Genomic DNA, 44,622 nt, shown 5'->3' on the forward strand with positions numbered 1-44,622 from the left:
CCCTATCAGTCCTATATTTTGTAGATCCTTAATTTTACGGTTAATTTTTTATTATAAATTTTCTATGTAACTATATGCACTTTGTGCTGCTATAGCACCATCTGCTGTAGCGGTTACTACTTGGCGAATATCTTTTACCCTAACATCACCTGCTGCAAATATCCCGGCAACCTTTGTTTCAAGATTTTCCTTTGTTGGAATATATCCAACCTCATTAGTAATTCCCAGCTGTAAGAAATCTGCGGTCTGCGGTAACATTCCAACATAGATAAAGATACCGTCTGCTTCTAAGGAAGTTTTCTCTCCTGTTTTCACATTTTTCAATTCTATTGACGATACTTTACGTTCTCCTTTTATTTCCAAAGGAATACTGTCCCAAACAAATTCAATATTCTTCCTTGCAAAAGCTCTATCTTGTAAAATTTTCTGAGCACGCAATTTATCTCTTCGATGAATTATAGTTACTTTGCCAACTAAGTTTGATAGATATAACGCCTCTTCAATCGCAGAATCGCCTCCACCGATCACTACAACATTCTTATTTTTGAAGAATGCTCCGTCACAAACAGCGCAGTAGCTAACACCTTTTCCTGAAAAAAGTTCTTCTCCCGGAATTCCCAATGTTTTATGTTCTGATCCGGTAGCAATAATTACGGTTTTTGAAATATAAGTTTTTTCATCCGCCGTCAAATATTTCAACCCATCTTTTTCTTTGATTTCCGTAATATTTCCAAAAGCAAATTCTGTTCCAAATTTTTTAGAATGTTCAAACATTTTTTCCGATAATTCCGGACCGGTTATTTGCTCAAAACCGGTATAATTTTCTATTTCTTCAGTAGATAACATCTGTCCACCGGGATATTTTCTTTCCAACATTAATACAGATAAGTTTGCTCTTCCTGCATAAATAGAAGCTGTCATTCCCGCAGGACCTGCTCCTACTATTATTACATCATAGGTTTTTTCTGTCATACTTTACACCTTCTTTAAGAATTTATATACAAAATTTTCTTATCTTTATACTTTGTATTGAGTAATATTAAGTATATCAGACTTCCTATAACAAATACCAGTGAAAGAACTTGAGATATTCTGAACACCCCTAAATATAGCGAATCTGTTCTCATACCCTCTACAATAAATCTCTCTGTTCCATATAAAATTAAATATCCCACAAAAACTTCACTTTGTGATAATTTATTTCTCACTACTAATAAAATTATTAACGCCACAACACACCATAAACTTTCATATAAAAACGTTGGTTGTCGATATGCACCGTCTATGTACATATTTTCTATAATAAAATTAGGTATTAATCTATCTTGAAGATATTTTCTTGTAACTATTCCACCAAACGCCTCATGGTTAAAGAAATTCCCCCATCTTCCTAATGCTTGCCCAATCAATAAACTCGGAGCTATTATATCCAGCAATTTTATAATTTTTATATTTCTTTTTTTCGCAAAAAAATACAGTACTAAAAATCCACCTATTAAACCACCATAAATAGCAATACCACCATCCCAAATGGCAATTATTTCACCGGGATTTTTAGAATAATTATCCCACCTAAAAACAACATAATATAATCTTGCAAAAATAAATGCTACTGGCAACATCCTTAATAATAAATCCAACATTATTTCATCAGGTAAGCCACGTTTGGTTGCTTCTTTTTCTGCCATTAAATACGCTATCAGCACTGTAGTTGCTATTATTATTCCATACCAATATATCGGTTTTGAAAATAAATGAAATGCTATTGGATTAATATAATTTACGGTCATATTATTCCCCCTTACTATTTCTTATATTTTTTTTTCTTATTTCTTCTTCAAGGCGATTAGTAAATTCCTCAGCAGTATTTATTCCCATTTTATTCAATCTGTAATTCATCGCTGCCGACTCTATAATAATCGCCACGTTTCTGCCCGGTCGTACCGGAATAGTTTTTTTCTCAATTTTGGAATTTAAAATTTCTTTATATTCATCACTTAAACCTATACGATCATATTGCTTAGCCTCATTCCATGTTTCCAAATGAATATTAAGCTGTAATCTTTTATCACTTCTTACTGCCCCTGTTCCAAATAAAGTCATAACATTTATAATTCCTAACCCACGAATTTCCAACAAATGTTTTATAAGGGTAGATTCACAATTACCAATTAAATAATCTTTTTCCAATTCTTTGATATCAACTCTATCATCTGCTATTAATCTATGACCACGTTTAATAAGTTCAAGGGCAATTTCACTCTTACCAATACCACTCTCACCTGTAATAAGCACTCCGATACCATATACTTCAATAAAAACACCGTGAATAGATATAGTAGGGGCAAATTCCTTTTGAAGATAATTAGAAATACTCCCCATAACTTTTGTAGTATCATTTTTACTACGAAGTACCGGTGTATCATATTTATTAGAGGCTTCTATTAATTCTTTCGGAACATTTAAACCACGGGTTACAATAATGCAAGGTGTAATACGTGTACAAAGCATTCGCATTCGTGATTTTTTTTCTATATCTGCAACTAATTTAAAAAATGATAATTCACTCGTTCCCAATATTTGAATACGCTGTGGAGAATAATAAGAAAAATATCCTGCTAATTGCAATGCCGGGCGTGATAACTCATCAGAAATAATTTTACGATCCAGCCCTTTATCACCACTAATAATTTCTAAATTCAGCTTATCTACTAAATCCTTAGTTGTTAATTCTTTCATAAAAATTATCTCCTATTAAAATTTTTTAATAATTATTTTTCTATCATTACTATTTAAAAACATATTAAATAACGATATGAATACAGCTAAAAATAATGCTGAAGCAAATGAACTAATTTCAAAACGTGGTGCCAATAAATACGAAACCAACGTTATTAAAAATGCGTTAATAAAAACAATAAAAATACCAAATGTCATAATAATCGGTATAATACTTATCATAAATAATAGCGGGCGAATAAACATATACAACAAAGTAATTAATAACGCCCCAACAAATCCATAAATCGGTTTTTCTATTCGTAAACTATTGCCAAAAAGTCCTGAAAAAGCAAGCACTATTAAAAAGTTTATAACGATACTTTTTACAAAATTCCATATAAATGATTTTTTTTCTTTCATTCATTTTCCTCTTAATTAAAATCAAACTTTAAAATATAAGCAGGAGCCGGAGATGATTATCAAGAAAACATTATCCACTTTACAATCAGTCCTACTCCTACTCTATATTATTATAAATTATTTCATAAATTCTTCTGTGATTTGCGGTACTACCTGTTTTTTACGAGAAACTACACCTTCTAATGTCATCAGGTCATTAGTCAACACTTTTCCAAAGGCATTTGCCACTTTATCTTTTTTATCACCAAGAACAAAAACTTCAGAATTTGATGTTAAAATATTGGTAATAACGAAAACAAAAGCTGATAATCCTCTTTTTGATATTTCTTTATTAATTGCGTCCGTTAATTCAATTTGACGTTCTACAACTTCTTTTGCGTCAACGGTATTTATTTGAGCAATCACCAGCTTGTCTTCTCCTAAAATAAATTCCTTTGCATCTGCTGAAATTAAAGTTTGTGCCTCTTTATCTTTTGTTGATGCACCGGCTTTCAGCATGGCTAATCCGTATTCTTCTAAATTTACTTCAGCAATGCTTGCCAATTCTTCTGCTGCAATTCTGTCACGCAACGTACATGTTGGAGATTTAAAAAGTAATGAATCTGATATAATTGCTGATAACATCAAACCTGCCATTTGCTTATCTATATGAACACTTTGCTCTTCATATATTTTTTTTAGAATGGTTCCTGTACAACCTAGTGGCTCCGCTCTATAATATAACGGCCCTGATGTTTCAAAATTTGCAATACGGTGATGATCAATTACTTCACGAATAACAGCTTTTTCTATCCCATTCGCTGACTGCTGAAACTCATTATGATCCACTAAAATTACATTTTGCCCTTCTGATACCTCAGATATTAAGCGCGGTGCTCTTACATTAAAATATTCTAATGCGTATTTTGTTTCATCATTTAATTCACCTAAACGAACCGCTTCAGTATCCATTCCTTGGATTCTTTTTATATTATTGTAGACTACCGCTGAACAAATCGAATCTGTATCTGGATTTTTATGTCCGAAAATTAAAATATTAGTCATTTCTAAACTCCTTATCGCATATAATTACTGTACTCTCTATTTTACCTTGTTTTTTTAATTTTTTCAAATTTTACTTTTGAGTTGTAAATTAAAACCTTTCAAATCAAAATAAATAGTTTGTATTAAATATAGAAAGTTTTTTACGTTTGAATTATAATATTGTAAACACAAAAATAACTTCTTAATTTATTTAGTTTATACTAATTATTTCTTTTTATATGTTTTTTCTTTTTGTGCTTTTAACTCTTTTATTCTTTTCTTTCTTTCCTCTATTCGAGCTTTTTTCTCTTCACGTTTTTGACTTCTGACAGGTCCGCGTGCGATATGTTCCTTACTATCATTTGTTACTAAATTAGTAGGTTCTTTTTTTATCTCTATTTCTTCATGACGTTCAACTTTTATACGAAGAAGATTTGATACTACTTCACTTTCAATTTCATCAATCATATATTCAAACATCTCATGTCCTTCGTTTTTATATTCTCGAAGTGGATCTATTTGTCCATATGAACGCAAGAAAATACCTTTTCGTAATTGATCCATTTGATCAATATGATCTGTCCATCTGTCATCTATAGAGTTAAGCAGAATATATTTTTCAAATGAATTCATTGTATCTTCACCTAAAAGTTCACGTTTGTTCTCCAATTCTTTGTTGATTTTACGAAGCGCAAGTTCTTTAATTTCTTCATCTGACATAACTTCGGCATACTCTACATCTAAAATAGGATTTGCGCCTAAAAACTTCTCGTTTATTGACTTAACAATTTCTTCAGTTTCTTCTCTTTCACTTTGCGCTTCCATCATTTCTCCGGCATATTGAATAGTTTTATCAACAGCTTCACCGACCATTCTATCAATAATATCAGTTACAACTTCATTTTCCAATACTTCATTACGTTCACCATACATAATCTCACGTTGTTTTCGCAAAACATCATCATACTGAAGCACTTGCTTACGTGCATCATAGTTGTTTCCTTCTACACGTTTTTGAGCACTTTCTACTGATTTACTTACCATTCTACTTTCCAATGGAGTATCATCAGCAGCTCCCATAATTCGTTTAAGTCTATCTGCTCCGAATCGAACCATAAGTTCATCCTCTAGTGATAAATAAAAGCGACTATATCCCGGGTCACCTTGACGTCCTGAACGTCCTCGCAACTGATTATCAATACGACGTGACTCATGACGTTCTGTACCAATCACAGCTAAACCACCTAATTCCCGAACTCCTTCTCCTAATTTAATATCAGTACCACGACCTGCCATGTTGGTAGCTATAGTAACAGAACCTTTTTGCCCTGCTTGTTTAATTATTTCAGCTTCACTTTCATTTTGTTTAGCATTTAAAACTTTGTGAGGTACTCCATATTTGTATAGAAGTTTTGAAACAAGTTCACTGGTTTCAATAGAAACTGTACCCAAAAGAATAGGTTGACCTGCATCATAACGTTCTTTTACTTCTTTAGCTACTGCATTAAACTTAGCATTCATATTTGAATAAATAAAATCAGGAGCATCTTCCCTTATTACAGGCATATTGGTAGGAATAGTGGTAACGTACATATTATAAATATTTCTAAATTCTTCTTCTTCAGTTTTTGCTGTCCCTGTCATACCACTAAGTTTTTTATACATTCTAAAGAAATTTTGGAATGTAATTGTCGCCATTGTTTTACTTTCACGTTGAATTGGAACATTTTCTTTTGCTTCAATTGCTTGGTGAAGCCCTTCTGAAAAACGACGTCCCGGCATTGTACGACCTGTGAATTGGTCAACTATCAAAATTTCTCCATCTTCTGCAACAACATAATCAACATCAAGTGCCATTGTATAATTTGCTTTTAACGCCTGATTTATATGATGTGTTAAATCTACATTTTTTAAATCATAAAGATTTTTTAACCCAAAATGATTTTCTGCTTTATCTATACCATTTTCTGAAAGCTGAATAGCTTTTGTTTTTACATCTAATGTATAATCACCGTCACTGCCGTCTTCTTCAGCACGTTTTAATGTTTTAACAAACGCATTAGCTACATGATATAACGACGTAGATTCTTGCCCTTCTCCGGAAATAATAAGAGGTGTTCTAGCTTCATCAATTAATACTGAGTCAACCTCATCGATTACAGCATAGTTTAACGGACGTTGAACACGCGCTTCAACAGATTTAACCATATTATCTCTCAAATAATCAAAACCTAATTCATTATTTGTTGAATAAGTAATATCAGCATTATATGCTTCTCTTTTTTCTTCCGAATTCATTGAGTTAAGGTTAAGTCCTACACTTAGCCCTAAATAATTGTAAAGAACTCCCATTTCTTCAGCATCACGTTGAGATAAGTACTCATTGACCGTTACAACATGAACACCATCTCCTGCTAAAGCATTAAGATACACCGGCATTGTTGCTGTTAAAGTTTTACCTTCTCCGGTTTTCATCTCTGCAATATCCCCACGATGAAGGGCAATTCCACCCATAATTTGCACCTTATAAGGTTTCATACCTAAAGCGCGGAGTGCTCCCTCACGTGCAGTTGCAAAAGCATCTACTAATACTTTATCTAAAATATCAGCTATCGGTTTTCCGTTATCTTTTTCCTCTTGTATGTAATCTTTAAATTCTTGAGTTTTATTTTTTAATTGTTCATCAGTTAAATTTGAATATTCTTCGTCTTTAGCTAATACTTTATCAGCTAATTTTGCTAAATTTTTAACTTCTTTTTTATTAGCATCAAATATTTTACTTAAAATAGCCATTCATATATTCCTTCCAAAATAAATTTTATATACTATAATACATCATACAATTATAGCACTCATTTCGCTTTAAAGCAATAATTATAAAGAGATTTTAAGTATTTATTAAGTAAAATATGTTTTTATATCTTCTATTCTTCCGATAAAACAGTTGACTAATAATTATTTTAATGATAAACTAGTAAACAGTGTAAAATGATAGTAGTAGATTAATTATTATTGCCCCTATGTTATACGTTCTCACGTGGCTACTCGTAACCTATGCTACTAGGTGAAGTTCCAATTTTATAACATATACAACAATGATTAGTCATGCTTTTTGTTTTATACACAAAAAACAAAAAGATTAAAGGAGGAGCATATTCATGGCTCGTTTTACAGGTTCAACTTGGAAAAAATCTCGTCGTTTAGGTATCTCTCTAAGCGGCACAGGTAAGGAGTTGTCTAAACGTCCTTACGCACCGGGACAACATGGTCCAATTTTGAGAAAAAAACTATCTGAATACGGATTACAATTACAAGAAAAACAAAAACTTCGTTACCTACACGGTATGAACGAAAAACAATTCCGTAAATTATTTGATAAAGCAGGGAAAATGCAAGGTCTTCACGGTGAAAACTTTATGGCATTACTTGCGACTCGTTTGGATTCAGTAGTTTACAGCTTAGGTTTAGCTAGAACTAATCGTCAAGCTAGACAATTGGTTAACCATGGTCATGTTCTTGTTGATGGTAAAAAAGTTGACATCGCTTCTTACGCACTGAAACCAGGACAAGTGGTTTCAGTAAGAGAAAAATCAAGAAACTTGGAAATCGTTAAAGAAGCTGTAGAAATCACCAACTTTATTCCTGAATACTTAACTTTTGATGCTGATAAATTAGAAGGATCATTAGTAAGATTACCGGAAAGAAGTGAACTACATCCAGAAATTAACGAACAACTTATTGTTGAGTACTACAGCAGATAATCTCTTTGTCAAAGGAACTCAATACCATTTAAACCTACTCAGTTACTTTTGAGTAGGTTTTTTATTAACTATAAATAGAATTTGATTAGTTTTCTAAATTTTATAATTCTCCAATCTAATAGTCATATTCAATACAAACTATGCCTTTTTCATTATTATCATCTATAATTTCAAGTACATCATCGTCAATCAGTTGTCTTAATATATCGGCATTATCTCTATCAATCTTAAAAACAATTTTCTTTATTTTCTTTATACCGTTGGGATGAATAAAATTTATGGGTTTCGGATCTATACTAAAATAACTCATTAAAAATGGAAAATCCACTCCTTCCGGGAAGAAACATCTATATTGTAAAATTCTACCTTTTGTATCAATTCTTTTAAGGTTATTAAATAATATTCCTTTTATACCTTTCTTTTTTAAAAACTCAACTTCTTCGTCTAAACTGCCAAAATCTTTCTCTATGCAAAAGCCGCATAGCCCCTCATCACAGGTATCCCAGTAATGAAATCTTTCCATTTTTTTACTTACACCGAATAATCTACTTAACAGTTTTACTATTTTAGGAATTCCCGTATTTTGCAATAATTCAATATAAGCCCCTTCGCTAAAATATATCAAAGCATTAATAGGATTTTCTTTTCTGCCATATTCAACTTCAAACCCTTTATTTCTCCATTCCTCAACAGCAACTTGTAAATTATTTACTTTATATATTATATGTCCACTTCTCATAATTCATCTCCATAAAACTTAATTTATTTCCTAAATATTTGCTAATATTATATCATTCTTAAATCTTTTTTTCTACTATCAAAAAATTTACTTATCCACAATGAGTTTATTAATTTTTAATATTTACAAAACTGTCATAACTGCTATTGCATTTCTTAATATTATATTAATGATAAATTCTTTTCTATATTCATAATTTAACGCTTTTAATAATTTTTTATCCCCTTATAAAGAAAATCAGTAGATCATAAAAATCTACCGATTATCTATTTTTAATATCTTTTGTTACAACATCTTCTCCAAACCATTTCTTCGAAATATCTTGGAATTTTTTTTCTTGATATAATTTTTTAAAAGCTGAATTTATTTTTTCAACAAGCATTTTATCCGCTTTCCTTGCTCCGACAGAAAATGATTCACTCTCAAAACCTGCACTAAATATATTATATTCTGATAATTTATTTTGTTGTTTTAAATAATAATTTGCATAAACTCTATCAATTAATAATGCTTCTATACGTTCATTCTCCAAATCTATTATTGCCTCGTTAAAACTCTCATATTGTGTCGCATCATTACCTTTTACAAAATCTTTTAGAACTTTTGGCTCTGCATTAAAAACATCGTAACCGGAAGACCCATTCTGTGCTCCGAGAACTTTTTCTTTTAATTCACTTACCTTTGTTATTCCGGAAGTTTTTTTTGTTACAATCACCTGTTCATTAATCATGTAATCATCTGTAAATAAAACATTTTGTTCTCGCTCTTTTGTTCTTGAATAACCATTCCATATTAAATCAATATTACCGTTTTTTAATTCTGTTTCTTTTAAATCCCAATTAATAGCTTGCCACTCTACATTAATTCCATATTCAGCAAAAACAGCATTTGCCAGATCAATATCAAAACCGATATTTGCACCGCTTTTGTCTTGAAATCCCATTGGCACAAAAGTATTATCAAAACCAATTACTATTTTTTTAGAATTTTCAAAATCTTTCCAATTATCATTTTTAGGCTTATTCGCTCCACCACTAGCACAACCCGTTAACAATATAAAAGTAGAGATTATATAAAGTATAATTTTTATTTTTTTCATATTTTTATCACCTTACTTAGCTTCTATTTTCAAAATACTATCAGCAATGTTTTCGGCAAATTTCAAATCATGGGTTACCACTATTTGAGTAATTCCTAATTCTCTATTTTTTAAAATCAGTTTTTCAACCTCCAAACGCAATTCAGGATCTAAGGCACTCGTCGGTTCATCATAACCGATTATTTTAGGCTCAATCATCATTGCACGTGCCAAAGCCACACGTTGTTTTTGACCACCTGACAATGAATGTGGATACGAATTTATTTGTTTACTAAGACCCAACTTTTCTAGCAACTCTTTAGCTTTTTTCTTTGCTGTTTCTTTTGACATATTCAACGTTTTTATAGGGGATAAAGTTAAGTTATCTATTACCGTCAAATGTGGAAATAGTTGAAAATCTTGAAAAACGAATCCTAATAAATTTCTCTTTTCTAACTCATTAAGTGGTAAATTTTCATCATTATAGATAATTTCACCTGAGTCAATAGTTTCTAATCCTGCCAACATTCTTAAAAGTGTAGTCTTTCCTCCACCGGATGGACCAACAATAGCTAAAATTTTTCCATCTTCTACTGTTAAATTCAAATTAGAAATAATTTGTCTATCGTTATACGTTTTACATATATTTTTTAATTCTAACATAATTTAACTCCTATCATAATTATATTTATTTTCCACATGTTTTGAAACCAATGTTACTATTCCGATCAAAATTAAGTAGATAGCACCGGCTACAAACATCGGTGTTAAACTGGCATCCCTGTTAGCTGCTGTTCTGCTCGCTAATATTAAATCGCTTATTCCTAAAGCGTAAACTAAAGATGTATCTTTTACTAAACTCATAATCTCATTAAAAACACTAGGCAAAACAATTTTTATTACCTGCGGTAAAATTATAAAACGAATCGTTTGTAAATTAGTAAATTTTAACACCTTAGCTGCCTCATATTGCCCCTTTGGTACAGAATTTATACCACCACGAAAAATTTCCGCAAAATAAGCCGCATAATTTAGTGTAAATGCAATAATAGCAGCCGGTAGCCTTTCAAAACGAATACCTACATTTGGCAAAACATAATAAATAAAAATTAATTGTAATAATAACGGCGTTCACCTCATAATCCAAATATAAATGCTAATAATAAAGTTTACTATCTTTATATTAAACTGCATTATAAAAGAAACAATAATTCCTAGTGGAATTGATAAAATAAGAACTAAGAGAAATACTTCTATTGTAATCAATGCACCATTCAACAAACTAGGAAATATTTCTATTAAATATTCCATAATAACCTCCTATAATAACTTTATCATACAACTGTATATAGCAAACTTCTCTCTCCAATTTTCTGAAAACTTGTTATAATTGTACCAAAAATATATGTTAATTTCAATAATAATGTTCAAATAATAAAAAAAGAACGTCTTAAGACGCTCCAAAATTTATTTATTTAATTTTGATTCATGAAATTTTTTCATAATTCCTTCTTTTGATAACAAACTTCTTACTGTATCAGAAGGTTGTGCACCATTACCTAACCATTTTAACGCTAATTCTTCGTCAATTTTAACTTCTGCCGGATCTTTTACAGCATTGTAAGTACCGATAGTTTCAATAGAACGACCATCACGTGGAGATCTTGAATCAGCAACAACGATACGGTAAAAAGGTGATTTCTTAGCACCTAATCTTTTTAAACGGATTTTTACTGCCATGTTTGTACTCCTTATGTTTCAACTTTTTATTAATTTAATGTGTGTGTTTATGAAGTGTTTTAATGAAAAAGTTGAATCTTTTTGCTAAGGTTTCTAAGCTAGTAACTATTCTAACATTATAAAAAAAGAAAGTCAAGACTTTTTCAAAAAAAGTGTAAACTTTTTTTGTTGACATAGATATTATCCTTATAAACTTGACATATAGCGTTTTTTAAATTTAATGTCAAGTTCTTATATTTTATTTTACAATTATTTTGAAAATTCCCACATTGCTACTATTTCTGTTTTCAACTCGTCATAACTCCATATTTTTAATGTTCTTGTGTAACTATTCGGATCATTAATTATATAATTATCATCTTTATCTTTTGCTACAACTAGAATAATATGACCGACAGTTGTAAATTTCCCCGGTTTTACCGACATAATTATTGGATTCCCCCGTTTTAATACTTTATCTATATCCTCTTTACTTAAAGATACTTGATTAGATTTTAGCCCATATTCTTTTGCAATAAAATCAAAAAAATTCCAGCTGGTTCCATGTGATGTAAAATAACCATTTTTATTTTCTATTTCTGCAATCTTTCTTGGAGTAATAGTTTTATCATTTAATAATCCGCCAATCGCCATTGCAACACTCGTCGGTCCACATCCCCCGATCGCAACATCTATATCTCCCAGCTCATCATACGCCCATCTCCTATCCCACTGAATATAATAAGGGTATTTTCTTTTTAATTCTGCTGTTTCCCCATATTCAAATGGTATACGTTCTCCGGTTAAATACCCTAGTATATACTGTGTAGTATCTTTATTGTTTGCCAGCAACTTCTGTTGTGCCTCCGGCAGTTCATGTTTTCTGGTATAAATTAGTTGACCTACTAAATTGTTATTACTATTTCCCAATAAATTTCGGTTAATTTCATCTTCAGTTACTATAAAAGGATTAGGTTGTGCAACTCCACGTATTCCATCTCTTATTTTAATAGTTTTTTTATTCACTAAAGTCGTTTTTTTGCTGCTACCAAAAAATAATTCCGATAGTGAGTTTTTTGAAAAATATAAAAATAACATCCCACAAACTAAAATTATTCCAATTAGCACTTTTATAAATTTTTTCATTTAGTACCCTTTCTCAATTAATTTGTTTTTAAAATCAAAACTATTCCTATCAAAATCACTATACAATAACCTATTAAACTGTAAGAATCAGGAAATTCCCCTAAAAAAATAATACCCAATATACCTGCGAATAAAACTTGTGAATAATCAAAAACTGCAATGTTTTTTGCCGGTGCAAATCTATATGCAAATGTAACTCCAAATTGTCCGATAGAAGCACTAATACCCGCAAAAAGTAACATACTAATTTGATATATTGACATTTCATGATAATCAAAAATTAAATAAGGCAGTAGCATTAAGGTAGATGTAACTGAAAAAAACAAAATAATAAATTCTCCTGAAATCTTTTTCAAACCTAAATATCTAACACATGTATATGCTACTCCTGTTCCTAATGCCGACATCAATGCTGCAGCAGCTCCTTTACTTATTAAACCGTTTATATTAGGTTTAATAACAAATAATATTCCTATAAATGCAATAACAATGGCACCCACTTGAAATTTTGTCATTCTCTCTTTAAAAACAAAATATGATAATATTAAAATAATGAATGGTGAAAGTTTTTGTATAATTGATGCATCTGCCAAATTTATGTGACTAATAGCATAAAAATTAAAAATTAAGCCGATAGTCCCAAAAATAGCCCTTACGATTAAGGTGGACCATTCAATTTTATTGGCAGGTAATCTTAATTTTCTCCTATGTTTCATTAATGGAAATATTGTTATAAATGCAGCTATTAAGTTTCTAAAAAAAGCTTTTTGCATTGATGGCAGATTCCCTGATAATTTAACAAACAATGCCATCAACGCAAATCCAAAGCCTGCCATAACTATACAAAATATCCCCATTAAAATATTACTTCTACATTTCACTATTAAACAACTCCAATATACAAAAAATTTGTTCAATTGTCTTTTCAATATTTTTAGTTGCTATTTTTTTATCTAACGCTTCTCGTATTGAAATAACCCCTCGTTGAATAGTAAAACTTGCATCAATCAATTTTTTATTATTTTCTGAAAGTTGTTCCAACTCATCATCTTCAATACTGCCCGCTAAAAATATCACCTTTTTATTATTTTTTTTCGCAATTTTTGCTAATTCTATCGGTGCTTTTCCCATAAAACTTTGTTTATCTAAACAGCCTTCGCCCGTTATTAAAATGTCAATATCCTTGATTTTATTTTCTATATCCAAATAACTAATCATATATTCAGAACCTTTAAACATTTTTGAATTGGTAAAATTCAAAAAAGCATATGCCAATCCTCCGGCAGCTCCACTTCCTTTAATTATTGAAAAGTCTTTTTTATATTTATCGTAAACTATTTCAGAAAAATTCTTAACATAATCATCAACAATAGAAAAATCTTTTTTATCCAAACCTTTTTGCCCACCAAAAATATATGTTGCTCCATTTTTTCCATACAAAGGATTTTCTACATCACATATTAAATTAAACTTAGCATATTTTAAATACTTACTTACCATAGTATCATCTATTTTTACGATATTTTTTAATTCTGAAATTCCTCTTACGCAAAGATTATTATTTTCATCATAAAATTTAATACCAAGTGCGGCTAACATTCCTATACCGCAATCATTTGTTGCACTGCCACCAAGACCTATAGTAAAGGTTTTTATTCCTTCGTATAACAACGTATTTATCAAAATTCCTAAACCGTAGGTAGTTGTTTTATACGGATTGCATTCTTCTTTACTTAAATTTCTAATGCCGATTATCTCTGCAACTTCTATAACAGCTTCTTTAGTATCATGATTTACTAAGTATTTAACTTCAGTTTTTTCTCCGATTGCATTAACTGTAGTAAAAGTTTTTTTATCAAAATTTTCAAAAATATCTAAAAATCCGTCACCACCGTCAGCAACAACTTCTTTTACTATATCTATTTTTTTATTAGCATTCTTAATTGTTTTTTCTATTACTAAAGAAAGTTCTTTTGATGTTAAGCAACCTTTGAATTCATTCATCGCTATCATAACTTTCATTTTTATCTGCCCCTTAATATATACTTTCTTATATTCTAACATTAATTTTTCTCTTTTTAAAGTAGATACATTTTAAAATACATTATCTTAAACAATTAAAAACGTTAAAATTTTTAATATTACTTCGTATATAGCTTTACCATACGTTTATTACAAATTTAAAATTAATCAATTACTTTCTCAAGGTATTCCACTTTGTTTTATAACTTATCATATAAAAAATACGGAAGTTCACCCTAAACTTCCGTATTTTTTGTTCTATTACTTTCTACCAATAAGCAATCCACTTTGAATATAATCTTTCATTTCCTTACCATATCTCCATTTTTCAGCATATTCATCAGTAACATCAGAGTTTATGATTTGAAATTTTTTAAAGCCGGCTTTTTGTATTATTTTTATCATCTCTTCTTCCAGAAGAGCACCCGCAACTCAAGTACAGTGCATTTTTTGTGAATTTTTCCATTCTATTGGTAAATCTTTTTTTAATAATATATCCGAAATAACAAACATTCCTTCATCATTTAAGATACGATATATTTCATTATAAACTTTTTGCTTATCAGGTTCTAAATTTATTACACAGTTGCTTATTACCCTATCTACCATCTTATCTTTCAACGGAATATTGATCAATTCACCTTTTATAAATTCTATATTTTTTAATCCTTTTTTATCACGAACACTTTTTGCTTTTTCCAACATAGAATCCAATCTGTCTAAACCATATAATGTTCCTGCTTTAGGATATTTCATTCTGGAAATAAAAATATCCATTCCGGCTCCGCAACCTAAATCTATTAAACTTTGACCTTCTTTCAACTTCAAATATTGAATAGGATTCCCACAAGAAAGTCCCATATTTATTTCATCAGGAAACTCGTTTATTATTTTTTCATCATACCCCAGAGATTTACTCAAATCTTTTGGATTAATTTTTGTCTTTTTTTTATTCTTTGAGATATTATCATAGAATGAATCTACTGATAATCTTATTTTTAAATTCTTTTGTTCTGACATATTATCCCTTCCTATATTTTGAATGTTATTTTTCCCGTCTTAAAAGATAATCTGCAAGTTGCTCCAAATTATTATTTTCTAATTTTTTGGCAATATTTTTTGCATTTTGGGTATGTTTTAATAAGAACTGCTCACACTCTGCTATTCCATAAAAACTCAGATAAGTAATCATATTTTCATCACTTGGAAGTTTACCAATTTTTTTAAAATCTCCGTAATAATCTAATATATCATCTTTAATTTGGTATGCAATTCCTAATTCTTTGCCAAAATCTTTTATTAATTCATAATCACTTTTTTTCTCAGCTATTAATGCTGCAAAATCTAGCGGTAATTCTATTAATTTCCCTGTTTTTAAACTATGCATATTACGAAGATAATTTGCATCAACATTAAAATTTTTTTGTTTAACATCGTAAATTTGGCCGGCAATCATACCCATAGCTCCTGAATAATTTGCCAATTGTTTTATCAACCTTATTTTTAATTTACTATCTACTTCACATTCTGAAAGCACTTCAAAAGCTAATGTTAACATGGCATCTCCAGTTAAAACCGCAACATCTACCCCATGAACTTTATGATTTGTAAGTTTTCCCCAACGATAATCGTCATTATCCATCTCCGGTAAATCATCATGAACCAACGAATAAGTATGTACTAATTCTATAGCAAGTGCTACGTCAAAGTATTTATTATAATTCACTTTATAATAATCTAATAAATATAAAAATGACAATGGACGAATTTTTTTACCGTCATTTATTAAAGAATAAATAATAGATTCCTTTAAAGGAAGTGGAATATCTAAAGCCTTTATATATTCTCTGGAAAAATCATTTAATTTAGGTCTATGTACTTGGGTAAATAATTCAAAGTTATTCATTATCTTTAAAATCCTTAACTATTTTTTCAACTTCTTTTTCAGCATTTTCTATAATTTGATTACAATTTTTTATAATTTCAATACCTGCTTTATATTGTTCCAGTGAATCTTCCAATGACAAATTTCCACTTTCTAAATTAACTACTATTTTTTCTAATTGAGCTAAATTAGATTCAAAATTTTCTTTTTTCATTTACTTAACTCCTTCTTTTAATACTTCTTTTACTTCACAGGTAAAAACTCCATCCAACAACTGCACCGTTGGATTATCTTTCGGCTTTATTTCTTTAACAGAAGTTACTTTTTTATCTTCTAAAAATGTGATTGAATAACCTTTTTTCATAATATTAATAGGTGAATTTGCTTCTAAGTGTTCAATAGTTTTTGCAAAATTTTCTTTATATTTTTCCAAAATATCTATATCTAAAAATTCTTCTTTTTTATAAAAAAAATCTATTTTTTTTTCTTTTATACCAGCACTAAGAATACGCTGTAAATTTTTTTCTGTCGTTTCTAAATTTCTTTTATACTCTAAGTATATATTAAGATAATTTTTTATATATGGATTCTCTTTATTTTTTATTATACACGCCTTACTACTTTCCAAGATAAATTTTATTCTGTTGTTTAATTTATCTAAATTAAACTTAAGTTTATTTTTTATATCTTCAATATTTGGAGTAACTATCTCCGCCGCTGCTGTCGGAGTCGAAGCTCTCATATCAGAAACAAAATCTGCTAATGTAGTATCGGTTTCATGACCTACTCCGGTTACTATCGGTGTATTACAATTAAAAATAGCTCTAACTACTTCTTCAGTATTAAAACTCCACAAATCTTCTATTGAACCTCCACCACGTGCTAAAATAATTACATCATTATCTCCATTATCTGCCAATTTCATATTTTTAACTATATCTTGAACGGAATTTTCACCTTGAACAAGCGTTGAATATAAATTAATATTAGCTAATGGAAAACGTCGCATTATCGTTCTTTTTATATCTTGAATAGCTGCACCCGTTTCTGCCGTAACAACTCCTATATTTTCACTTAGTTTCGGTATCTGTTTTTTATATAACGAAGAGAAAAGACCCTCTTTATCTAATTTTTCTTTTAATTCTAAAAATTTTTGATAAAGCTCTCCTATACGGTCTTTTTTCATATCAATAACTAATAAATTATGTTCTCCCCTTGGAAAATAATAATTTATTTTTGATTTAATAAGAACCGTATCGCCATCTTTAAACTCAAAATTTTTTGTACCAAACCAGACAGCTTCTATTCTGGTGTTTTCATCTTTTATCGAAAAATATATATTATTATTGTTATGTATTTTAAAATTAGAGATTTCTCCTTTTATATAGATTTTTCCCAAGTATGGATCTAGGAGAAATTTTCTTTCTATGTATTTATTTAAGGCTGTGACTGTTAAATACGTTCTCTCTTTCATTTGAATACCCCTTATTTCGTACTATTTTCCACTACACCTTTTAAAACACCATTTATAAATTTATAACTTTCATCTTTTTCACTATATTTTTTGGATAACTCAACCGCTTCATTTATAGAAACTTTGTATGGAATTTCACTATATAGAATTTCGTAAGTAGCTATACGAAGTATTTGTCTATCCATTTTTGATAATCGTTCTAATTTCCAATCTTTTAAATTTGAACTTATAACGCCATCTATTTCATCTATGTTCATCAATATTTGTGCTAAAGTTTCATTTACATATTTACTTCCTGAAATTTCTTCATTTTCCAATTCTAATAACTCTTTAAAATTTAAATCTGTTTTTTCTACCTGAAATAAGATTTTAAAAACAGCTTCTCTTAATTCATGTCTACTCTTCATTTTTTCTCCTACTAAAAATCTATTCCTAAAATATTTACATTGACACTTTTTGTATTGATTTCAGTCATATTGAAAATTGAGTTTTTTACATTTTCTTGAATTTTTCTGGCAACTTTCGTTACTGAAAAACCAGATTTTAAATTACAATAGACATCTATAATTAATTCTTCACCGGAAAATTCCAAATCTACACCTTTTGAATATATTTTTTTACCTAATAATTTTGACACTCCTTCTACTTCGGTAGTTGCTATATTAGCAATTACCGTTAAAGCATGTGGATTAATTTCTACAGTTCCCAATTTTTTATTTTCCATGGAATTATCCTCCTAATCATATAATAGTTTGTTTACTTAAAGACAAAATAATTCTTATAATAAGTTTTATTATATCATATTTTCAAAGAAAAAAGATAGCAATAGCTACCTTTTATCTTTAATGCTCTTTTAAATGTTTTTAAGCAATTCTTCAAATGCGTTATCAATATTATCTTTATTTTTTGCCCCTGCTTGCGCCATGTTAGGTCTACCCCCACCACGACCATCGCACATTGTTGCTAATACATTTACTAGTTTTCCTGCATTATAACTTTTAGTTAAGTTATTATCCACAGCAACTACAAAATTTACTTTATCATCATTAATGGAAGCAAATGCAATTATATAATTTTCTAATTTTGTCTTAGCATTATCAACTAACTGTTTCAAATGATTCATATTATCCGATTCTACTACAGCAGTTAAAACATTTATATTATTTACGACTTTCACATCGTTTACTAAATTATTTAATTCTGCGTTAGCAATTTTTTGTTGTAAACTTTCTTTTTCTTTGGATAGTTTCTTAATTTCTGTTTGTAAGTGTGAAACTTTTTCTACAACATTATTTGCATTACCTTTAACAAGTTTTTCTACAGCGTGCAATGTACGTTCTTGTTCTTTTTGATATTTATAAGCTGCTTTTCCCGTTAACGCTTCAATACGTCGTACTCCGGCTGCTACTCCTGATTCAGAAATAATTTTGAAAATTCCTATTTCTGCACTATTTGCATTATGTGTACCACCACATAACTCAATAGAATAATCACCTATTGATACTACCCTTACTACATCACCATATTTTTCTCCAAATAATGCTTGTGCACCAAGTTTTTTTGCTTCTGCAATCGGCATTTCTTCCGTTTTAATTTCAAGTGAATTCCAAATTTGTTTGTTTACTTCTTCTTCCACCTGCTCAATTTCTTCTTTTGTTAATGGAGCAAAATGAGTAATATCAAAACGTAATTTTTCATCTGTTACCAATGAACCTGCTTGTTTAATATGAGAACCTACTTTTTGTCTTAATGCTTCATTTAATAAGTGTGTTCCTGTATGATTTTTTTCAATATTTAGTCTATATTCTCTATCAACTTCCAATGTATATTTATCGCCGACAACTAATTCGCCCTCTATAACTTTTATAAAGTGAATATGACGTTTATCCGGTAGTTTTTTTACATCAAGTACATTTGCTTTGACATTTTGTGAAAAAATGATACCATGATCGGCAACTTGTCCACCACTTTCTGCATAAAATGGTGTTTTGTCAAATACTACTTTCACAACTTCAGAACCTCGGTAAGAATTTAACACATTTTCTTCTTTATCAACTATTGCCAATAACGATGCGTTTTTCTCCGCTAATTGTGTATAACCGACAAATTCACTATCTCCAATAATTTTACTGTACAGATCAGTTTGAACCTGCATTGAAGAATCCTCTTGGCGAGATGCACGAGCACGTTCTTTTTGTTTTTCCATTTCTTCGTTGAAACCATCTAAATCTACAGTTAAGCCGTACTCTTCGGCATATTCTTGTGTTAATTCAATAGGAAATCCAAATGTATCATATAATTTAAACGCATCATTTCCTGAAATGATTTTCGTCGTATTTTTTACTTCTTCTACAATTGTTTCTAAGATTGCTTCGCCTTCATTTAATGTTTCATGGAAACGATCTTCTTCTTTTAATATGACATCTTTGACAAAATTAGCTGATTCTTTAACATTCGGGTAATAATCAACCATAATATCTGCAACAACGTCAGTCAACTTATACATAAATGAGGTATTCAATTCTAAAACTTTTGCATAACGAACCGCACGACGCAGTAATCGTCTTAATATATAACCACGTCCCTCATTTGACGGCAACGCCCCATCAGCTATTGCAAATACCACCGTTCTAATATGATCGGCAATCACTTTAAATGCAACATCTTGTTCAACAGACGCACCATATTTTATACCCGATAATTTTTCTATTTCACGCATAATCGGCATAAATAAATCCGTATCAAAGTTAGTCGGCACATCTTGTAATACTGAAACTATACGTTCCAATCCCATACCGGTATCGATATTTTTTGCAGGTAATTCTGTATATGTACCATCGGCATTGTGATTATATTGGCTAAATACTACATTCCAAACTTCAAGATAACGTTCATTTTCCCCACCGGGATACATCTCTTCTTTCGGTGATGTTGTATCGATATCTTCTCCTCGATCATAAAAAATCTCCGTATTTGGTCCGGACGGACCTTCTCCAATATCCCAGAAATTTCCTTCAATACGAATAATTCGTTCTTCAGGCAAACCAATATCGTTTTTCCAAATATCATATGCTTCCATATCTTCGGGATGAATAGTTACAGATAATTTTTCTTTTTCGAGTGCTAACCATTTTTCAGCTGTTAAAAACTCCCACGCCCATTCAATAGCTTCTTTTTTAAAATAATCACCAATTGAAAAATTTCCCAACATTTCAAAAAATGTATGATGACGTGCTGTTTTTCCAACATTTTCAATATCGTTAGTTCTTATAGATTTTTGTGAATTTACTATTTTTGGATTTTCCGGAATTTCACGTCCATCAAAATACTTTTTCAATGTTGCTACACCTGAGTTAATCCATAATAAAGACGGGTCATCTATCGGTACGAGTGAAGCACTCGGTTCTATCTTATGATTTTTTTCTACGAAAAAATCTAAAAACATTCTTCTTGTTTGTGATGATGTCAGTTGTTTCATTGCTGTTCTCCTTTCGATATTGTAAAATAACAACTAAAAAATGTCCCTTGTGTAAAATTACACAAGGGACGACTATAATCGTGTTACCACCCTATTTCGAGCATAAAACTCCTCATAGTTTTTATAACGGCTTTAATGCCATGAAGCTGTTAAATAGGTAGCATAAAAGTACATTATAAACCTTTTTCACCGACAGGTTTTCTCTTATAATAATGTGAATTACTTTTAATTCCTACACTTCATCATTGTATTAACTATCATTATAAACAGTTATCAAATATTTGTCAATAGGTTTATTTTGAATTTCTAATTTCCATAATAGCCTTTTTTTTCCAAAGTTTCATATTTTGTTTAAGAGTGCTGAACCCATAAACAAAATTAAGTGTATCTAAACTGTTAATTTCTTTTTTATTATTGTTCTGAGTTTTTTGTTTAAAATTTAAAGTAGCATTTATTTTATTATCTCTTATTGATAAAACTTTTACATCTAAAACTTCTCCAACTTTTAAATAACTTCCAATATCAAAAATAAAACAGTTGGTAATTTCTGAAATATGAATTAATCCGGCTTGACCGTTTTTGGTTTCAAAAAAGGCACCATAAGGTTTTACCGCTGTAACCTTTACCTTTATTATATCTCCTTGTTGTATTTCTCTATAACTCATTTTTTATTCTATCTACCACTTTTTCCACTGTAAAGCCATATTCTTCAATTACTTTATTTGCCGGAGCGGAAGCGCCAAATTTATCAATTCCGATAGCAAGTCCATCCAGTCCTATATATTTATACCACAAAGCTGTACTACCCATCTCTAAAGATATTCGTCTTCTTATATTAAATGGTAATAAATTTTCTTTATATTCTTTTGATTGTTCTTCAAATAATTCCATTGACGGCATACTTATAACACGTGATTTTACACCATCATTTTCCAGTGTTTTCGCTACATCAATTGCAAGTGCTACTTCTGAACCGGTTGCGATTATAATAGTATCAAAATCATTCGAAGTTTCATAAACAGTATAAGCGCCTTTTTCTACTTTTTCAAATGAGGTATTTTCTAATACCGGCAAACTTTGACGTGTTAATACTAATGATGTCGGTTTTGTATTTATTTTTTGCGATAAATACCATGCTGCTTGTGTTTCAACAGCATCTGCAGGTCTAAACACATAAGAATTTGGAATTGTTCTTAATGATGACAGATGTTCAATAGGTTCATGTGTCGGACCGTCTTCACCAACCGCTATACTATCATGGGTAAATACATATGTAACAGGTAAATTTTGAAGAGCGGATAAACGTAATGCTGCTTTTAGATAATCTGAAAATACGAAGAATGTACCGCCAAAAACACGTACTCCCCCATGTAATGTTAAACCGTTAAGAACCGTAGCCATTGCAAATTCACGTACACCGAATTGAATATTACGTGCTGTTCTATTAATATTATCTTGCAATTCTTCCCCTTTAATAAATGTCATATTAGAGTGAGAAAGATCGGCTGAACCTCCAAAAAATGTCGGAAGCACAGCTGCTATACTATTAATTGCATCTTGTGATGAATTACGAGTAGCTTGAGCTTCTCCTACATTTTTAAAATTAAAACTTTCTTTAGAAAGATGTTTAATATCCTTTCTTAATAATACTTCTTCTAATTCAGCTGCTAATTCTGGGAATTTTTCCTTATATTCATTATATAATTTTTCCCATTTACTATTCGCAGTTTCTCCACGTTCTGCAACATTAACTTTAAAATCTTCATATACTTCTTCCGGAATTTCAAAAGGTGCATATTTCCAATCAATTTTTTTTCTAAATAATGTTGTTTCCTCTTCGCCTAACGGTGCACCGTGGACACCGTTTGTTCCTTGTTTATTAGGAGATCCGGCACCAATTATGGTTTTCACCTCAATCAAGGTCGGTTTATCTGATTGTTTTGCTCTTTCAATAGCGTTACTTATAGCTACAACATCTTCACCATTTTCTACCAATAGCGTATTCCAACCATAAGATTCATATCTGGCACGAACATTCTCAGAAAATGCGTCTTTAGTTTCTCCATCTAAACAAATATCATTTGAATCATAAAGAACCACTAATTTATTTAATTTTTGTACTGCAGCAAAACTTGATGCTTCTGATGCAACACCTTCCATAATATCACCGTCACCACAAATTACATAAGTATAATGGTCAAAAATATCAAAACCTTCTTTATTGTATTTAGCTGCCAAATAACGTTCAGCCAGTGCCATACCAACAGCAGTAGAAATCCCTTGCCCTAGTGGTCCGGTGGTAGCGTCAACGCCTTTAGTATGACTAAATTCCGGATGCCCCGGAGTTTTTGAATTCCACTGACGGAAATTTTTTATCTCTTCTATGCTTACATCTTCAAAACCTGAAAGATGTAATAATGCGTATAACAACATTGACCCATGACCTGCTGATAAAACAAATCTATCTCTATTAATCCATTCCGGCACAGCAGGATTTACTCTCAAATGTTTAGTAAATAATGAATACGCCATTGGTGCAGCACCCATTACAATACCCGGATGCCCCGATTTAGCTTTATTAATTGCATCAACTCCTAATACTTTTATTGCGTTGATTGATTGTTGTGACATACAATATCCTCCTAAATTATAATTCTGTTCTTCCTGAAATTGCCCTTGATAAAGTAACTTCATCAACATACTCAATATCGCTTCCAAAGGAAATTCCTTGAGCTATTCTTGTAACTTTTATACCTGTATTTTTTAAATAACGTGAAATAAAACTAGCTGTCCCTTCCCCATCGGGTGATGAGTTTGTCGCTAAAATTATTTCTTTTACCGCCGGATTCTTTGCTCTTTCAAATAACGATTTAATATTAATATCCATAGGGCCTATCCCATCCATAGGAGATATAAGACCATCTAAAACGTGATATAATCCTTTGTATTGTTGCATATTTTCCATAGCCACTAAATCATTGTCTGTAGCTACTACACAAATTATTGATTCATCTCTTGATTTATCACAACAAATATCACACACTTTTGTTTCACTAAGCCTATGACAAATTTCACAGTTTGTTAAATTTTTTTTTAGATTTACAAGAGATTCTGAAAAACTCTCTATATCATCATCATGCATTTTTAATGTGTGAAAAGCAAGTCTTACAGCTGTTTTTCTACCAATTCCCGGTAGCATTGCATAACTATCTATTAAGTCTAATATTGGTTTTGGATATTGCATTAGACTATAAACCCGGAATATTTAAACCGTTAGTAAATTTACCCAGCGTTTCTTCTTTTAATTGTGTAGATTTTTCCAATGCATCATTTACAGCTGTTAACACTAAATCTTGCAACATTTCAATATCTTCCGGATCCACTACCTCTTCTTTTATTTTTATATCCAAAATTTTACCGTCACCGTTAGCTGTGACTGTTATCATTCCGCCTGATACTGTACCTTCTACAGTTTGCTCCTTTAATCCCTCTTGGGCTGCCAACATATCTTTTTGCATTTTTTGCATTTTACGCATCATCTGTTGCATATTTCCCATTCCACGCATATTATTTCCTCCTAATATTAATATAATATAATTTTATTTAAAATAATCTAACTTGTCAATATTTTTCAGTTTTTAAAAATATTTAATTTTATTTTCTGTAACATTTATTTTTCTATAATGATATCCGAAAACAATTCCTCTATTTTTGAAGTTTTTTCTGTATTTTCTAATGTGACTTCTACTAACTTTTGTTCTGTAATATTATCCTCATTTTTTAAACTTTGATATTGATTAGCTTGAAGAGCATATATTGTATACTCCACTCCAATGTAATGTTTAAATAGCTCTTCTAAATATTTTTTATACTTTGTACTTTGGGTCAGTCTGATCATACTGTCAACTTCATTAAACACAAGCAGACCTCCCGTTTTGGAAGATGCAATAAGTGTACTTGATTTGAATACTTTTCGCATTTCTACCACTTGAAAATTATTTGTACTTAAATTTTCATCCATAATTTTATTAAATACATTAGCTGCATAACTGGTAAAATTATCATTAGCATCAGCTAATAATTTCTTAATCTTCATCTTATCTTTTATTACTACTTCTTTTGGCGAGTTATCTTGTAAAGTAATATTTTCCTGTGAAATTTCCTTGTCTTCTACTAACATATTATTTTCAGTTTTATTAAAATTTATATTCAGTAGTTTATCTTCCAACTGTTTAACTCTATTTTCTAAATTTGTTATCTCGGTAGTTGAAATATTTTGAGAGGGATTAAAATTACTATCAGTTGAAAAAATTTCTTTTGAACAAATTTTTACAATACAAATTTGCATATAACTAACGTGCTCTGTTGAAAATCTAATAAATTGTTCAGTTTCTGATAATATTTGAATTATTCTATAGAAATAATCAAACGGAACTGTTTCAATTTCTTTTGATATTATATCAACAGCATATCCTGTGTAATCAGTATTTTTTAAATTCTTATATACAATAACATCTCTCGTAATATTTATTAAATCATTTAATATTAATTTAGTATCTTTAGCTTGATTTAAAAAATCATTATACATCAATAAGGATTTTGTCACATCACCACTAAGAAGTAATTTATAAAATTCAAGAATAGTTTCTTCACTAAGCGATGAAGTTACGTCTAATATATTCTCTAATGTTATTTTATCAGCATAGTTAGACACTTGATCTAAAATACTAATTGCATCTCGCAAACCACCTTTAGCTAAGTTAGAAATTTTAGTTACCGCTTCATCTTCAATATCAAGATTTTCTTGATTAGCAATATGAATTAATCTATCTTTCAACTGTTTTGTTGTTAAATTTTTAAACTCAAAACGTTGACAACGAGAGAGGATTGTTGCAGGTATTTTATGAATTTCTGTTGTTGCTAAAATAAATATAACATGTGCGGGCGGTTCTTCCAGTGTTTTTAACAAAGCATTAAATGCTGCCGTTGTTAACATGTGAACCTCATCTACAATATATATTTTATATTTTCCTTCTGACGGTAAAAATTTTATAGCTTCTTTTATATCACGAATCTCATCAACACCATTATTACTTGCTGCATCTATTTCAATTATATCAACATTTTCTTTTTGATAAATATCATTTTTATTAACAACGTTGGCAAAAATTTTAGCAATGGATGTTTTGCCGGTCCCACGTGGTCCATAAAATAAATAGGCATGGCTAATTTGATTTTTTTCTATTGCATTTTTCAAAACAGAAACAATCTGATTTTGACCGACTATATCATCAAAGTTTTGCGGTCTGTACTTTCTATATAATGCCTGAAACATATAAACCTCCTATATTAATTTGACTATCTTATTATATCATAATTTAATAATAACATATAGGGATAAAATATTTTTCATCAACAACAAAAATCCATACATATAACTTATATAAAGACTTCTAAAATAAATTTATACATAAAATTATGCTGATTTATTATTAAAATATTTTTAACAATAAATCAGCCACTTTACACATTACTTAATTTTATAATATTTTTGAGAAAAATTCTTTTGTTCTATCTTGTTTAGGATTATCAAAAATTTCTGATGGTGTTCCTTCTTCAAGAACTATTCCATCATCCATAAAAATTATTTTATCTGCAACCTCTTTTGCAAAATTCATTTCATGAGTAACAATTACCATTGTTAATCCTTCTTCAGATAATTCTTTAATAACATCAAGAACTTCCTTAACCATCTCCGGATCTAACGCACTTGTCGGTTCATCAAACAACAAAACCTCCGGAGAATTCGCCAAGGCACGAGCTATCGCCACACGCTGTTTTTGCCCACCTGACAAACTATTTGGATAAGCATCTTTTTTATCTTTTAAACCTACCCTGTTTAATAATTCCAATGCTTTTTTTTCAAGATTTTCTTTTTTATCTATACCAAAGGTTTTTGGAGCAAGTATTATATTTTCCAATACATTCATATTAGGGAATAAATTAAAGTTTTGAAATACCATTCCTACTTTTTTTCTATATTCATTAATATTTTGTTTTGTAATATCTTCACCGTTAAACTTTATTTCCCCTGCTGAAGGTTTCTCTAATAAATTTATGCAACGAAGTGCCGTACTTTTCCCACTACCGCTTGAACCTAATATTACGATTTTCTCCCCTTTTTCCACGTTAATATTTATCCCTTTTAAAACTTCATCTTTACCAAATTTTTTATGTAAGTTTTTTATTTCCAACAACAATTTATTCACCTACTTTACTAATTTTTTTTCCAGACGTTTTACTAATAGTGATAACACTGAAGTAATTATAAAATATATTGCAGCAGCCACTAAATACGGTCCAAACGTTTGGTAAGTTGCATTTTTTACGGTGTTAGCCGTAAACATTATATCCGCTACACCAACAAAATATACTATTGATGATTCTTTAACAAGAGAAATAAATTCATTCCCAAGTGCCGGTAAGCTATTTTTAAATGCTTGCGGTAAAATAACAAGTTTCATCGTTTGAAAGTAACTCAGCCCCAGAGAACGCCCAGCTTCCATTTGTCCTTTATCAATCGCAACTATCCCTGAACGGAATATTTCACTAACATACGCTCCCGAATTAATTGATAGGGCAATAATCGCTGACATAAACGGTGTAAATGATACTCCGACTTCCGGTAGTGCAAAATAAATAATCATAATTTGCACCAATATCGGTGTATTTCTAATAACCTCTACATAAATGCCGGCCAAAATATTTAATATCTTTATTGTACTTATTTTAGCTAAACAAACTAAAATTCCTAGTACCAACCCTATTAATAATGCAATAAGTGAAACTTTTAATGTCGTTACCGTTGCCTCTAAATATGTTGTGTAATAATTTGGGAGAAAATCAAACATTTATCTTTTTACCTCTTTCTATTCGCTTTTAGCAGCTATTTTTGCATATTTATCAAGCTCTTGTTCAAATAGTTTTTTAGCCTGTATTTCTTTAATAACTGCATTTACCTGTTCTAACAATTCTTTATTACTATTATCATTTCCTTTTTTAAAAGCTATTGCCATGCCGGTTGCTTCCGGATCATTTTCCGCTGCAAATGTACTAATTTTAATATCACTATATTTATTCATAGCAATTTTTGCTACATCGTCCGGTATCAAAACCACATCAATTTTTTTATTTTTTAAATCTTGTAATAAACTTGGAACATCTGTTAATGCTTGAATATTTTTATCATCAAGTTTTAATTGTTCTTTAACGTAAGTTTCATAAGTTGATCCTTTTTGAACTCCAACTTTTTTATTTTTCAAATCATCACTAGATTTTATTTCTTCACTATCTTTATTTACAACGAATATTCTTTTACTTGTATAATAAATATCGGAAAAGTCAACCGCTTTTTTTCTTTCATCTGTCGGATTAACACCTGAAATAACCATATCTACTTTATTTGCATTAAGAGCTGCAATTAACGAATCAAAAGCCATCTCTTGAATTTCTACTTCAACTCCTAATTTTTTAGCAACTTCTTGTGCTAAATAGATGTCCGCACCTATAACCTTTTTCTGCCCATTTTCTGTTGTTAAAAACTCATAAGGCGGATAATCCGGTGATACACCGAGAACTATTTTCCCTTTTTCTTTTATTTCTGTTACTTTCGTTTTTGAATTATTTTTTGAACACGCTGTTAACGTGATTATTGTCATTAGTGCTGTTATAAATAATAATAATTTTTTCATCATCTTATTCTCCTTAAATATTTTTTTGAAAAAGTTGTAATTAGTAATTAAAAAATCTCTTTGCAATTAGTTTTACCTAATCACAAAGAGACGAATTTACGCGGTGCCACTCTTTTTGATATATTAAATCGCCCGTTTATATAATCCATGGTATTATATAAACTTGTATACAAGCTAAATAAAAAAGTCTTTTTACAATTTATAAAAACTGTAAAAAGACGAATCAAATTCCGCGTTGCCACTTTTTTTGGTATTTAATATACCCACTCGAACTCCTTAAGGCAGAGTAACCAATTATTTTCATAATCACCAAAAAAGTACGTTCATTTAGAGTAATTGCTAACCTTTCACCAACGTTAACTCGCTAAAAATTTCTTACTAAATTACTATTCTTTTCCAAGGCTTTGTTTTATTTGATAATCATTTTACACCCTAAAAAAATAATTGTCAAGTATTATTTTTGATTTTTTTGATATTTTTTCAAAATTTTTCGTCCTATTAGTACACCCAGACTACTTAAAGCTATAATAACAACTGCTCCTATAATCATCCAGTGTCCTGAACCGTATTTTATACTTGCATCCATAGCTTCGGCTGTTTGCCCTCGTTTTACCCAATCACTTTTGTATGAATCGGCAAAAAATATAATAGGAATCCATGCACCACAAGCAAATCCTATATTTATAAGACTAAGCGCCAAACATTGGGCAATTACATTAGCATGTCCCATTACTTTTAAAATAATGTCTGCTAAAAATGCAGCTGATATTGACGAAATAAGCCAAGGAATATAAGCTCCCCCCATTAAAGAGAAGATAATCATGTGTATAATAATAAATATCGTAAATATTCCGAATTTGTTATAATTATAACAAAGATAAACAAAAATTGTTCCGGCTAAAAGCCCCCACACTCCCGGTGATACGCTATGCCCAAATGCTCCAAACATACTAGATATCATCATTGCAATTACATATACAACTATTGATAAAACTGTAGTCATTCCCAAAAATATATAATCTTTTGTTTTTAGTTTCATTTTTATTTTCACCTATCCTTTCATATTTAAAAATATATCTTTTACAATTTCTTTATTTTCTTCCGTTAAATAAAAATCTTTATTTATTTTCCCATCTTCAATATATACTACCCTATTACAAGTTCTATACAAGAATTCGACATCGTGAGTGGCAATTATTAAAGAACTGTTCTTAGATATGTCCTTTAATATTTCGCTTACCTTATTCATATTTACAAAATCCAGACCACTAGTCGGTTCATCGAACATTAAAAGTTCAACATTGGACAACGCAGCTATTGCAATAAGTAATCTTTGTTTTTGCCCTCCTGAAAGTTCAAATGGAATTTTTTCTTTTAATTTATCAAGAGATAAACTATTTAATAATGTATCAATTCTTTGTATTTCTGCTCCATCATTACCAAACTTTATCTCACTTTCTACAGATTCTGTAAAAAACTGATAATCCATATCCTGCATAACTAGAAATGGATTAGAATCTTTTATTATTTCTCCACTGTCCGAAGTTATTATCTTCGTGAACAACCTTAGTAATGTCGTTTTCCCTGCCCCGTTTTTCCCGATTAAACCTATAATATCTCCTTTAAATATTTCCAAGTTTATATTATTTAAAATACTTTTATAATTTATATCTTGCATCTTAGCTATCAACTCAGATGAGATAACTTCTTTTTTATTATAAATTTCTAAATTAAACACATCAAGACTTCGAAGCGGTATCTCCTTATTGTTTACTAAATCATAAATTTTTTTCTCAGATACTTTTCCTTCATTTACCAGCAAAACTTTATCTACCAAATCTTTTAAGTAATGAACTCTATGTTCAGCTATAATTATCGTATATCCTGCTATCTTTAACTTTTGTATCAAAGATGTCAGTTTCTTAGTTGTATAAAAATCCAAATTAGAAGATGGCTCATCCAAAATTATCATTTTAGGTTCCAGGCACAAGCTACAACCTATTGCAATTTTTTGGCGTTCTCCACTGGAAATATAAAAAATATTTTTATCAAGTATACTATCCAATTCTAATAATTCTTTTATTTCTTCGTATCTTTCTTGCATTTTTTCCAAAGTTAGTCCATAATTTTCCATAGCAAACACCAACTCACTTGTTGTATTTGTTGTAAAAAAATGTCCTCTAGGATCTTGGCTGACATAACCAATTTCTTTTGCTATATCAAAAGATTTTTTTTCACTTATATTTTCTTTATTAAATAATATCTCACCGGTTACTTTACCTTCATACAAAGTTGGAATAAGCCCATTTATTAGATGAACTACAGTCGATTTTCCACTCCCGGATATTCCGGTTAATAAAACACATTCACCCTGTTCAACAAAAAAACTTACATTCTTCAATACTTTTTTCTTAGAGTTCTTATAAGTGAATGAAACATCATTAAATTCTAACACTGTTCACCCCTCCTAATAAAAATATAAATATTAAAAGAATAATGACTAGAAAAATATAATCAAATGTTCTCATTTTAACGTTATAAAATGATGTTCTTTTATTCGGTGACTCGACTCCTTTAGTCATCGCTGTCGCTGTCATTTCCTCAGCAATCAAATTCATTCTCATTAGCACCGGAACTATCCAATATTCTAAATATTTTAGGGGTTCTTTAGGTGTAAGGATAATATTTCTCATTTTTAATGACTCCCTTATCATCTTTATTTCTGTTTTATATGTTGGAAAAAATCTAAGCGTAACAGTAACACTCAACATTAATTTTTTAGGAAGACGAATTTGTTCAAATGCTGATAACAATTCATTACTTTTAACAGCACTAACTAAAATATAAGAAATCATTGCCACCGGAATCATTCGTAAAAAAATATAAACCAATGTTCCGAACAAATTAGCAAGTAATGCCATATTACTAATAGCAATAAGATATGCTAATACAGAAAATATAATATAAGCAATTAAAAATTTTAAAACTTGTTTATAGCGTCGATAAATAAGCAAAACAAATACTGCAAGTCCTAAACAAATTCCTTCGTAAAGTAAACCCTTTCCTAAAAATATAATAACCGGAAATATTAAATTTAGAATAACAAGCGTTAATGGATTCAATTTTGTCATAACATCCTCCTTTCCTAATACTACAATCTAATTAAATATATAATATCAATAATCATTATCAATGTCAATAATTTATTAAAGAAAATAGTAAAATATACGATTTACTGTCTATTTCACTATTTTCTTTAATATTATATTTATTTCATGTCTACGATAGTTGCACCTAAGCCGCCTTCGTTTTGTCCGCCACTTCTAAAACTTTCTACATATCGATTATTTTTTAAATATTCTGCAATATTTTTTCTAAGAATACCGGATCCTAACCCATGAATAATCGTAAAAGTATCATATCCTTGAAGTATAACTTTATCCATATAATCTTCAATTTCTCGTATAGCTTCTTCGGTATTTTTTCCAATAACATTAATCTCTATACCAACTTTTTTCGAACTAACATTGCTTGTGCTGACATATCGTGTTACTTCCTCCGGTTCACTATCAATTTTTCTAACTTCTTTTTTCTTAATATTAAGCTTCATTGATCCCATTTTTATTTGTAAGATATTACTATTTATTCCAAGAACAGTGGCACGTTGATTATAACCAAGAACAAGCACGTCGTCTCCTACCTGAATTTCACTATTATTAAACTGCGGTTTATCTACCAATTGTTTTTGAAGTTTAATATTGTTTTTGGAATTGTCCATGCTATGCAATATATCATTTACTTCATGTTGTCTTATACCGGTATTATTTTTAAATTGTTTATAAATTTCAAGTATCTTTTCTTTTTTCTTATCAATTTCTTTGTTTAATTCTATACTTAATTCATTGTATAAACTTTCTTTATATTCATTATATTTCTCTAAATTTTCACTAAGTGTATTCTTTATTTCATCTATTTCTTTGACAGTTTTATTAATATATTCTAACTTATAATCATATTCTCTTATATTTTCTGAAAGTTTATCAATAAATAAATTATTTTCTTTTGTATTTTCTTCCAACAAAGTTGTCGCTTTCTCTATCACTTTTTTATCTAAACCTAACTTAGCAGAAATATTAATGGCATTCGATTTCCCCGGTAGCCCGATAATAAATCTATATGTTGGTTTTAGTTTTTCAAAATCAAATTCCATAGATGAATTTTTATAGTATTCTGACTCAAAACAATAATTTTTTATTTCCGGATAGTGTGTCGTACATAACAAAGTTGCTCTTAATGTTTTAAATTTATCTAATAATGCAATAGATAAAACGGCACCCTCACTAGGGTCTGTCCCTGAACATAATTCATCAAGAAGTACCACTGTTTTACTATTTGTGTTTTCCAGTATACTGATAATATTAGTCATATGCGAAGAAAATGTTGATAAATTATTTTCGATAGATTGCTCATCTCCGATATCAACAAATAAATGTTCGAAAAAGCCAACAGTTGATTCTTCTAAAGCCGGAATATAAAAACCTAAATGCGATAAATAAATACATAAACCTACGGTTTTTAAGATTACCGTTTTCCCTCCGGTATTTGGTCCGGTAATTATTAGTGAGTTCCCGCTATTGTCCATTATTACATCATTTTTCACCACATTATTAGCGTCTATTAATGGATTATACGCTTTTTTTAAAATTATTTCTTGATTTTCTACAATATTTTGTTTGTTAAATCCTTTGTTAGCACAAAAATTCATTTTTGAAAAAATAAATTCAACTTGTGAAAAATTCCATAATGAATTAGTTAATTCATTTGCCCTTGATTTAATTATTTCAGTTGCCTCTTTTAAAATACGTAGTATCTCTTCTTTTTCTTTTCGTCGCAAAATTCCTATTTCATTATTAATTTCTACATTTTCACGGGGTTCTACGTAAAAAGTATTTCCTGATGCAGATTCATCGTGAATAATACCGCCAAAGTCATTTTTATGCTCCGGTTTTACTAAAATAACATCTCTATCATTACGTTTTGTTATAATAGCTTCTGTAAGTTTTTTTACGTTAGAGCGAATAATATTTTTCAACACTTGATCACTTTTATTTTTTAAACGTGTTATGTTAACTTTAATGTTTTTCAACTCCAATGAGGCATCAGGTTTTATATAACCGTCTTCATCAATTATTCGATCTAAATAACGTTCAATATCTTCAAAATTATCCATTTTTTCTATGTATTTCGTTAAACTATCATATTGTTTATGTTCTTGTTCTTTGATAAATAAAAAACGTTTAGTAAATCTATCATACACTATTATATTTCTTAATATATAAAATAATTCTTTTTCTGATAAGATACTGTCAATCTTTGCTTTTTTTATACTATTTGTATAATTATAAATTTTCAATCTAAATTCATTAGGATATTTACGTAATAAATCATATGCCTCTTCGTTCTCTCGATGAACTTCTACTAACTTATTATAGTCTGATATATATTCTAATTGCTGTATCTTTTCTAATGACATTTCTGAATAACAGTATTTATCAATATCTTGTACTACTAAATCTAAGTTTAGTTTGTGCTTTGTGTTCTTATTCAATTACTACACACTCCTTAACATTCCATATTATTAACAATAAATTCTGTATAGATATAATCTTCACTTTCTAACACTATATTTTCATTTTTATACTGTTTTTTTACTAATTCTAATGCTTCATCCATATTATCCGCAATCACATTAATTTCTCTAATGCTTACTTCTTTTATTTCTATTTTGAAATTTTTTATCTGAAATTTTTATATACCTTCCTTTTTAAAAAAATTCTATAATATTTCTATTCCACAAAATTTAAAGTTATTACCTTTTTATCTAAATATTATTATTTTTAAGATATAGTTTCTGTAAATATTTTCGAAATAATATATTTCATTAAAAAATATTTAATACAAATTTTTTATAAGCACATTAAAACATCAAGTAACTATTTTCAACTATCCCTATACTTTATCTTAATGTAGTATTTTAGAAAGTTTCATCATCACATTTTCCCCAATTAATTCAATAAAAATATTATACCATACTTTTTACTGTTTTATATATTTTATATTAAAAAAAGCAATAACCATTTACGATTATTGCCGTTTGAATATTATTTATTAAAGAATAAACTAATTAAACTTTTTGATAATATTGGTGTATTTTTTAATATATATTCAGGTAATGTTGAATTTGTAAATATTGCTGTTTTCCATTCCGGTCTTGGTAAAACAGTTACAAGATATAATATTAAGAAAACTACCAAATAAATTTCTAAAAATCCCAATACTGCTCCTAATAATCTATCTGTTGTTTTGATTAAAGGTAATTTTCTTATTACACCTAAAACAGAAGCCAATATTTGTATAATTATTTTAATTAATATAAATATCACAATAAATGAAACTATTCTGTAATATGCTGAAGGTATATTTAATCCTTTATATACACCTTCTAACCCTTGAGTAACATCTGTTGGTATCGGAATTAAATCTGTAAATAAAAATGCTAAACGGGGGCTAAAAAACATTGAAACAATATATCCTATTACTATAGTCCCTAAATAAAATAGTTGAACAATAAATCCACGCTTATATCCCATATAAAGTCCAGCTACTAATAATAACCCTACTATTATATCAACCATAAAAACATCCTTTCATACCATTTTTGTTTTATTATATACAACGAACTTTAAAAGTAGCATAACCTGATTTAGATATATGCTACTTTTTATTTTTATTCAACACCGATAATATATGGATATACCGGTTGACCGGATTCAACTAATTCTATCTCAACATCAGGATATTTTTCTTCGAGAAGTTGTTCTAAGAAATCTGTACATTCTTCCGTACTTTCTTCTCCTAAGTATAGTGTTACTATCTCACTATCTTCATCAACTGACATTTCCAATAGTTTTGCTAACGTTGCATTTAATGATAAATCTGAAACAACAATTTTACCATTTTTAATACCCATATATTCGCCTTTTTTAATTTCTATACCTTCTATATTTGTATCTCTAACAGCATAAGTTACTTCTAAAGTTTTAACAGTTGTTAAAACATTTTGCATATTAGCATAATTTTCCTCCGGTGATAATACCGAATTAAATGCCATTACAGCAGCTACACCTTGTGGAGCAGTTTTACTTTCAATTACAAAGACGTTTTCTTCTGCCAACTCAGCCGCTTGTTTAGCAGCTAACTGAATATTTTTATTATTGGGGAAGATATAAATATTATCCGCATTAACTTCTTTTATGGCTCTCATAATATCTTCAGTAGATGGATTCATTGTTTGCCCACCTTCTACAATATAATCAACACCCATAGAAGTTAACACTTTACTTAATCCCGCTCCCATGGAAACAGAAATCATCGCTTGATTTTTTCTCTCTTTAGGTGTTTCTTGCTTTTCTTCTTGCTTTCTTAACACCTCTCTATGTTGCTCACGCATATTATCTGATTTAATTTTAATTAATTCACCATACTGTTGACCATAATTAAACACATCACCGGGGGTTTCTGTATGAACATGAATTTTAACGTATTCATTATCCGAAATTACAAGTAGTGAATCACCAAACTTACTCATATCTTCTCTAAATTTTTCTTCGTTAAAATCTTTTTTGTTCTTATCAAGACGCACTGTAAATTCTGTGCAAAAACCGTATACAATATCTTCAGGACTCATAAAGTCCATATCATGATTATCTTCAAATTGCATATCAACAATATTTATTTCAACTTCATCAAGTCCGTCAATTTCTTCATTCTTTAAAGCAGCAACAAATCCTTGATATACACAAACAAGACCTTGTCCACCTGAGTCTACGACACCAACTTCTTTTAATATCGGTAATAACTCCGGTGTTCTTTTTAATGATTCTTGAGCTTCTCTATAAATTGCTTCCATTACTTCTATTACTGAATCTGTTGATTCTGCAGTCTTTATTCCTGCTGCAGCCGCTTCACGTGCAACCGTTAAAATAGTACCTTCCACCGGTTTAATAATTGCTTTATACGCAATACTTACCCCATTTTGAATAGCATTAGCAAATTCTTTCGCATCAATCTCAGCCTTATCTGCAATATATTGTGACATACCTCTAAATAATTGAGAAAGAATAACACCGGAATTACCACGAGCTCCCATTAGTAAGCCCTTTGAAAAAGATTTTCCAAGTTCTCCAATATTTTCCACAACATTAGAAGCCGTTTCTTTTGCTCCTGATGACATAGAAAGATTCATATTGGTTCCTGTATCTCCATCCGGTACCGGAAATACATTTAATGAATTAATTCTTTCCGCATTTTTTGCCAAATTTCTTGAACCCAAATCAATCATTTTAGCAAAAATAAGACCATTGATTTTTTCCACTGTTAATCCTCCTATTTATTAACCTTAATGCCTTGAATATAGATATTTACTGAATCTACTTTGACACCTAGTGTTTTTTCTATTTGGTATTTTACTGATGATTGAACATTACTTGCTATTTCTGAAATTTTTGTTCCATACATTACAATAATATATAAGTCGATTACTAATTTTTCATCTTCTCTTTTTACTACTATTCCTTTTGAATAGTTTTCTTTTCTTAAAATTTCAATAATTCCATCTTTTACTTGGTTTTTACTAGCCATACCAATAATACCGTAACAACTCACAGCTGTCCCACCTGCTACTGACGAAATAACATCATCGCTAATTGACACAACTCCCAATTCATTATTAATTTCTATTGACATATTCTTTTCCTCCTATCAAAAATAGACAAATTGAAACATAAGAGTTATTATACCTTTTTTGTAAAAAAAATACAAGTAAAACATTGACAATTTCTATTTCAGTGACCTTAGCTAGCCCCTTTGTTAAAACAATTTTATATAATTATTTTATATTCAAAATTTTATAGATTAATAAAATAAAATTTTCTTATTTATATTAATATTTATAGAAATCTTATTTATTTCCTCCGATATGTTCTTTTGAATGAATCATAAGTGTTATAACATCACATACCGGCGTAGGAATATCATGTTTTTTCCCAAGTTTAGAAATTGCACCATTTAAATAATCAATTTCAGTTAATCTCCCATTTTTCATATCTTGATATAATGATGGATAATGAAGACCGGCTGTTCGAGGGTCAAAACAATTCTCTATATTTTTCTCAATAACTTCCTGATTTACATTTATTCCTTCCGCACGCCCAACTGCAGTTACCTCATTTAACACCGCTCTCGTTAAATCTAAATGCTTTTCGTAACTGCCATATTCATTAATATTGCAATCTATTAAAGTACAATATGTATTTAAAACACAATTCAACCCTGCTTTATGCCAGATAGATTGATATGTATCTGCCGAGTAATTCATATTCAATCCGGATTTATTTAATTTTTCAATTAGTTTCAATGTCTTATCTAAATTATCTTCTTTCACTTGCTTAATTTCTGTTTTTCCGGTTCCGTACGCTTTTAATATACCCGGACCTCCTAACCCACTCGTCCAGACAGTAACTCCGATAAGAATATTTTCTTCTTTTACAAACTCTTTTAAAGTATCTACATGTCCTAATCCATTTAATATACAAATTATTTTTGTATCATCATGTATTAAATGCTTAACTTTATTCAACATACTTTTCAATTGCATAGATTTTGTAGCAACAAATACAACGTCATATTTTCCCTTTGCTTCTTCCGGTCTATAAATTGATATATTGCAGTTACCTAATTCTTTATCATCAATTATTACTTTTAATCCATTTCTTTTAATAGTATCAATATGTTCTTGCCAAGAATCAATAAATGTAACATCTTCCCCATTTTTAAACAACATATATCCAAATCTTGTTCCCAGTGCTCCTGCACCTGCAAATAAAATTTTCATAGCCATATCTCCTCTACTTAATAATTTATTATTTTCTATAATTCTAACTTTATCTTCCTATTTTGTCAACTTTTGCAAACGTTTAATAATATGGGAAAATTAGAAAAAGAGGAGCGACTCAAAAATCATGATTTTATTAAAAATCAATTTTATTAAGTCACCCCCACACAATTCATCAAATTTTAAAAAACTCTTTAAAGTTAATTTTTACTCAATAAGCCGCTGTACCTAGCTACCGATAAATAAATTCTAATAGAATTTCTAACTTTTAGGTAAAGAATTATTATAAATTATCTGTTTTATACGCATCAGTTTTATATAATTTTAATACATCTGAATATATTCTATCTGCTATAAATGCTACTGTAAACGGAATTACAAAAAATGCTAAAATAATACCTAACAATGTACTCCCTAATTCACTGGCTTTTGTAGGTCCAATTAACCCGATAATACCAAATCCGGCACTATCTTTATTTCCTAAAATATTAAGTAAATAACCTGCCAAGCCGGTAATAGCGGAAGTAGTCAATATAGTTAAAAATAATTGTGGCTTCCTTGCACAGTTCGGCATCATTAATTTTATAGCTCCTAAAATAATCGCAAGGCTGACACCTTTATTTTTAGCTCTAAATGTCCCAATTGCAAGAACAGCTGCCGAAGATAATACACCAAGTGTCGCCGCTCCCGCACCGATAAAGTTTTCATTAGAAAATAAAATAATTCCCATAGCAACGGTCGAAACCGGTGTAACAATCATAAATGAAAACGCCATCGCAATCAATATACACATTAATACAGGTTGCAATGTTGTAAATTTAAAAACAATAGTTGCTAGAAAATTTGTTAGATTTTTCATATATGGTAATGTCACTAATCCAAAAGCAGCAACTAATCCTCCTACTATTGGTAGTAAAATAATTGTTAATGTACCAAATTTATCTTTTACTAACTTAATAATCAATGCACCGATCGCAGCAATTAACATAACATTAAATAAATCACCCATCGGCACACCTGTCCATGCCTTTGCCGTAGCATTAAAAGTTAATGAACCGCTGGCTGCTAAAACAGTCGAGCCCAATACTGCTGACTCTATTGCTTTAAAGTTTAGCATTTGCCCGATAATCATTCCAACCAATACCGGAACACCAAATTGGAATAAATACATTGCTTGTGTTAATGTTGTAAATACATTCGGTGCAAAATGCGCACCTAAATACTTAAACAGTGTACTCAATACCGCATTAGGTATTAAACCCACCACTATCCCAAGTGCTGTTCCATTTAAAATAATATTAAGAAAATCTTTCACACGTTGTTTTTGCATACACATCCTCCTTTTTTAAATTATTATTACACTATAATAATATAAAATAAAAGTAAATATTTTTTTGAAAATTTCGTTAATTTTTCTTAAAAATGTTTTTATATGAACTATAAAATATAATTATTTTTAAAAAATATACTGTTATATTTTAAATATTTTATTTAGCTTTTGTGTGAGTTTCTTCAAAAACTCGGTGTTCTACCTTATAATTATGTAATATTGCATTTATCTCTGCACCGAGTATTAATATATATCCTGTTATATAAAGCCAAAGAATAAATGCCATTAATCCACCAATAGTACCATATGTTTTTATATAACTAGAAAAATGATCAATATAATAACCGAATAATCTACTAACCAATGTCCATGATATAGTTGAGAATATTGCTCCGGGAAATATACTGATAACTCTTACCTTAACATTAGGTCCTAATATATATATAAATACAAATACTATAAATGTAAATAGCATAGGAAAACTGTATGTAAGATATGTCCATAAATTAGAAAAACCCTCATCAAAATGCAGTTTATGAAATAATAACCATGTTAATTGTTTTCCAAAAACAACAAGAGTTAATACTAAAAACATTCCTACTAAAAATAATATTGTAAATATTATACTAATAATTTTAGTAACAATCCAAACACGTTCATCTCTCACCCTGAAAGCATTATTAAACGCTATAATAATGCCATAAATTCCGTTAGAAGCAGGCCATAAAGTAAAAACAATACCAAATGTTAAAATTGTGTTGTTACTTTTATTATTTAATACTTCACTGATTATGCTAAATAAATAATTTCCTAAATCTCCGGGAGCAAAGGTTTGTATTTTTTCTAATAAAAATTGTTGATCTATTTTGAAGTATGGAGTTAGTGCTAATGCGACTAAAAGCATAGGGAACAACGAAAGAATAAAATAATAACTTAAATTTGATGATAGAATTGATATTTCATCATACATTATTCTATAATACATCTCTTTTACAAATTTTTTAAAAGTTAACTTCCCCTTAGGATTTTCCTCATAAAAGGAATAATTTTTCTCCGGTATGAACATTTTATAACACAAATTTAGCCACTTTTTTGGCAGCTTTATAATATAAAGGTAACGATGACAATGACAAAATATTTCCTACTTGTTTTTTATAATTTTTCTTGTCAACTACAATGTAGTCTTTCTCCTCTAAATATTCTTTATATTTATCAATAGTTTCTTTTTCTTCTTTACTAAATCTTTCTTTTTTAGAAATTAATGTAGATAATGCTACCGCACCTAAGCCTACAACAGCAAAAGTTAATATTGTTTTTTTACTCATTTTTATCTCCTTAATAAATTATTTGTTTTTAAATTTCATACTAATATTTTAAACTATTTACCAAAACAACGCAACATTTATACTGGTTATAGAAAGTAAAAAGATGGGAACGTCAGAAATTTAACTTTTCCCATCTCATATAATTATTCTGTATTACTAATATTTTTAGTTAACTGTTCTACTATTTTTTTGTCATAATAATCATTTAGATTTTTTATACTATACACCTTGTTTATATAAATTCCAATTATGCTAAACATAACAACAATAACAAAAAGCATTACTAAAAGCGAAGTTATAACTGCACTACCATTTTTAAAATTTTTCTTCTTCAATTTCATCATCTTCTTCTTTTTCATCTTTATTGTCATCCCTTTGATTTTTTAGCATAAGGTAAAGTATTCTCTTTTTATTTTCTCTATCAATGATAGTAATTTTTATTCTATCGTCACTTTGCTCTATTGAATAACTTTTTAATTTTTGAAGAAGAAGGATATATCCTGCATAAGAGTTTGTATTTTTTTGTTTTTCCATATAAATTTTATTTCCTTGAAACACTAACCTTACTTCTTCTTTTTTTTCTTTATTTTTCATTATAATGTAATTACTTTCCCTCTCAACCTTTTCGCTGGAATTATAAATTTGAAAGATTTTTTTATGTGCTAAAGCATATTCATAATTTGTAAAATCTAAAAAATTTTTAGAAGTTTTCAATGTTGTCTGAAGTATAAGCATCAATAAAAGTGTAACTATAATTAAAAGAAACAACGATATGGTAAGTTCTAATAACGTAAAACCTTCTTTTTTACTTTTACTCATAACTGACCTTTTCGTTAGTATTTATATCCACTATCTCCGCCTTTTCAAGATTAACTACTATTTCATAGTTTTCTCTTCTAACACTGAAATTTTTTTCATTATAATGATTACTAATTTCTTCATAAAGAATTTCCTTCATCTCAAGTTGTTTTTCTATCGTTGCAATAGTTGAATATTGATGAACTAAATTAGGTATAAGAAAACCAAATATCATGGAGCAAATTGCTAAAGCAATAATCAGTTCAACAAATGTAAAACCATTTTTAGAGTTCATCTACCGTAACATACCCACTATCTAAATGAATAATAATACGATACAAACTGCGTTCAAACTTTACATCTATTGTGTTAGCTCTTGATATTAAGTTTCCCTCTCTATACCTAAGTCTTATCGTCGGACCATTAGCAACTATTTTTCCATTTTGAGATAATTTTTTCCAACTTGAATGTTTATCATAATACATTAAATATTCATTATCACCGGAAAATAAATCAATATATGGGGAATTACCTTCTCTTAAACTTGATGTTTGTATAAAACAAATATTGGAGATTAATTCATTCACCGCTAACCTTTCCTTATATTTAGTATAATCTCCTATTGAAATAACAGATAACATAATTACTATAATACTAACTATTAGTAAAACAGCGAGCATCTCCACCAAAGTATATGCTTCTTTAGTTTTGTAATGTAGCTTTTCCATTTGAAATAATAATTTTTTTACCATTAGGTGCGGTGCTGGCCTTATCTACCGGGCCATCTAAATAATGTTTTTCTACCAATTTTTCAAATGTTACATCATTATCTTTTTCATTTATTTGATATGCTGTTACCTGAGATTGAACAGTTTTTTCATATGCTTGTGAGCTTTTATCTTTTGCTGTGTCGATATTTTTAGTAATATTCGGTATTATTAATATTAATAATATCGCTATTATAAATAGTACAATCAACATATCCACGCTGATGTAATAGTAGCATTTAGGATATTTAGAGGTATTGACAAAGGAATGCCACTAGAATATATTTTAAAACAACAAAAGAACTAACTTTAAGATAAAAGCTAGTTCTTATTTTATTAAAAATCTTGCGGATATATTCTTTATTAAATAATTAGTTTCGTTATTTATTAGCTAACTCAACTTTTATAAGTTTGCCAAGCCAATCAAAAGTATAATAAACACCGTTCATAAGCAAAACTTTATTAGTTGCTATCGCACCTCCATCATTAGGATCCATATAATATTGATGTCCATCTACTTTTGTCCATCCTATTTTCATATCACAGTTTACTGGGTCAAAATAATATCTTTTTTCACCTATATAAAAAAAACCTGTAACTGGATGAACTGTGTCAAAATAATACCATTTCCCGTTTATATATCTCCAAGTTTTTTCTGTTTGAGCTCCACTTTCAGGATCAAAATAGCGCCACTTCCCTTCAATCTTTATCCACCCTGTTTTCATATCCCCATTTACAGGATCAAAATAATATTCTGTATCATCTATAAACTGTAAACCTGTAAGTGCATTACCATTACCATAACTAAAAAAATACCATTTTCCATCTATCTTTTGCCATCCTAATTTTTCATCCCCATTTACAGGATCATAATAATACCACCCTTTTACTCTATTATAATACTTATCACCATTATCATAATACCAGCCCGTTACCATATATCCTCTTTTATCAAAACGATAAGCTTTTCCTCCAATGTCATATACTCCATCTTTATAATAATGTCCACTTCCCCTATCATACCACCAACCGTTTTCATCTTGTTTCCAATCAGCTCTTGCTTGGTTAGATGTGGGAATTATAATTGATGATAACAATGCAGTACTTAGCAAAACTTTTGCAGTAATCTTAACTACTTTTTTCATTTTTATTTCCTCCTTAAATTTTATTTTATACGCATTAACAGTATCATATTTTACCTACTAAATCAAGTGAAATAAAAAATACCCCCTA

48 protein-coding genes, 1 pseudogene and 1 other annotated feature are annotated in these 44,622 nt (G+C 29.5%); of the genes and pseudogenes, 1 reads left to right on the plus strand and 48 read right to left on the minus strand.

All coding sequences use genetic code 11. The features are described from left to right. Positions 1-51: 51 nt before the first annotated feature. From trxB to secA, 6 genes are all read right to left on the minus strand, one after another. Positions 52-972, minus strand: coding sequence for a thioredoxin-disulfide reductase (gene trxB, locus HMPREF1983_RS00540; protein WP_021752318.1), 921 nt, complete (start codon positions 970-972; stop codon positions 52-54). 14 nt (positions 973-986) lie between these two features. Further along, complete coding sequence (gene lgt / locus HMPREF1983_RS00545; protein WP_021752319.1) at positions 987-1,790, minus strand: prolipoprotein diacylglyceryl transferase; 804 nt, start codon at positions 1,788-1,790, stop codon at positions 987-989. 1 nt (position 1,791) lies between these two features. Beyond that, entirely contained in the window at positions 1,792-2,739 is a 948-nt protein-coding gene (gene hprK, locus HMPREF1983_RS00550; protein ID WP_021752320.1) for an HPr(Ser) kinase/phosphatase, read from the minus strand. A gap of 15 nt (positions 2,740-2,754) precedes the next feature. After that, positions 2,755-3,141, minus strand: a complete 387-nt coding sequence (locus HMPREF1983_RS00555; protein WP_021752321.1) for a phage holin family protein — start codon at positions 3,139-3,141, stop codon at positions 2,755-2,757. A gap of 117 nt (positions 3,142-3,258) precedes the next feature. After that, positions 3,259-4,185, minus strand: coding sequence for a manganese-dependent inorganic pyrophosphatase (locus tag HMPREF1983_RS00560; RefSeq protein WP_021752322.1), 927 nt, complete (start codon positions 4,183-4,185; stop codon positions 3,259-3,261). 204 nt (positions 4,186-4,389) lie between these two features. Continuing rightward, positions 4,390-6,957, minus strand: coding sequence for a preprotein translocase subunit SecA (gene secA, locus HMPREF1983_RS00565; protein WP_021752323.1), 2,568 nt, complete (start codon positions 6,955-6,957; stop codon positions 4,390-4,392). Between the two features lie 365 nt (positions 6,958-7,322). On the opposite strand from secA, the gene rpsD reads away from it, so the two are divergent. After that, positions 7,323-7,925 (plus strand): 30S ribosomal protein S4, encoded by a 603-nt coding sequence (rpsD, locus tag HMPREF1983_RS00570; RefSeq protein ID WP_021752324.1) that lies wholly within the window; start codon positions 7,323-7,325, stop codon positions 7,923-7,925. A 115-nt stretch (positions 7,926-8,040) separates the two neighbouring features. Here rpsD and HMPREF1983_RS00575 read toward each other — a convergent pair whose 3' ends face one another. From HMPREF1983_RS00575 to HMPREF1983_RS00775, 42 genes and pseudogenes are all read right to left on the minus strand, one after another. Further along, a complete protein-coding gene (locus HMPREF1983_RS00575; RefSeq protein WP_021752325.1) occupies positions 8,041-8,664 on the minus strand; it encodes a VOC family protein in 624 nt (207 codons plus the stop codon). A 262-nt stretch (positions 8,665-8,926) separates the two neighbouring features. Then, entirely contained in the window at positions 8,927-9,763 is an 837-nt protein-coding gene (locus HMPREF1983_RS00580; protein WP_021752326.1) for an amino acid ABC transporter substrate-binding protein, read from the minus strand. Positions 9,764-9,775: 12 nt separating this feature from the next. Beyond that, positions 9,776-10,405 (minus strand): amino acid ABC transporter ATP-binding protein, encoded by a 630-nt coding sequence (locus HMPREF1983_RS00585; RefSeq protein ID WP_021752327.1) that lies wholly within the window; start codon positions 10,403-10,405, stop codon positions 9,776-9,778. A 3-nt stretch (positions 10,406-10,408) separates the two neighbouring features. Then, a pseudogene (locus HMPREF1983_RS00590) lies at positions 10,409-11,053 on the minus strand (amino acid ABC transporter permease). 156 nt (positions 11,054-11,209) lie between these two features. Continuing rightward, entirely contained in the window at positions 11,210-11,482 is a 273-nt protein-coding gene (gene rpsP, locus HMPREF1983_RS00595; RefSeq protein ID WP_021752330.1) for a 30S ribosomal protein S16, read from the minus strand. A gap of 249 nt (positions 11,483-11,731) precedes the next feature. Then, the gene (locus HMPREF1983_RS00600) at positions 11,732-12,607 is read right to left on the minus strand and encodes a C39 family peptidase (protein ID WP_021752331.1); all 876 of its coding nucleotides are present in this window, start codon (positions 12,605-12,607) and stop codon (positions 11,732-11,734) included. A gap of 17 nt (positions 12,608-12,624) precedes the next feature. Beyond that, complete coding sequence (locus tag HMPREF1983_RS00605; RefSeq protein WP_245576409.1) at positions 12,625-13,488, minus strand: DMT family transporter; 864 nt, start codon at positions 13,486-13,488, stop codon at positions 12,625-12,627. Then, complete coding sequence (locus tag HMPREF1983_RS00610) at positions 13,478-14,671, minus strand: glycerate kinase (protein WP_021752333.1); 1,194 nt, start codon at positions 14,669-14,671, stop codon at positions 13,478-13,480. The genes HMPREF1983_RS00605 and HMPREF1983_RS00610 overlap by 11 nt, the downstream gene beginning before the upstream one ends. A gap of 219 nt (positions 14,672-14,890) precedes the next feature. Further along, positions 14,891-15,034: a hypothetical protein gene (locus HMPREF1983_RS00615; protein ID WP_021752334.1), complete on the minus strand. Its 144-nt coding sequence runs from the start codon at positions 15,032-15,034 to the stop codon at positions 14,891-14,893. Positions 15,035-15,061: 27 nt separating this feature from the next. Continuing rightward, positions 15,062-15,649 carry a methyltransferase domain-containing protein gene (locus HMPREF1983_RS00620; RefSeq protein ID WP_021752335.1) on the minus strand — a complete coding sequence of 196 codons (588 nt, stop codon included), beginning with the start codon at positions 15,647-15,649 and terminating at the stop codon, positions 15,062-15,064. A 25-nt stretch (positions 15,650-15,674) separates the two neighbouring features. Continuing rightward, on the minus strand, positions 15,675-16,535 hold the full coding sequence (locus HMPREF1983_RS00625) for a polyprenyl synthetase family protein (protein ID WP_021752336.1): 861 nt from the start codon (positions 16,533-16,535) through the stop codon (positions 15,675-15,677). Further along, positions 16,528-16,728, minus strand: a complete 201-nt coding sequence (xseB, locus tag HMPREF1983_RS00630) for an exodeoxyribonuclease VII small subunit (RefSeq protein ID WP_021752337.1) — start codon at positions 16,726-16,728, stop codon at positions 16,528-16,530. Before xseB ends, HMPREF1983_RS00625 begins: the two co-directional genes overlap by 8 nt. Continuing rightward, positions 16,729-17,988 (minus strand): exodeoxyribonuclease VII large subunit, encoded by a 1,260-nt coding sequence (gene xseA / locus HMPREF1983_RS00635; protein ID WP_021752338.1) that lies wholly within the window; start codon positions 17,986-17,988, stop codon positions 16,729-16,731. An 11-nt stretch (positions 17,989-17,999) separates the two neighbouring features. Next, positions 18,000-18,395, minus strand: coding sequence for a transcription antitermination factor NusB (nusB, locus tag HMPREF1983_RS00640; protein ID WP_021752339.1), 396 nt, complete (start codon positions 18,393-18,395; stop codon positions 18,000-18,002). Between the two features lie 11 nt (positions 18,396-18,406). Beyond that, entirely contained in the window at positions 18,407-18,712 is a 306-nt protein-coding gene (locus tag HMPREF1983_RS00645) for an Asp23/Gls24 family envelope stress response protein (RefSeq protein WP_021752340.1), read from the minus strand. A gap of 129 nt (positions 18,713-18,841) precedes the next feature. Next, positions 18,842-21,466, minus strand: coding sequence for an alanine--tRNA ligase (alaS, locus tag HMPREF1983_RS00650; RefSeq protein ID WP_021752341.1), 2,625 nt, complete (start codon positions 21,464-21,466; stop codon positions 18,842-18,844). 293 nt (positions 21,467-21,759) lie between these two features. After that, on the minus strand, positions 21,760-22,131 hold the full coding sequence (locus tag HMPREF1983_RS00655; protein WP_021752342.1) for a S1 RNA-binding domain-containing protein: 372 nt from the start codon (positions 22,129-22,131) through the stop codon (positions 21,760-21,762). Continuing rightward, positions 22,121-24,097 carry a transketolase gene (gene tkt / locus HMPREF1983_RS00660; RefSeq protein WP_040460726.1) on the minus strand — a complete coding sequence of 659 codons (1,977 nt, stop codon included), beginning with the start codon at positions 24,095-24,097 and terminating at the stop codon, positions 22,121-22,123. The genes HMPREF1983_RS00655 and tkt overlap by 11 nt, the downstream gene beginning before the upstream one ends. A 16-nt stretch (positions 24,098-24,113) precedes the next feature. Next, positions 24,114-24,710, minus strand: coding sequence for a recombination mediator RecR (recR, locus tag HMPREF1983_RS00665; protein WP_021752344.1), 597 nt, complete (start codon positions 24,708-24,710; stop codon positions 24,114-24,116). A gap of 4 nt (positions 24,711-24,714) precedes the next feature. Beyond that, complete coding sequence (locus HMPREF1983_RS00670; protein WP_021752345.1) at positions 24,715-25,032, minus strand: YbaB/EbfC family nucleoid-associated protein; 318 nt, start codon at positions 25,030-25,032, stop codon at positions 24,715-24,717. A 104-nt stretch (positions 25,033-25,136) separates the two neighbouring features. Further along, the gene (gene dnaX, locus HMPREF1983_RS00675) at positions 25,137-26,801 is read right to left on the minus strand and encodes a DNA polymerase III subunit gamma/tau (protein WP_021752346.1); all 1,665 of its coding nucleotides are present in this window, start codon (positions 26,799-26,801) and stop codon (positions 25,137-25,139) included. A gap of 205 nt (positions 26,802-27,006) precedes the next feature. Then, positions 27,007-27,723 carry an amino acid ABC transporter ATP-binding protein gene (locus HMPREF1983_RS00680; RefSeq protein ID WP_040460727.1) on the minus strand — a complete coding sequence of 239 codons (717 nt, stop codon included), beginning with the start codon at positions 27,721-27,723 and terminating at the stop codon, positions 27,007-27,009. 12 nt (positions 27,724-27,735) lie between these two features. Beyond that, positions 27,736-28,377 (minus strand): amino acid ABC transporter permease, encoded by a 642-nt coding sequence (locus HMPREF1983_RS00685; RefSeq protein ID WP_021752348.1) that lies wholly within the window; start codon positions 28,375-28,377, stop codon positions 27,736-27,738. An 18-nt stretch (positions 28,378-28,395) separates the two neighbouring features. After that, on the minus strand, positions 28,396-29,217 hold the full coding sequence (locus HMPREF1983_RS00690) for a transporter substrate-binding domain-containing protein (protein ID WP_040460728.1): 822 nt from the start codon (positions 29,215-29,217) through the stop codon (positions 28,396-28,398). Between the two features lie 211 nt (positions 29,218-29,428). Next, positions 29,429-29,625, minus strand: a binding site (T-box leader). A gap of 46 nt (positions 29,626-29,671) precedes the next feature. Continuing rightward, entirely contained in the window at positions 29,672-30,256 is a 585-nt protein-coding gene (locus tag HMPREF1983_RS00695; RefSeq protein WP_040460730.1) for an MptD family putative ECF transporter S component, read from the minus strand. Between the two features lie 12 nt (positions 30,257-30,268). Then, complete coding sequence (locus HMPREF1983_RS00700) at positions 30,269-31,672, minus strand: ABC transporter ATP-binding protein (protein WP_021752351.1); 1,404 nt, start codon at positions 31,670-31,672, stop codon at positions 30,269-30,271. Beyond that, positions 31,659-32,348 carry an energy-coupling factor transporter transmembrane component T gene (locus tag HMPREF1983_RS00705; RefSeq protein WP_021752352.1) on the minus strand — a complete coding sequence of 230 codons (690 nt, stop codon included), beginning with the start codon at positions 32,346-32,348 and terminating at the stop codon, positions 31,659-31,661. Before HMPREF1983_RS00705 ends, HMPREF1983_RS00700 begins: the two co-directional genes overlap by 14 nt. Positions 32,349-32,485: 137 nt before the next feature. After that, positions 32,486-34,825 carry an endonuclease MutS2 gene (locus HMPREF1983_RS00710; RefSeq protein ID WP_040460732.1) on the minus strand — a complete coding sequence of 780 codons (2,340 nt, stop codon included), beginning with the start codon at positions 34,823-34,825 and terminating at the stop codon, positions 32,486-32,488. Between the two features lie 14 nt (positions 34,826-34,839). Further along, positions 34,840-35,016 carry a DpnD/PcfM family protein gene (locus tag HMPREF1983_RS07635; RefSeq protein ID WP_084404558.1) on the minus strand — a complete coding sequence of 59 codons (177 nt, stop codon included), beginning with the start codon at positions 35,014-35,016 and terminating at the stop codon, positions 34,840-34,842. A 362-nt stretch (positions 35,017-35,378) separates the two neighbouring features. After that, complete coding sequence (locus HMPREF1983_RS00715) at positions 35,379-35,912, minus strand: CvpA family protein (RefSeq protein ID WP_021752355.1); 534 nt, start codon at positions 35,910-35,912, stop codon at positions 35,379-35,381. A gap of 92 nt (positions 35,913-36,004) precedes the next feature. Beyond that, complete coding sequence (locus tag HMPREF1983_RS00720; RefSeq protein ID WP_021752356.1) at positions 36,005-37,651, minus strand: DAK2 domain-containing protein; 1,647 nt, start codon at positions 37,649-37,651, stop codon at positions 36,005-36,007. Between the two features lie 11 nt (positions 37,652-37,662). Beyond that, positions 37,663-38,022: an Asp23/Gls24 family envelope stress response protein gene (locus tag HMPREF1983_RS00725; protein WP_021752357.1), complete on the minus strand. Its 360-nt coding sequence runs from the start codon at positions 38,020-38,022 to the stop codon at positions 37,663-37,665. Between the two features lie 214 nt (positions 38,023-38,236). Then, complete coding sequence (locus tag HMPREF1983_RS00730) at positions 38,237-39,169, minus strand: ketopantoate reductase family protein (protein WP_040460733.1); 933 nt, start codon at positions 39,167-39,169, stop codon at positions 38,237-38,239. A 283-nt stretch (positions 39,170-39,452) separates the two neighbouring features. Further along, complete coding sequence (locus HMPREF1983_RS00735; RefSeq protein WP_021752359.1) at positions 39,453-40,499, minus strand: PTS sugar transporter subunit IIC; 1,047 nt, start codon at positions 40,497-40,499, stop codon at positions 39,453-39,455. A 157-nt stretch (positions 40,500-40,656) separates the two neighbouring features. Further along, the gene (locus HMPREF1983_RS00740; RefSeq protein ID WP_245576410.1) at positions 40,657-41,577 is read right to left on the minus strand and encodes a YihY/virulence factor BrkB family protein; all 921 of its coding nucleotides are present in this window, start codon (positions 41,575-41,577) and stop codon (positions 40,657-40,659) included. Next, entirely contained in the window at positions 41,567-41,824 is a 258-nt protein-coding gene (locus tag HMPREF1983_RS00745) for a hypothetical protein (protein WP_021752361.1), read from the minus strand. Before HMPREF1983_RS00745 ends, HMPREF1983_RS00740 begins: the two co-directional genes overlap by 11 nt. A 143-nt stretch (positions 41,825-41,967) precedes the next feature. Beyond that, positions 41,968-42,183 carry a hypothetical protein gene (locus HMPREF1983_RS00750; protein ID WP_245576411.1) on the minus strand — a complete coding sequence of 72 codons (216 nt, stop codon included), beginning with the start codon at positions 42,181-42,183 and terminating at the stop codon, positions 41,968-41,970. Next, positions 42,140-42,643, minus strand: coding sequence for a type II secretion system protein (locus HMPREF1983_RS00755; RefSeq protein WP_021752363.1), 504 nt, complete (start codon positions 42,641-42,643; stop codon positions 42,140-42,142). Before HMPREF1983_RS00755 ends, HMPREF1983_RS00750 begins: the two co-directional genes overlap by 44 nt. Continuing rightward, complete coding sequence (comGE, locus tag HMPREF1983_RS00760) at positions 42,636-42,917, minus strand: competence type IV pilus minor pilin ComGE (RefSeq protein ID WP_021752364.1); 282 nt, start codon at positions 42,915-42,917, stop codon at positions 42,636-42,638. Before comGE ends, HMPREF1983_RS00755 begins: the two co-directional genes overlap by 8 nt. Next, positions 42,907-43,374 carry a prepilin-type cleavage/methylation protein gene (locus HMPREF1983_RS00765; protein ID WP_021752365.1) on the minus strand — a complete coding sequence of 156 codons (468 nt, stop codon included), beginning with the start codon at positions 43,372-43,374 and terminating at the stop codon, positions 42,907-42,909. The genes comGE and HMPREF1983_RS00765 overlap by 11 nt, the downstream gene beginning before the upstream one ends. Then, a complete protein-coding gene (locus HMPREF1983_RS00770) occupies positions 43,325-43,603 on the minus strand; it encodes a hypothetical protein (RefSeq protein ID WP_040460736.1) in 279 nt (92 codons plus the stop codon). The genes HMPREF1983_RS00765 and HMPREF1983_RS00770 overlap by 50 nt, the downstream gene beginning before the upstream one ends. A 166-nt stretch (positions 43,604-43,769) precedes the next feature. Beyond that, on the minus strand, positions 43,770-44,534 hold the full coding sequence (locus tag HMPREF1983_RS00775) for a PspC-like choline-binding domain-containing protein (RefSeq protein WP_021752367.1): 765 nt from the start codon (positions 44,532-44,534) through the stop codon (positions 43,770-43,772). Between the last annotated feature and the right edge of the window lie 88 nt (positions 44,535-44,622).

Source organism: Gemella bergeri ATCC 700627, assembly GCF_000469465.1.
Lineage (GTDB): Bacteria > Bacillota > Bacilli > Staphylococcales > Gemellaceae > Gemella > Gemella bergeri.

Bases quoted from the DNA above. Each gene is read 5' to 3' on its own strand.
- trxB (WP_021752318.1), bottom strand. From the start codon at position 972: ATGACAGAAAAAACCTATGATGTAATAATAGTAGGAGCAGGTCCTGCG.
- lgt (WP_021752319.1), bottom strand. From the start codon at position 1,790: ATGACCGTAAATTATATTAATCCAATAGCATTTCATTTATTTTCAAAA.
- hprK (WP_021752320.1), bottom strand. From the start codon at position 2,739: ATGAAAGAATTAACAACTAAGGATTTAGTAGATAAGCTGAATTTAGAA.
- HMPREF1983_RS00555 (WP_021752321.1), bottom strand. From the start codon at position 3,141: ATGAAAGAAAAAAAATCATTTATATGGAATTTTGTAAAAAGTATCGTT.
- HMPREF1983_RS00560 (WP_021752322.1), bottom strand. From the start codon at position 4,185: ATGACTAATATTTTAATTTTCGGACATAAAAATCCAGATACAGATTCG.
- secA (WP_021752323.1), bottom strand. From the start codon at position 6,957: ATGGCTATTTTAAGTAAAATATTTGATGCTAATAAAAAAGAAGTTAAA.
- rpsD (WP_021752324.1), top strand. From the start codon at position 7,323: ATGGCTCGTTTTACAGGTTCAACTTGGAAAAAATCTCGTCGTTTAGGT.
- HMPREF1983_RS00575 (WP_021752325.1), bottom strand. From the start codon at position 8,664: ATGAGAAGTGGACATATAATATATAAAGTAAATAATTTACAAGTTGCT.
- HMPREF1983_RS00580 (WP_021752326.1), bottom strand. From the start codon at position 9,763: ATGAAAAAAATAAAAATTATACTTTATATAATCTCTACTTTTATATTG.
- HMPREF1983_RS00585 (WP_021752327.1), bottom strand. From the start codon at position 10,405: ATGTTAGAATTAAAAAATATATGTAAAACGTATAACGATAGACAAATT.
- rpsP (WP_021752330.1), bottom strand. From the start codon at position 11,482: ATGGCAGTAAAAATCCGTTTAAAAAGATTAGGTGCTAAGAAATCACCT.
- HMPREF1983_RS00600 (WP_021752331.1), bottom strand. From the start codon at position 12,607: ATGAAAAAATTTATAAAAGTGCTAATTGGAATAATTTTAGTTTGTGGG.
- HMPREF1983_RS00610 (WP_021752333.1), bottom strand. From the start codon at position 14,671: ATGTTAGAATATAAGAAAGTATATATTAAGGGGCAGATAAAAATGAAA.
- HMPREF1983_RS00615 (WP_021752334.1), bottom strand. From the start codon at position 15,034: ATGATAAAAATAATACAAAAAGCCGGCTTTAAAAAATTTCAAATCATA.
- HMPREF1983_RS00620 (WP_021752335.1), bottom strand. From the start codon at position 15,649: ATGTCAGAACAAAAGAATTTAAAAATAAGATTATCAGTAGATTCATTC.
- HMPREF1983_RS00625 (WP_021752336.1), bottom strand. From the start codon at position 16,535: ATGAATAACTTTGAATTATTTACCCAAGTACATAGACCTAAATTAAAT.
- xseB (WP_021752337.1), bottom strand. From the start codon at position 16,728: ATGAAAAAAGAAAATTTTGAATCTAATTTAGCTCAATTAGAAAAAATA.
- xseA (WP_021752338.1), bottom strand. From the start codon at position 17,988: ATGAAAGAGAGAACGTATTTAACAGTCACAGCCTTAAATAAATACATA.
- nusB (WP_021752339.1), bottom strand. From the start codon at position 18,395: ATGAAGAGTAGACATGAATTAAGAGAAGCTGTTTTTAAAATCTTATTT.
- HMPREF1983_RS00645 (WP_021752340.1), bottom strand. From the start codon at position 18,712: ATGGAAAATAAAAAATTGGGAACTGTAGAAATTAATCCACATGCTTTA.
- alaS (WP_021752341.1), bottom strand. From the start codon at position 21,466: ATGAAACAACTGACATCATCACAAACAAGAAGAATGTTTTTAGATTTT.
- HMPREF1983_RS00655 (WP_021752342.1), bottom strand. From the start codon at position 22,131: ATGAGTTATAGAGAAATACAACAAGGAGATATAATAAAGGTAAAGGTT.
- tkt (WP_040460726.1), bottom strand. From the start codon at position 24,097: ATGTCACAACAATCAATCAACGCAATAAAAGTATTAGGAGTTGATGCA.
- recR (WP_021752344.1), bottom strand. From the start codon at position 24,710: ATGCAATATCCAAAACCAATATTAGACTTAATAGATAGTTATGCAATG.
- HMPREF1983_RS00670 (WP_021752345.1), bottom strand. From the start codon at position 25,032: ATGCGTGGAATGGGAAATATGCAACAGATGATGCGTAAAATGCAAAAA.
- dnaX (WP_021752346.1), bottom strand. From the start codon at position 26,801: ATGTTTCAGGCATTATATAGAAAGTACAGACCGCAAAACTTTGATGAT.
- HMPREF1983_RS00685 (WP_021752348.1), bottom strand. From the start codon at position 28,377: ATGTTTGATTTTCTCCCAAATTATTACACAACATATTTAGAGGCAACG.
- HMPREF1983_RS00690 (WP_040460728.1), bottom strand. From the start codon at position 29,217: ATGAAAAAATTATTATTATTTATAACAGCACTAATGACAATAATCACG.
- HMPREF1983_RS00695 (WP_040460730.1), bottom strand. From the start codon at position 30,256: ATGAAACTAAAAACAAAAGATTATATATTTTTGGGAATGACTACAGTT.
- HMPREF1983_RS00705 (WP_021752352.1), bottom strand. From the start codon at position 32,348: ATGACAAAATTGAATCCATTAACGCTTGTTATTCTAAATTTAATATTT.
- HMPREF1983_RS00715 (WP_021752355.1), bottom strand. From the start codon at position 35,912: ATGGTTGATATAATAGTAGGGTTATTATTAGTAGCTGGACTTTATATG.
- HMPREF1983_RS00725 (WP_021752357.1), bottom strand. From the start codon at position 38,022: ATGTCAATAGAAATTAATAATGAATTGGGAGTTGTGTCAATTAGCGAT.
- HMPREF1983_RS00730 (WP_040460733.1), bottom strand. From the start codon at position 39,169: ATGAAAATTTTATTTGCAGGTGCAGGAGCACTGGGAACAAGATTTGGA.
- HMPREF1983_RS00735 (WP_021752359.1), bottom strand. From the start codon at position 40,499: ATGCAAAAACAACGTGTGAAAGATTTTCTTAATATTATTTTAAATGGA.
- HMPREF1983_RS00745 (WP_021752361.1), bottom strand. From the start codon at position 41,824: ATGAGTAAAAAAACAATATTAACTTTTGCTGTTGTAGGCTTAGGTGCG.
- HMPREF1983_RS00750 (WP_245576411.1), bottom strand. From the start codon at position 42,183: ATGAAAAAGAAGAAGATGATGAAATTGAAGAAGAAAAATTTTAAAAAT.
- HMPREF1983_RS00755 (WP_021752363.1), bottom strand. From the start codon at position 42,643: ATGAGTAAAAGTAAAAAAGAAGGTTTTACGTTATTAGAACTTACCATA.
- comGE (WP_021752364.1), bottom strand. From the start codon at position 42,917: ATGAACTCTAAAAATGGTTTTACATTTGTTGAACTGATTATTGCTTTA.
- HMPREF1983_RS00765 (WP_021752365.1), bottom strand. From the start codon at position 43,374: ATGGTAAAAAAATTATTATTTCAAATGGAAAAGCTACATTACAAAACT.
- HMPREF1983_RS00770 (WP_040460736.1), bottom strand. From the start codon at position 43,603: ATGTTGATTGTACTATTTATAATAGCGATATTATTAATATTAATAATA.
- HMPREF1983_RS00775 (WP_021752367.1), bottom strand. From the start codon at position 44,534: ATGAAAAAAGTAGTTAAGATTACTGCAAAAGTTTTGCTAAGTACTGCA.